The sequence below is a fragment of the uncultured Mailhella sp. genome, from assembly GCF_944324615.1.
Taxonomy (GTDB): Bacteria; Desulfobacterota; Desulfovibrionia; order Desulfovibrionales; family Desulfovibrionaceae; genus Mailhella.
In genome coordinates this window covers 1-57,671 of sequence record NZ_CALUWY010000001.1, presented here as the reverse complement: position 1 = coordinate 57,671, position 57,671 = coordinate 1, and the positions used below count along the sequence as shown (strand labels likewise).

General features: G+C 59.7%; 43 protein-coding genes, 3 tRNA genes and 2 pseudogenes (1 of these 48 running past the window's edge). 17 read left to right on the top strand and 31 right to left on the bottom strand.

Going from position 1 to position 57,671, the window contains the following annotated elements; genetic code table 11:
* A protein-coding gene (locus tag Q0K07_RS00240) for a hypothetical protein (protein ID WP_294554810.1) crosses the window boundary here: on the bottom strand, positions 1-507 show its start. The gene continues 3,792 nt to the left of window position 1, outside the view; only the first 507 of its 4,299 coding nucleotides appear in the window; its start codon is at positions 505-507; its stop codon lies off the left edge, out of view.
* Between the two features lie 953 nt (positions 508-1,460).
* Here Q0K07_RS00240 and trkA point away from each other — a divergent pair.
* Together trkA and Q0K07_RS00230 are read left to right on the top strand one after the other, a co-directional pair.
* Positions 1,461-2,867: a Trk system potassium transporter TrkA gene (gene trkA, locus Q0K07_RS00235; RefSeq protein WP_294554807.1), complete on the top strand. Its 1,407-nt coding sequence runs from the start codon at positions 1,461-1,463 to the stop codon at positions 2,865-2,867.
* Positions 2,867-4,327, top strand: coding sequence for a TrkH family potassium uptake protein (locus Q0K07_RS00230; RefSeq protein ID WP_294554804.1), 1,461 nt, complete (start codon positions 2,867-2,869; stop codon positions 4,325-4,327). Before trkA ends, Q0K07_RS00230 begins: the two co-directional genes overlap by 1 nt.
* A gap of 443 nt (positions 4,328-4,770) precedes the next feature.
* On the opposite strand, the gene Q0K07_RS00225 is transcribed toward Q0K07_RS00230, so the two are convergent.
* The 12 genes from Q0K07_RS00225 to Q0K07_RS00170 form a co-directional block, all read right to left on the bottom strand.
* Positions 4,771-4,995, bottom strand: a complete 225-nt coding sequence (locus Q0K07_RS00225) for a helix-turn-helix domain-containing protein (protein ID WP_294554801.1) — start codon at positions 4,993-4,995, stop codon at positions 4,771-4,773.
* Positions 4,996-5,066: 71 nt separating this feature from the next.
* On the bottom strand, positions 5,067-6,263 hold the full coding sequence (locus Q0K07_RS00220; protein ID WP_294554800.1) for a site-specific integrase: 1,197 nt from the start codon (positions 6,261-6,263) through the stop codon (positions 5,067-5,069).
* A gap of 185 nt (positions 6,264-6,448) precedes the next feature.
* Positions 6,449-6,524: transfer RNA gene (locus Q0K07_RS00215), tRNA-Val, on the bottom strand.
* A gap of 98 nt (positions 6,525-6,622) precedes the next feature.
* Positions 6,623-7,771, bottom strand: coding sequence for an iron-containing alcohol dehydrogenase (locus Q0K07_RS00210; protein ID WP_294554797.1), 1,149 nt, complete (start codon positions 7,769-7,771; stop codon positions 6,623-6,625).
* A 102-nt stretch (positions 7,772-7,873) separates the two neighbouring features.
* A complete protein-coding gene (locus Q0K07_RS00205; protein WP_294554795.1) occupies positions 7,874-8,797 on the bottom strand; it encodes a glycyl-radical enzyme activating protein in 924 nt (307 codons plus the stop codon).
* A gap of 83 nt (positions 8,798-8,880) precedes the next feature.
* Entirely contained in the window at positions 8,881-11,373 is a 2,493-nt protein-coding gene (locus tag Q0K07_RS00200; protein ID WP_294554792.1) for a pyruvate formate lyase family protein, read from the bottom strand.
* Between the two features lie 93 nt (positions 11,374-11,466).
* Complete coding sequence (locus Q0K07_RS00195) at positions 11,467-13,347, bottom strand: TRAP transporter large permease subunit (RefSeq protein ID WP_294554788.1); 1,881 nt, start codon at positions 13,345-13,347, stop codon at positions 11,467-11,469.
* 196 nt (positions 13,348-13,543) lie between these two features.
* Entirely contained in the window at positions 13,544-14,557 is a 1,014-nt protein-coding gene (locus Q0K07_RS00190; RefSeq protein WP_294554785.1) for a TRAP transporter substrate-binding protein, read from the bottom strand.
* A 120-nt stretch (positions 14,558-14,677) separates the two neighbouring features.
* Positions 14,678-15,508, bottom strand: coding sequence for an amidohydrolase family protein (locus Q0K07_RS00185; protein WP_294554782.1), 831 nt, complete (start codon positions 15,506-15,508; stop codon positions 14,678-14,680).
* Between the two features lie 30 nt (positions 15,509-15,538).
* Complete coding sequence (locus Q0K07_RS00180) at positions 15,539-16,726, bottom strand: aldehyde ferredoxin oxidoreductase N-terminal domain-containing protein (RefSeq protein ID WP_294554780.1); 1,188 nt, start codon at positions 16,724-16,726, stop codon at positions 15,539-15,541.
* Between the two features lie 191 nt (positions 16,727-16,917).
* Positions 16,918-18,876: a sigma 54-interacting transcriptional regulator gene (locus Q0K07_RS00175; RefSeq protein WP_294554777.1), complete on the bottom strand. Its 1,959-nt coding sequence runs from the start codon at positions 18,874-18,876 to the stop codon at positions 16,918-16,920.
* 365 nt (positions 18,877-19,241) lie between these two features.
* Entirely contained in the window at positions 19,242-19,637 is a 396-nt protein-coding gene (locus tag Q0K07_RS00170) for a heme-binding protein (RefSeq protein WP_294554774.1), read from the bottom strand.
* Positions 19,638-20,189: 552 nt separating this feature from the next.
* Between Q0K07_RS00170 and hutW the strand changes: the two genes are divergently transcribed.
* The 10 genes from hutW to Q0K07_RS00120 all read left to right on the top strand — a co-directional run bounded on the left by hutW (position 20,190) and on the right by Q0K07_RS00120 (position 29,819).
* Positions 20,190-21,617 (top strand): heme anaerobic degradation radical SAM methyltransferase ChuW/HutW, encoded by a 1,428-nt coding sequence (hutW, locus tag Q0K07_RS00165; protein WP_294554771.1) that lies wholly within the window; start codon positions 20,190-20,192, stop codon positions 21,615-21,617.
* 117 nt (positions 21,618-21,734) lie between these two features.
* Positions 21,735-23,930 (top strand): TonB-dependent receptor, encoded by a 2,196-nt coding sequence (locus tag Q0K07_RS00160; RefSeq protein WP_294554768.1) that lies wholly within the window; start codon positions 21,735-21,737, stop codon positions 23,928-23,930.
* Positions 23,931-24,011: 81 nt separating this feature from the next.
* Positions 24,012-24,554 carry an MptD family putative ECF transporter S component gene (locus Q0K07_RS00155; protein ID WP_294554766.1) on the top strand — a complete coding sequence of 181 codons (543 nt, stop codon included), beginning with the start codon at positions 24,012-24,014 and terminating at the stop codon, positions 24,552-24,554.
* Positions 24,532-25,314 (top strand): energy-coupling factor transporter transmembrane component T, encoded by a 783-nt coding sequence (locus Q0K07_RS00150; RefSeq protein WP_294554764.1) that lies wholly within the window; start codon positions 24,532-24,534, stop codon positions 25,312-25,314. Before Q0K07_RS00155 ends, Q0K07_RS00150 begins: the two co-directional genes overlap by 23 nt.
* A gap of 17 nt (positions 25,315-25,331) precedes the next feature.
* Positions 25,332-26,816: an ABC transporter ATP-binding protein gene (locus Q0K07_RS00145; RefSeq protein ID WP_294554761.1), complete on the top strand. Its 1,485-nt coding sequence runs from the start codon at positions 25,332-25,334 to the stop codon at positions 26,814-26,816.
* On the top strand, positions 26,813-27,328 hold the full coding sequence (gene hutX / locus Q0K07_RS00140; RefSeq protein WP_294554758.1) for a heme utilization cystosolic carrier protein HutX: 516 nt from the start codon (positions 26,813-26,815) through the stop codon (positions 27,326-27,328). The genes Q0K07_RS00145 and hutX overlap by 4 nt, the downstream gene beginning before the upstream one ends.
* A gap of 42 nt (positions 27,329-27,370) precedes the next feature.
* Entirely contained in the window at positions 27,371-27,886 is a 516-nt protein-coding gene (locus tag Q0K07_RS00135; protein ID WP_294554755.1) for a flavodoxin family protein, read from the top strand.
* Positions 27,887-27,975: 89 nt separating this feature from the next.
* Positions 27,976-28,605, top strand: coding sequence for a MotA/TolQ/ExbB proton channel family protein (locus tag Q0K07_RS00130; RefSeq protein ID WP_294554752.1), 630 nt, complete (start codon positions 27,976-27,978; stop codon positions 28,603-28,605).
* Positions 28,598-28,990 (top strand): biopolymer transporter ExbD, encoded by a 393-nt coding sequence (locus Q0K07_RS00125; RefSeq protein ID WP_294554749.1) that lies wholly within the window; start codon positions 28,598-28,600, stop codon positions 28,988-28,990. Before Q0K07_RS00130 ends, Q0K07_RS00125 begins: the two co-directional genes overlap by 8 nt.
* A gap of 61 nt (positions 28,991-29,051) precedes the next feature.
* Positions 29,052-29,819 carry an energy transducer TonB gene (locus Q0K07_RS00120; RefSeq protein ID WP_294554747.1) on the top strand — a complete coding sequence of 256 codons (768 nt, stop codon included), beginning with the start codon at positions 29,052-29,054 and terminating at the stop codon, positions 29,817-29,819.
* Between the two features lie 217 nt (positions 29,820-30,036).
* On the opposite strand, the gene Q0K07_RS00115 is transcribed toward Q0K07_RS00120, so the two are convergent.
* From Q0K07_RS00115 to Q0K07_RS00100, 4 genes are all read right to left on the bottom strand, one after another.
* Positions 30,037-30,594, bottom strand: coding sequence for a metal-dependent transcriptional regulator (locus Q0K07_RS00115; protein WP_294554745.1), 558 nt, complete (start codon positions 30,592-30,594; stop codon positions 30,037-30,039).
* A gap of 15 nt (positions 30,595-30,609) precedes the next feature.
* Entirely contained in the window at positions 30,610-31,956 is a 1,347-nt protein-coding gene (locus tag Q0K07_RS00110) for an MATE family efflux transporter (protein ID WP_294554742.1), read from the bottom strand.
* A gap of 191 nt (positions 31,957-32,147) precedes the next feature.
* Positions 32,148-33,473: a replication-associated recombination protein A gene (locus Q0K07_RS00105; RefSeq protein WP_294554738.1), complete on the bottom strand. Its 1,326-nt coding sequence runs from the start codon at positions 33,471-33,473 to the stop codon at positions 32,148-32,150.
* Positions 33,474-33,658: 185 nt separating this feature from the next.
* Positions 33,659-33,895 (bottom strand): helix-turn-helix transcriptional regulator, encoded by a 237-nt coding sequence (locus tag Q0K07_RS00100; RefSeq protein WP_294554736.1) that lies wholly within the window; start codon positions 33,893-33,895, stop codon positions 33,659-33,661.
* Positions 33,896-34,497: 602 nt separating this feature from the next.
* On the opposite strand from Q0K07_RS00100, the gene Q0K07_RS00095 reads away from it, so the two are divergent.
* Positions 34,498-34,941, top strand: a complete 444-nt coding sequence (locus Q0K07_RS00095) for a hypothetical protein (protein ID WP_294554734.1) — start codon at positions 34,498-34,500, stop codon at positions 34,939-34,941.
* Positions 34,942-35,225: 284 nt separating this feature from the next.
* Here the strand turns inward: Q0K07_RS00095 and Q0K07_RS00090 are convergent, their stop codons facing one another.
* The 11 genes from Q0K07_RS00090 to Q0K07_RS00040 form a co-directional block, all read right to left on the bottom strand.
* Positions 35,226-36,914, bottom strand: coding sequence for an L-lactate permease (locus tag Q0K07_RS00090; protein WP_294554732.1), 1,689 nt, complete (start codon positions 36,912-36,914; stop codon positions 35,226-35,228).
* A gap of 265 nt (positions 36,915-37,179) precedes the next feature.
* The gene (gene ldhH, locus Q0K07_RS00085) at positions 37,180-39,330 is read right to left on the bottom strand and encodes an L-lactate dehydrogenase (quinone) large subunit LdhH (protein ID WP_294554730.1); all 2,151 of its coding nucleotides are present in this window, start codon (positions 39,328-39,330) and stop codon (positions 37,180-37,182) included.
* A 3-nt stretch (positions 39,331-39,333) separates the two neighbouring features.
* The gene (locus Q0K07_RS00080) at positions 39,334-39,960 is read right to left on the bottom strand and encodes a lactate utilization protein (RefSeq protein WP_294554728.1); all 627 of its coding nucleotides are present in this window, start codon (positions 39,958-39,960) and stop codon (positions 39,334-39,336) included.
* A 76-nt stretch (positions 39,961-40,036) separates the two neighbouring features.
* The gene (locus tag Q0K07_RS00075; RefSeq protein ID WP_294554727.1) at positions 40,037-41,347 is read right to left on the bottom strand and encodes a (Fe-S)-binding protein; all 1,311 of its coding nucleotides are present in this window, start codon (positions 41,345-41,347) and stop codon (positions 40,037-40,039) included.
* A 2-nt stretch (positions 41,348-41,349) separates the two neighbouring features.
* Positions 41,350-42,735, bottom strand: coding sequence for an FAD-linked oxidase C-terminal domain-containing protein (locus tag Q0K07_RS00070; RefSeq protein ID WP_294554723.1), 1,386 nt, complete (start codon positions 42,733-42,735; stop codon positions 41,350-41,352).
* A gap of 771 nt (positions 42,736-43,506) precedes the next feature.
* Positions 43,507-44,802, bottom strand: a complete 1,296-nt coding sequence (locus Q0K07_RS00065; protein WP_294554720.1) for an amidohydrolase — start codon at positions 44,800-44,802, stop codon at positions 43,507-43,509.
* 56 nt (positions 44,803-44,858) lie between these two features.
* The gene (locus tag Q0K07_RS00060; protein ID WP_294554716.1) at positions 44,859-45,773 is read right to left on the bottom strand and encodes a DUF2333 family protein; all 915 of its coding nucleotides are present in this window, start codon (positions 45,771-45,773) and stop codon (positions 44,859-44,861) included.
* Between the two features lie 282 nt (positions 45,774-46,055).
* The gene (locus Q0K07_RS00055; protein ID WP_294554713.1) at positions 46,056-47,135 is read right to left on the bottom strand and encodes a Xaa-Pro peptidase family protein; all 1,080 of its coding nucleotides are present in this window, start codon (positions 47,133-47,135) and stop codon (positions 46,056-46,058) included.
* Positions 47,136-47,592: 457 nt separating this feature from the next.
* On the bottom strand, positions 47,593-48,732 hold the full coding sequence (carA, locus tag Q0K07_RS00050) for a glutamine-hydrolyzing carbamoyl-phosphate synthase small subunit (RefSeq protein ID WP_294554711.1): 1,140 nt from the start codon (positions 48,730-48,732) through the stop codon (positions 47,593-47,595).
* Positions 48,729-51,986, bottom strand: a complete 3,258-nt coding sequence (carB, locus tag Q0K07_RS00045) for a carbamoyl-phosphate synthase large subunit (RefSeq protein WP_294554709.1) — start codon at positions 51,984-51,986, stop codon at positions 48,729-48,731. Before carB ends, carA begins: the two co-directional genes overlap by 4 nt.
* Before the next feature lie 306 nt (positions 51,987-52,292).
* Complete coding sequence (locus tag Q0K07_RS00040; protein ID WP_294554707.1) at positions 52,293-53,120, bottom strand: hemolysin family protein; 828 nt, start codon at positions 53,118-53,120, stop codon at positions 52,293-52,295.
* Positions 53,121-53,548: 428 nt separating this feature from the next.
* Between Q0K07_RS00040 and Q0K07_RS00035 the strand changes: the two genes are divergently transcribed.
* Positions 53,549-53,635 (top strand) — tRNA-Leu (locus tag Q0K07_RS00035).
* A 240-nt stretch (positions 53,636-53,875) separates the two neighbouring features.
* Positions 53,876-54,622, top strand: coding sequence for a hypothetical protein (locus Q0K07_RS00030; protein WP_294554705.1), 747 nt, complete (start codon positions 53,876-53,878; stop codon positions 54,620-54,622).
* A 248-nt stretch (positions 54,623-54,870) separates the two neighbouring features.
* Here Q0K07_RS00030 and Q0K07_RS00025 read toward each other — a convergent pair whose 3' ends face one another.
* Both Q0K07_RS00025 and Q0K07_RS00020 read right to left on the bottom strand, forming a co-directional pair.
* Positions 54,871-56,199 carry an OmpP1/FadL family transporter gene (locus Q0K07_RS00025; RefSeq protein ID WP_294554703.1) on the bottom strand — a complete coding sequence of 443 codons (1,329 nt, stop codon included), beginning with the start codon at positions 56,197-56,199 and terminating at the stop codon, positions 54,871-54,873.
* An 89-nt stretch (positions 56,200-56,288) separates the two neighbouring features.
* A complete protein-coding gene (locus Q0K07_RS00020) occupies positions 56,289-56,813 on the bottom strand; it encodes a transposase (RefSeq protein ID WP_294554700.1) in 525 nt (174 codons plus the stop codon).
* A 167-nt stretch (positions 56,814-56,980) separates the two neighbouring features.
* Here Q0K07_RS00020 and Q0K07_RS00015 point away from each other — a divergent pair.
* Both Q0K07_RS00015 and Q0K07_RS00010 read left to right on the top strand, forming a co-directional pair.
* Positions 56,981-57,057: transfer RNA gene (locus Q0K07_RS00015), tRNA-Met, on the top strand.
* 257 nt (positions 57,058-57,314) lie between these two features.
* A pseudogene (locus Q0K07_RS00010) lies at positions 57,315-57,428 on the top strand (IS5/IS1182 family transposase); the annotation flags it as partial.
* Between the two features lie 15 nt (positions 57,429-57,443).
* Here the strand turns inward: Q0K07_RS00010 and Q0K07_RS00005 are convergent.
* Positions 57,444-57,592 (bottom strand): annotated as a pseudogene (locus Q0K07_RS00005) (transposase); the annotation flags it as partial.
* Positions 57,593-57,671: the final 79 nt, after the last annotated feature.

Below are 57,671 nucleotides of genomic sequence, written 5' to 3'. Positions count from 1 at the left end.
AATGAGGTCAAAAAGTTCCTTGCCGACCGAAAGATCAAGGATGGCAGGGGTGTTCTCCTCAGGGGCTTCCGCAACGTCGGAGGTGTCTTCTGTCTCCCGGGATTCTTCAAGCGGGCCGGTCTCGTCCGTTTCCTCAGAGGAGGACATACGGACTTTGGCATGTTCCAGCATGCCTTCCATCTGCGGTGTGAAGGAACGTCCTTCAAGATGTTCCGCGGCGTCGCGCATGGCCTGCTTGTCGCCGCTTTCCAGAGCAGCGGTGAGGTTTCGACCGGCCACGGTTTCCCCGGTTTCTTCGTTGCGCCGGGAAAGAACCTCTTCAGGCAGATCCCGTTCCGGTACGGAGGTCATTTCCCGCGCTGTGTCCAGCGTGCTTTCCAGAGAGGGCGGAGCGTCGGCGAGGATTTCCCTGGCGAACGCCCCGGTGTCGTCGTCCTGAGGCCGGATGTTGCCGGAATCGGCGATGACGGGGGACTGACTGCCGGTGACGGAGATGTTCTGACTCATGGATCGTTCTCTTTGCGGAATCCCGCGCACGGAATCTGCGGCGCGGCACGGGCATGAGGAAGTATGTTCCGTGCAGGTTGCTCTTTCGGGAATTCCCGGTCTTTTTCAGGGCTGAGAATACGCCAGAAAACGCGCCTTCGCAATCGTTTCCGGGCGACGGAGCGTATCGGCCGGAAGAAAAGGCATGCCTTCCGGGCGGAGCATGTCTTTGTTCTGGAAATGCCTGCCGGGAACGGCTATGAATTTTTCATGAAAGCGGAAACGAACATGCCCGGAAACGGAAAAGGGGGGCTGATCCATGGCGGTGAACACGATTTTTCCCGATGAAAGGAAATGCGGCGCCTGCAGGTGGTGGGAAGGCAGCCGTGAAGTGGAAGTACATACCTACAAGGGTGCGGTAAGGATCCGCTGTGAGGCAACTCCCGCCCCCTGCGTGGTCAGAAAGATGAAGATGCTCCCGGGCGGTTCCTGTCCGCGGTTCAGCAGGTGGGAAAAGTTGTAGGAGCGATTCTTCCGCCGGGGAGAAGTAAGAAAGTCCCGGAATCTCCTTCCGTGTGGTGAAGCGCGTTTTCTGCCGCGTGCCGGAGGGGAGGGGCTTTGTCATACCGTGAGCAGACGCTGAAATACAGGGTTTCAGATATCTTTATTTTTTAAGAAAAAGCCGCTTGCATGGCGTGCATGAATTTTTGTATATGGAAGAATACTCTGATACACATATACAGAAAACGAAAATTCATATTTTTAATGACGGATCATGGTATTATATAAAAATAACAGCTCCATTATGTTTTGTGATGGGATGATTGTTGATGTCCAGGAACTCGGAAAATCGTCTTTTATGGTCATTTATATAAAATATGTATGAAATGGTACGACGCGTTGAAAATATGAGCGTAGTGGTATATGCCATGTCCTGTCTATGATTCCACACGTCACCTCCATACGGAGAAGCCATGTTTTTTAAAGGAACATCCACGCCTTCCTCCGGGCGTATCGTCATCATCGGTGCGGGGGAAGTCGGCTTTCATACTGCCAGGAGGCTTGCCGAGGAGCATCGGCAGGTCATTGTCATCGACCATGATGAAGAGCAGCTTCGCAACATTCAGGAAGCGCTGGACGTGCAGACGCTGGAGGGCTTCGGGGCCAGCCCTCAGGTGCTGCGGGATGCTGAGATAGATAAGGCTGAGCTTGTCCTTGCGGTGACGAATTCCGACGAAGTGAACATCATGGCCTGCATGTTCGCCAAGGAAATGGCCCCCCACGCCACCCGTGTGGCCCGCGTGCGCAACCCCGACTATCATCTTCTTCCGGGCTTTCTGGAAAAGAATCTTGAAATCAGCCTGCTGGTCAACCCTGAAGAGGAAATCGTCCATACCATTTCCCGCCTCATCACCATGCCCGGCGCCGTGGAGTATCACGAATTCGCCAACCGCTGCATCCGCATGACGGGCATGAAGGTGGACCGCGGGCCGCTCATCGACCTGCCGCTTTTCCGCTTCCGTGAAGTGATGGGGGAAGAGCGCGTCATGATCGGCGCCATTTACAGGGAGGACCGGCTCATCCTTCCTTCCGGTTCCGACGTCATCCGCCAGGGGGACATCGTTCATTTCATTTACGAGCCTGCCGCGCTTCCGGCCATACTCCGGGTTCTCGGGCAGAAGCGCCGCCCCGTGCGCAGTGTGTGCGTGTACGGTGCGGGCCGCATAGGCACGGCGCTTGCGCGTTTTCTGGAGACGATGAATGTCCGGGTGTGCATGCTCGTCAATGATGCCGGAGAATGCGAACGGCTCTCCCGGAGCCTGCATTCCACGCTGATTCTGCACGGCGATGCCAGGGACCGCAGTCTTCTTGAGGAAGAGAAGATCGGCGAAATGGACGCCTTTGTCGCCGTTTCCGAGAACGAGGAATCCAATATTCTTTCCTGCATGCTGGCCAAGAAGCTCGGCGCGGGGCTGGCCGTTGCCAGCATCAACAAGCCCGAATATCTGGCACTGGCGGAAACTGCGGGCATCGATCATATCGTGAGCCCGCGCATCGCCACGGTGAACAGCATCCTGCACTACATCCGGCACGGCAATGTTCTTGCTTCGGTGGCGGTGAGCAATGAGTCCGCGGAAACCATGGAAGTGTTCGTCGAGGAGGATTCCGCGCTCTGCGGGAGAAATCTGCGCGACATCTGTCTTCCCCGGGGCATCCTGTTCCTGGCCATCGTGCAGGGGCAGAACGTCTTCATCCCCAAGGGCGATACCGTCATTCCGGCCGGCGCCAGAGTGCTCATTCTGGCCAAGAAGCAGCGCATCGCCGAACTGGAGCGCATTCTCGGCGGAGCGGCATCCTGTGAATGTGAAGGCAGGATCTGATGACCTTCTGGAATATTCTTTATCTTGTGGGAATCATGATCGCCTGCGTCGGCGTCATGCAGTTTCTTCCTCTGATTCTTTCCATCGTCTTTGCCGACGGGAACACGGCGCGCATCGCCCTTTCCTGCGCAGGGGCCGTCATCTCCGGCCTTGTTCTGGTGTACGCGGGCAGAAAAAAGCGCCGCATGCTCCTCAGCAACAGCGAGGCTCTGGCCTGTGTGGGCCTGTGCTGGATAGCCGCCACCTGTGCGGGGGCGCTTCCGTTCATCTGCACGGGCGTCATGACACCCGTGGACGCATGGTTTGAATCCGTGTCCGGCTTTACCACCACGGGTTCCTCCATTCTTTCCGACATCGAGGCGCTTCCGCAGAGCCTGCTGTTCTGGCGCAGTCTTACCCAGTGGTGCGGCGGCATGGGCATCATCGTTCTTTCTCTGGCAGTGCTCCCGCATCTCGGCGTCGGCGGCATGCAGCTGTACCGGGCCGAGGTTCCCGGACCCACGCCCGACAAGCTGGCCCCCCGCATGCAGGATACCGCCAAGATACTGTGGGGCGGCTACTGCGTGCTCACCCTCGTCATGGTCATCTGCCTGCTTCTGGCAGGCATGAACGTGCTGGAGGCCGTCAACCACGCCTTCACCACTCTGGCCACGGGCGGCTTTTCCACGAAAAACGCCTCGGCGGCGGCGTTTTCCCCTGCCGTGCAGTGGATCATCATTGCCTTCATGTTTCTGGCAGGCATCAACTTTACGCTGCATTTTCGTTTTATTACAGGTGGATGGAACGCCTACAGCAAAAGCGAGGAATGCCGTTTCTTCGTGCTGCTCTGCGCCGTGCTCATCGTGCTCAGCTCAGGCTATCTCTATGTAAGCGGCGCCTTTCCCGTGCAGTCGTTCTCCGATCTGGAAAGGCTGATCCGGGGCGCAGCGTTCCAGATCGTGTCGCTTATCACCAGTACGGGCTTTGTCAGCGAAAACTACAGCCTGTGGCCCCTCGGCATCGTTCCGCTGTTTCTGTTCGCCATTTTTGTCGGCGGCTGCGTGGGTTCCACGGCGGGCGGCTTTAAAATCATGCGCGTCATGGTGCTCGGCAAGGTACTGCGCCGGGAATTCTTCCTCATGCTGCATCCCAGGGGCGTTTCCACCATCAAGTTTCAGGACAGGCCCCTTTCGGAAAAGATCATTTCCGGCACCTGCGTGTTCTTCATCACCTATCTGCTGGTGCTTTTCGTGTGCTCAAGCGTTCTGCTGTTCCACGGCATCGACTTTCTGACGAGCTTTTCCGCCGTGCTTACCTGCCTTTCCAATACCGGGCCGGGATTCGGGCGCGTGGGCGCCGTGGACAACTTCGGCTGGATGCCGGAGGACGTCAAGGTTCTGCTCTCCTTCTGCATGCTTGCAGGACGACTGGAATTTTACGCGCTGCTCATTCTGCTGCATCCCTCGCTGTGGAAGAAGTAGATGCGGCAGGACGGGAGGAGATCGTGAATTATGTCCGGATGGCCGGAGGCGTTTTTCCGGGTATGTTCCGATGCGACAAGGCCGGAGAGTTTTCCGATACCGGTATTGGGGGAGCTGGGCCTGCCCGCGCATGACGTTGCCGGATTCTTTGGCAGGGTCATCGGCCTTCATCATGATTTTTTCAGGTTCTGCCGGAACACATGCCGGTGAAGGCATAAGAAAAAGGCGTCGTGCACAAAAAACGTGCACGGAGGTAAGGGAGTAGAATATATATGATAACAATTTGATATTATTTGTTTTATGAAAATGTCTTTTTGGATATGGCACTAAAAATGGCACTATTTTTCAATTTGCTCTTCACGACCACAAACGCCCATGGATGCGGGGCCAGCGGGGGGGAGCGTCCTTTTCCCTACCTCCCCACAGGCCCCGCATCCATGGGCCTATGCAGAACCTTCCCGCATGGATGCAAGTTTGTCCGCGTACTCGTCCAGCCATGCAGTTTCAAAAAAAGAGAATCGACTGCCATCTTTGAGAGGAGCGGGAAGCTCCCCGCGCTGCACCAGACGCCATATCGTTGATTCACTGGTGGAGAGGTATTCAGCGGCCTGACGGGCACGCATGAAACGGGGCTTGATGCGGGAAGTGGAAATGTTTTCTTTCGACATGCGACACCTCAGAGAGTTCATACAAGAAAGCCGCATGATAGATCATGAAGCAATATGCGGCACAGTGTCGCTTATTCTCCTGCCCTCAGTCGGTCAAGCCAGTCTGCCCACTCCTGCATCATGTTCTTGCGTTCCGGCAGATACTGGGCATGGTTGTACGCGCCCCGCACTTTGTTTCTTTCGCTGTGGGCAAGCTGTGCTTCTATCACGTCGTGACGATACTTCCCGCACTCGTTGAGCAGGGTAGAGGCCATTCCCCGGAACCCGTGCACGCACATCTCATCCTTGCCGTATCCCAGGCGGCGGAGCGCGTTCAAAAGCGCCATGTCAGATATGCAGCGCGTCGCGGAGAAGGGAGAGGGGAACACAAGAGCGCCGTGCCCCGTCCATTCGTAAAGCTCTAGGAACAGCTTCACCACCTGCCGGGCAAGGGGAACCGTGTGCGGAGCCTTCATTTTCATACGCCCTGCCGGAATAACCCACAGGGCTTTGTCGAAGTCTATTTCTTCCCACTTCGCACCGCGTATCTCCTGAGAGCGCACGAAAATATAGGGAAGGATGCGCAGGGCATACCGTGTGGAAACGTCGCCCGGATACTCGTCTATGGCACGAAGAAGGGCGCCTATTCGAGCAGGTTCCTTCAGGGCGGGTCTATGCTGTTGCGGTGGCCTGTCCGGCAGCGTCTCCGTAAGTCCGGCGGAAACGTCATAGAGGACGTACTTCATCACGCGGGCGTAACGGCATATCTGCCCTGCAAGTTCAGCAACACGTTTTCCCATATCTGGCCTGCCGTGGAGGTGTTCCAGGGCAGCGACCAGATCCGGCAAGTCAAGGGAAGCCATGGGAACATGGCCGACGTATGGGAAAAGATGCTTTTCCATGCGTTGCAGCTTCTGCTTCCGATAGGCGGAGGAAAGATTGAGCGTCTTTTTCTCGTACCATTCGCGGGCCACAAGCTCAAAAGTCACGGCGGATTCCATGGCCCGGCGTTTCTCTTCCGCCCTGTCCGCCTTCCTCTGTGCGCCGGGGTCTATACCCTGGGCCAGAAGTTCCCGCGCCTTGTCCCTCGCCTGCCGTGCCGCTTTCAATGAAACATCCGGGTACACTCCCAGGGCAAGACGCTTTTTCTTTCCGGCAAAGTAGAAGGTGAAACGCCAATATTTTCCATCCTGAAAGTTGAGGCCTCCACCATCGGACTTCATGGGAACCTTTTCGCCCCTCTTCGCTCGCCGGTGCAGTTCCCGCAGGGCCGTGTCAGTCAGTGCCATGGCTTCCCCCTGTAGTGCCATTTCCGATAGTGCCATCGGGAAAAATAGGAATGTGGCACTAAAAATGGCACCTTTTTAGTGCCATGTATAGCGACATCATGGGAGGTTATGAAACGGAGAAAAAGAAAAAAAGTAAAGCCTCACAAGGCGTTTGAAGCTTTATGAGGCTTTATGATGTGTTTTTCTGGTGGGCGGTAAGGGACTCGAACCCCTGACAGTCGGTGTGTAAGACCGATACTCTACCAACTGAGCTAACCGCCCCTGCCGCTTCTTCTAGGGGAAGAGAGGGGCCATGTCAAGGAGTCGCATCGTCGTGCTCCTGCAGGGGAACGAAGCACGACGGTGCGGGGATGAGGAACTCAGAACATTTTTCTGAGCAGAGGGAGTATGTTTTCTCTGGTGACGGGGGCGGGGCACAGGACAATGAGCGGGTCATGAGCTACGGCGTCGGCCAGGGCGTCAATCGCGGCCTCATCGGGCTTTTCCATGCCCGATCCGGTCAGACCGAGTCCGGCGCAGAAGTCTTTGTAGGCCCGTGCGGCATTCTGTCCCGTCTGTTCGGCGTCTTCGCCTCCGTGGAAGGTGGCGCCCAGAATCATGCCGACCTTCTTTACCTTTTCAGGGCAGGTGGAAGCCAGAAATTCCAGCGTCACCGGCAGGCTGAGGGCGCAGGCCTTGCCGTGGGGAATGTGGTAGGTCGCGCCTAGGATATGGGCGATGGAATGCCCAACATGGGCGGATGCGCAGGCGAGCATCCAGCCGCCGAGGCTTGCGCTGCAGAGCATGCGTTCCCGTGCGGTAAGGTCGTCCCCCTGTCGTACGGCCCGGGGCAGGAAGGTTGCTACGTCTTCCATGATTTTTTCGCAGATCATGTCCGTTGTGGTGGTGGAGTTTACGGACATATAGGACTCGCAGGCATGGGAGAACACATCGAGGCCCGTGATGAGGGTGAGCATGGGGGGCATGCCCACGGTGAGTTCGGGATCGAGAATCGCGTATTCGCTCATGCCTTCCACGGCGAGTATGGGGGCCTTGATGCCTTTTTCCGTATCGGAAATGATGAGTCCGTTGGAAAGCTCACTTCCCGTGCCGGAGGTGGTGGGAATGACGATGAGGCCGCGCGTGGGCGTCATTTTTTTGTCCGGGGCCGCGTAGTCGAGGATATGCCCGTCATTGAAGCGCAGGATATTGATGCCCTTGGCCGTGTCGATGGAGCTTCCGCCGCCTGCGGCGATGACGCAGTCGCATCCTGCGGCGCGGCACAGCGTTGCGCCTTCGTCCACCAGAAAGGCGGGCGGGTCGGGCTGTACCTTGTCGTACAGCGTGCAGCAGAGCCCCTCCCCGGTGAGGATGTCCTGAATTTTTCCGGCAAGACCCATGCGGACGATGCCTTCATCGCAGACAAGAAAGGCATGGTGGTATCCGGCTTCCTTCATGAGCGTGCCGAGCTGACGAACAGCGCCGTTTTTTTCCAGGATTTTTACGTTCTGAAGCAGGGAAAAGTGCATGATATGCTCCTTTTGAGGTGGAAAAGTCCGTGCGCAGGGCGCATGAGAAGAGCACCGTATCCCGGAGGGAGCGGCGGAAGAAAGAAAAGGGAAGAGGAAGGATCAGGACGGCATGGCGGGCGAGACGGGCATGACGGAGGCGGCCAGAGCCTGAAGACTCTTGAAGTTCTTCTCATCCAGTGCGGCGTCGCCCATGGGGTATTCCTTGCCGAGGAAGCGGTATTTGGACTGGCCCATCTTGTGATAGGCGAGCAGCTCATAGGCCTGAGCGCCGGCTTCCCGGGCAAAGGCTGCGATGGCGGCGATGTCCTTTTCCGTGTCGTTGACGCCGGGGATCACGGGCGTGCGCACATGGATGGGCAGGTCGGGGAAGGCGCGATGCGCAGCCCTGATGTTGGAGAGAATGCAGCTGTTGGACTGCCCGGTGAAGTGCCGGTGCTTTTCCTCGTCGAGTGTCTTGATGTCCACAAGAAGGTAGTTGAGCAGGCCCGCTGCTTCCAGAAAGGTCTCTTCGGAGCAGAAGGCGCAGCTTTCCATGGCCCGGTGTATGTGGCGTTCCTTGGCCTCGCGCAGCAGGGCCAGCGCAAAGCGCGGCTGGAACATGGGTTCCCCGCCGGAGAGGGTGAGGCCGCCGCCGGAGCGCGCATAGAAGAGCGAATCCTTTTCCACGTCGTCGAGGATGTCCTTCACCCGGCTTTCTCCGCCGTAGAGGAACATGGCGTCCGCCGGGCAGGCGCGCACGCAGCTCCGGCAGCCCGTGCAGAGTTCATGCTTTTTGGCAATGCCCTGTGCGGAGAGAGAAAGCGCCTTCTGCGGGCAGGCCTGTACGCAGGAGCGGCAGCCGATGCACAGGGTGTCGTTCCAGGCGATGTCCGGCGCGATATGCTGCGATTCAGGGTTGCTGCACCAGCGGCAGCGCAGCGGACAGCCCTTGAGAAAGACGATGGTGCGAATGCCCGGGCCGTCGTGCACCGAGTATTTCTGGACATTGAAGACGACGCCTTTTTCCATGGCATCTGCGTACATGGCTGTTCTCCGGGAAAGAGGGGGAAGGCGGCCGCCCGTCCGGTTCTTCCGTGCCGGGCGGCCTTTTTTACACGAGGGTGCGGTCAGATGCTGGTCTGTTCCGTGCGGCTGATGAGGTCGTTCTGCAGATCGCGCGACAGTTCCGTGAAGTAGGCACTGTAGCCTGCAATGCGGATGATGAGGTTGCGGTAGCGCTTGGGATCTTCCTGCGCGGCCAGCAGCGTTTCACGGTTGATGACGTTGAACTGCAGGTGCCAGAGCTTGAGGTCGCAGAACACGCGGATGAAGCTCACCAGCTTTTCGGTGCCGGAATCGCCTTCCAGACACTTGGGCGAGAACTTGATGTTCAGCAGGCGTGCGGCGCGTTCGTTGTAATCCCAGTTCTTGGTATTGTAGTTGGAGATGATGGACTGCGTGGGGCCGTTGAGGTCCGCACCCTGCGCAGGGGAGGAACCGTCGGAGAAGGGCATCCAGGCCTTGCGACCGCAGGGCAGGGCGCCCACTTCCTTGCCGTGGGGCACGTTGGCCGTGACGGACACGGTGCGGATGTCGATGTGCAGCCCGGTTTCCGGCGCGTACTTGTGGCAGTACTCCTGCGCGGTGCGGTCTACGGCAAGACCGATGGAGTCGGCGTACATGTCGTTGTTGCCGAAACGCGGCGCACGGGTGAGGCGCAGGCGCAGGGCCTCGTGTCCCTCGAAGTCGTCGTCCAGGGCGCGGATGAGTTCGTCCATGGTGACGCTCTTGTCCTCATACACGCACTTTTTCACGGCGCTCAGCGAATCCACCAGCGTGGCGAAGCCGATGATGTCCACGAAGCCGAGGTCGATGCCGCCGGGGATTTTTTCATCGGTGTGCAGATCCATGCAGGAGGCCATGCACAGATCGTGCAGGCAGGAGGCCAGAGGTCCGGCGAAGTGACGGGCGCGGGTGTGGTGGATGACGCACTGTTCCACATAGGAGGCGGCAAGCAGGTGTTCCTGCTGCTTAAGATAGGCCTGCCAGAATTCTTCCCAGCCGGAGAAGGAGCGCGGATCGCCGGTTTCCAGGCCGATGATCTCGTCGCCGTACTTCTTCATGCGGCCGTTGCGCAGCACCATTTCCAGAGCCGCGCCCAGATTCACCTGGCCGCAGGAGCTTGTCATGGTATCGCGGTTGGGCATGCGGATTTCCGCGCAGCCCGAGGCCGTGTAGTCGAAAATGTCGCCGAGGGGTGCGCCCTTGGCCAGATGGAGAGGAATGATTTCCTCATCGTTGAAGAGCTTGGGATAACCCTGGCCTACCTTGATGGTTTCCGCAATCTCCCACAGAAAACGCTGGGGAGAACGGGAATGGATGCGCGTGGCGAGGTCGGGGTAGGGCATGGGCGAGGCCTGACGCGACTTAAGGATGAGGTAGGAAAGCTCGTTGGTGGCGTCCTTGCCGTCGCGGGTCTGCCCGCCGATGGTCACGGCTTCCCAGTGAGCATAGCCTTCCTGCGTGGCGAGTCCGCCGGGGGAAAGGGAAATGTCGGTGAACTGCGCCATGCCCACCCACATGCAGTCGAGCAGTTCCAGCACGTCGTCGTCGGTGAGCACGCCGGCTTCCACATCCTGCTTGTACAGGCGGTAGAAGTACTGGTCCATGCGGCCGTTGGAAATGATGGTGCCGGTGCGCTGTTCCAGACGGGAGAACATCTGGGCGAACCACTGGGCCTGCACGGCTTCGCGGAAGTTGCGGGCCGGAAATTCCGGAACGCGTAAGCAGCGTTCGGCAATGTCCAGAAGTTCCTGCCTGCGGACCGGGTCTTTTTCGGTTTCCGCCATGGAGCGGGCAAGATCGGCATGGCGGTGCGCCCAGAGCACGATGGCGTCGCAGGTGATGATCACCGCTTCCAGGAAGGGACGCTTCTTCAGGGTGTCCATGGGGCTGAGCGGATCGAGGGCGGCGAGCTTTTCCTCGGCCTCGGCCTTGATGCTCGCAAATCCCCGGTCGATGACCTTGGCGTAATCGAGCACCCACTGCTGGCTGGAACGGTAGGAGGCGTTTTCACTGACCACGAAACGGGTCTTGATGCCCAGCTCGTCGTTGTAGGCGAGGCGGTGCACTTCCGGCGGCAGGGAGCGGTTGAGATCTTCATGGAAGGTTTTGCCCTTCCAGTAGGGAGTGATTTCGTTGCGGACGATGGCCGCCACTTCGGGGGATACGCTGATGGGAGCGGCGGTTTTCGCTTCGGCCAGGGAATCGAGGGCATCGGCCATGAAGTCGCCGTCAAGTTCCGGGTACAGGATGCCGTAACGGCCCGTGGTGCCGCAGCGCCCGGCCAGAAGCTGCCGGTCGTCGATGTGCACGGGGATGTTTCTGGCAATGTTCATAAGGGCCTTGGCCCAGCGCAGATTGAGGGGCTGGCCTTCGGTTTCCTTCATGGAGCGGGTGAAGAGCAGGGCACGGTCGGCGTCGATGATGGGCGCCATGCCGTCAAAGGTTTCCAGAATGTCGAACAGCCTCTGATGTTTCGCGCGGTTGGGGTTTTCCTTGCCCGCAGCCTTGTCCTGAAGGATTTTTTCCTGGGTGGAAAGAGCGCAGCAACAGCTCATACAGAAACTCCTGTGAAGTGGCGGGAAACCCGCCGTTGGGAAGGAGAGGCGCGGGGCGCAGGGGACGCCCCGCGGGGTATGCCGGAGAAAGGGTTACATCATGTGATTCGGCAGGAAGAGAGAAATGGCCGGGACATAGGTGAGGATGAACAGCACCGCGATCATGAGAATGATCATGGGTATGGCGGCCCTGGCGATGGATTCCACCTTCAGTCCGCTGGTAGCGCTGGCCACGAAGAGGTTGGAGCCCACAGGGGGCGTGACAAAGCCGATGGCGAGGTTCACGGTCATGATAAGGCCGAAGTGGATAAGATCCACGCCGAGCTTCGTCGCGATGGGGGCGAGGATGGGGGTGAGGATGATGGTGGCTGCGGCAGGTTCCATGAGCGCGCCCACGACCAGCAGGAAGAGGTTGATGAGCAGCAGTACAAGATACTTGTCGTTGGTGACGGAGAGAATGGCCTTGGCGATGCTCTCGGGCACCTGTTCCAAGGCGAGCAGATAGCCGAAGCTGCTGGCCATGGCGATGAGGAAGATGATGACGGCGCTGGTGGTGCAGCATTCGATGCACACGCTGAAGAAGTTGTGACGGTTGATGCCCTTGTACACGAAGATGCCGACGAGCAGGCCGTACATGGCGCTGATGGCCGCGGCTTCGGTGGGGGTCATGTAGCCGCCGTAAATGCCGCCGAGGATGATGACGGGAACCATGAGGGCCCACTTGGCTTCCCAGATGGTGCGCAGTATCTGCTGCCAGGTGAGCTTTTCGGGGTTGCCCATCCAGCCGTTCTTCTTGCTGAGGTAGTAGCTCCAGCCCATGAGCACGACGCCCACGAGGATGCCGGGAATGATGCCGCTCAGGAAGAGCTTGCCGATGGAGGCCTTGGCAATGACGCCGTACACCACCATGGGGTTGCTCGGCGGGATCATGACTCCGATGGAGCCTGCACAGGCCACAAGGGCGGCGGCAAAGCGCTTGTCGTAGCCGCGTTCCACCATGGCCGGAATGGTGATGGCGCCGATGGCGGCCACGGTGGCCGGACCGGAACCGCAGATGGCGGCGAAGAACATGCAGGTGACCACGGTGGCAAGGGCCATGCCGCCCACGGCCTTGCCCACCAGAATATCGGCCAGGTTGATGAGCTGCTTGGAAAGACCGCCCGTGCCCATGAACACGCCCGCAGCCACAAAGAAGAAGATGGACATGATGGTGAAGGAATCGAGGGCGGTGAAGCAGGTGGGGGCCTGTGTGGAGATGTGCAGAAATTCCGAGTTGTACAGGGCGGCCATGGCCGAGAAGCCGAGGGTGACGGCAATGGGCACGCCGAGCAGCAGGCAGATGAACATGGTGCAGCCGAGTACGGTGACGATTTCCAGTTCCCACTGATCGATAATGGGTACGGCAAGCACGAGACCCATAGCGATGGCGATGACGGAATCAAGAATGCCTGTTTTGCGGATCTGCCGGATGAGATTCTGGATGAGGCGTATGCTCATGAGTATGAAGCTTATGGGCAGTACGGCGTAGGGGAAGGCATAGGAAAGGCCGATGGCGGGCGAGAACTGCGGCTTGGCTATCTGCATCATGGAAAGATTGTAGCAGAGGTAGGCCAGAACGCCCGTGAAAACCAGGAAAAGCGCTTCGTCCAGCACCCAGAGCATGTTCTGGATGCGTCTGGGCATGGCGTCGAAGAACAGGGTGATGCGTATGTTGGCCCGTTCCTTGATGAGCAGCGGAACGGAGAGATAGGAGAGCCAGATGAAGCTCCAGATGGCGAGTTCCTCCACTTCCGCCGTGGAACCGGCAATGCCCAGCATGTTGGTGGCGATGTAGCGGAAGAGCACCTGATAGGTGATGAGGGATATGGCCATGAGCAGCGCTATGACCAGGAACGGTTTTTCAAAGTTTTCATCGAGCCAGCGCAGGATGTTCTTCTTTCCGGCGTTGTCGCAGGTGAGGTTGCTCTTATCCATGAAATTCCTCGCAGAGCGTTGTACTATTGAGCATATCCATACGGTTCCAGAGAAATGTTACGGCTGCACCCGGAGGTTTCCATGCGGGCTGTGCCCGGCAGGGAAACAGCGGGGGGCTTCGCCTTGCGGCGAAGCCTCGCTCCGTGAGGTTCCGTAAAGGCAGGTGCCCGGAGCGCGGGCGCTCCGGGCTTTCGGGTTACTTCTGGGCGTCCTGGAGCAGCTGCACCATCTTGGGATCGAGCTGCGGGCCGAATTCATCCCACACGACCTTGAACTTTTCCTTGAGGGCCGCCTTCTGGGCGTCGTCGAGGAAGTTCACCTTCACGCCGTTCTGGTTGCAGTATTCGAGGCCTTCCTTTTCCAGCTGGTCAAGCAGCGTCCATTCCCATTCCTGGGCTTCCTTGGCGGATTCCATGATGGCCTGCTGGATGTCGGCGGGCAGGGAGTCGTAGAACTTCTTGCTCATGCAGCCGACGTGGATGGGGAAGTTGTGCTGGGTCACATACATGTACTTGAGGATTTCGGCGCGGCCGAAGCTCTTCATGGAGAGGAAGGAGAGCAGTTCGCCTTCCACGGTGCCCTGCTGAAGGGCCTGATACACGGCGTCGAAGGCCAGAGCGGTGGGGTTCATGCCCACGGCCTTGCAGTTGGCGATGTCGATGGGGGAAGGAGTGGAGCGGATCTTCACGCCCTTGAGGTCTTCCACGCTCTTCACGTCCTTCTTGGTGAAGGCCCAGGAGCGCATGGCCGTGGCATTGAACATGAAGGGATACAGATCCACGGTGGCGAGCTGTTCCACCAGGTACTTGTTCAGGTCGCCGTAGGCGAGGGCCTTCATGTAGGGGATCATCTTGTCAGGATCGCACATGTAGGGCATGTCGAAGGCCAGGGCGCACTTGTGGAAGCTGGAAAGAATGTTGGTGGCGATGGAGGAAACTTCCAGGTTGCCCTGCTGCACGGCTTCGCCGGTGACGCGGTCGGAACCGAGCACGGCGTTGGGGTAGATCTTCACCACCACGCGGCCGTTGGTCTTCTTTTCCAGAAGTTCCTTGAACTTTTCATAGCCCATGGTGAATTCGTTGCCTTCAGAACCGGTGTGGGAGATGCGGATAAGGATCTTTTTTTCCTTGGCCGCGGCCTGCTGAGGCAGGACGGCTCCGAAAGCGGCGATAAGGCCGAACACCAGGCAACCTTTCAGGAATTTGTTCATAGACTCCTCCGTTAGAATGTTTTCGCGTGACGTGTCTCATCCGTAGTGGACACACTGCATAGCCCCATGACGTGTGCTTCCGGCCTTGCGGCCGGTTCGGATGCGTTATGCCGGCCGGACTCAGAGTCCGAGAATGGCGGCCGCGTTCTTGTACATGACGTGTTCCCGCGCCTCGGCCGTGAAGGGCAGGGAGTCGTAGAGTTTCAGCGTGTCTGCGATATGGTCGAAGGGGTGGGCGCTGGCAAAGAGCACCTTGTTCATGAGCTGCCGGTTCGCGGCATGGACATACTGTTCCACGTTGAAGAGCATGGTGCAGGCGGAAAAGTCGAGATAGACGTTACTGTGGCGCGTGGCCACGCCCACCATTTCCATGATCCAGGGGTAGGCGCCGTGGCTGACGATGATGGTCAGTTCGGGGAAATCGGAGGCCACGCGGTCGATGAGCCAGGGCGCGTGGTGTTCCAGCACCACATGAGGCATGCCGCAGGAGCAGCCCGTGGTGATGGCTACGGGAATGTTTTCTTCGCAGCAGGCCGCGTAGAAGGGGTAGTAAAGCGCGCTGTTGACGGCCACGCCGGACATGGCGGGGTCGATGGAGGCGCCTTTCACGCCGTATTCCCTGACGGCCCGGCGGAAGGCGCGCAGAGCGTCCATGCGGAGCAGAGGATCAATGCCGTAGAAGCCGGTGAAGAAATCGGGGTACTTCTGGATACATTCCAGCATGCCGGGGTTGGTGGAGACGGTGTTCACACTGGAGGCGATGTCGCGCCCGGTGACCACGGCGTGAACCACGTCGAGTCCGCGCAGCATGTCCACTTCCTCTTCCAGCGTTTTTTCGGGCCGGGCGGCGAAATTCGTGGCCGCGCTGAAGGCCTGATAAAGGGGATTGGTGAGAATGCCCTGAAGCGTTTCGTGCGTGGCCGGGCGGAAACGCATGTCGATGATGCTCATAAAGGCTCCTTGCCGTCCGGAAGGGACGGGTTATTCATTTTCCGCCGGCTGAAGACCGGCCCAGTCGTTGAAGGCATTTTCCCTGTTCAGGGTTTCCGCGCCCATGCGCAGAAGAGAATCTCTGCTCCATTCTCCCCCGTACACGGCGCAGGCCAGTTCTGCCATGAGCGTCAGAGTCCGTTCCTGTTCTCCCGGAGGCAGGGCGTTCCGACACAGTCCCATGCTGTCAAAGGCGGCCCCGGCCTGTTCGTCGGAAAGAACTTCGCTTCGGGAGGGCAGGGGCTGCGTGTCGGCATGCTTCTGTCGGCACCGTTCCAGCAGAAGAGTGCGCAACGAGTCTTCATCGGAAAGGGAAAGTGTTCCGAATTCAGGGGAAAGACCGTCGGGGGAAAGACCGAGATCGGCGCATACTCTTTCCAGACAGAGAGTTTTCGGTGTTCCCAGACAGGAGCGGCAGAGGCTGACCTGTCCGTAGGGCGTCTGTTCCAGATCGTTGTGTATTCTCGCGCAGCGCAGCAGACAGGCTGTGTCGCGGCAGATACTGTCTGCCCGGTCGTTGGAAGCCTTCTGCGGTACATGGGGCACTCCGCCGCGCAGAACGATGGCCCGCAGCCCCTTGGAGAACATGACGGTACTGAGTCCCAGACCGGGAATATTCTTCAATACGTTGCCGGAAGAGCCGGAGACGAGCAGAGATGCTTCCGGACTTTTCACGACGGCGGCATGACCCCAGGACACGACGCAGGCATTGCCGCCGAAATGCCGCTGCAGGCCTTCATTGATGGCGTAGCTTCCCAGTCCTTCCCGGAAGTCGGGAAGCAGCTCCGTTGCAGGCAGCAGGGACACGCGTCCCCTGTCCAGAACAAGGACATACTGTTTTTCCACTGCCGGGCGGCCTTCGATGATGGCAAAACGCATGTCCATGGAGGCCATGATCCGGGCACCGCGGCTCATGAAGCGCAGAATCTGCAGCTGCCCTGTGGAGGAGCTTTTTGCACCGAGGAACAGGGAGTCGAAGCAGGAAAGGGGGCAGCCCGCGAACATGCCGGAGGCGAGCACCAGCACGTTGCCGGAGCTGAGCGGATCGGCACCCGGGTTCATCTCCGTGTAGAGAACCTGGCTGATGAGTCCCCGGCCGCCGAGCATCCATCGCTCCCTGGGGAGGTCGAAAACCCGGACGTTGCCGGTGGACATGTTGATGCGGGCGTAACGGTACATGGACTGCTTCCTGTCTTGGGTGTCACACCAAGGAAAGCAAGAAGCGTGCCAATGTTGAGAAAGTTTGTAAAAGTATGATAATCAGAGTGGTTATAATAATGAAAACTGCAGGAGTTTACAGCTTTTCGTATCACACGGATACATGTATCTCATAACATGTATCCATGTGATACATTTTCTGAAAACACATGTTACTTGTTGCGCCACATGTCGGGCGTCATGCCCATCTGCTTGACCTTGCGGTACAGAACGCAGCGGGCTATGCCCAGTTCCTGGGCGGCGAGGCGCATGTTGCCCCGCGTCTGGCGCAGCATTTCCATGATGGTTTCCATTTCCTGCGCCTTCAGCAGATTGTTCCGCGTGGGGGACTGGGCACAGGATGCCGGAGCTTCCACGGAACGGCTCTGGATGATGTGGGCCGGCAGGTCGGAAACCTGAATGAGGGGAGAGGCGGATATGTTGATGGTGCGTTCTATCACGTTTTCCAGTTCCCGGACGTTGCCCGGCCAGGAATAGAGGGAAAGGGCTTCCAGCGCCTCTTCGGTGAAGCCTGCGCCGGGCCTGCCCAGCGCACGGGAGAATTTTTCCAGAAAGAAGGCGGAGAGCAGGCGTATGTCCGTTTTGCGGTCGCGCAGCGGCGGAATGGTGATGGAGAGCACGTTCAGCCGGTAATAGAGATCATTGCGGAAGGTTTTCTGCCGCACGGCCTCTTCAAGATCGCGGTTGGTGGCGGCCAGCACACGGATGTCGATGTGCTTTGCCGTGGTGCCGCCCACGCGCACGACTTCACTTTCCTGCAGAAGGCGCAGCAGGCTGGCCTGCGCGTCCAGAGGCAGCTCACCTATTTCGTCGAGAAACACGGTGCCGCCGTCGGCCAGTTCGAACTTGCCGGGCTTGCCCTGCCTTCTGGCTCCGGTGAAGGCACCGTCCTCATAGCCGAAAAGTTCGCTTTCCAGGAGCGTTCTGGGAATGGCGCCGCAGTTCACCACCACGAAGGGACCGCCGCTTCGGGCGCTGGCGTTGTGGATGGACTGGGCGAAAAGTTCCTTGCCCGTGCCCGATTCCCCGAGAACCAGGGTGGTGATGTCGCTCTGGGAGGCGCGGCGGGCCAGGCGTATCACTTCGCGTATGGCGGTGGAATCGCCCACGATGTTTTCAAAGGAATAGGCTGCCCCCGAACTCATCATGCGCGTGGCGTATTCGCGCATGCGCTTGACGCTGCGCAGGGTGATGATGAAACCTCCGTCCTCGATGGGCGCACAGGAGACGGCGTACTGAAAGAGTCCGTGCTCCAGCTTGAGCGTGGTTTCCCTGTCGTTGATGCGCCTCCGGGAGGCGAGCATGGTGTCGAGCCCTTCGCTGGAAAGGATGATTTCGTCAAGGTTCGCCCCCACGGGAAGGCCGTTGCCGCTGGAAGACCCTGTGCCGAGCATGGCCCGTGCCTTGTTGTTCATGGCGCGTATGCGGCGTTCTCCGTCCAGAATGAGCACGCCTTCATCCAGAAACTCCAGCATGGCATTCTGTTCCTTCAGAAGAAGGCGGAGCCTGAGCTGTTCCGAAACCGCGTAGGCGGCGGCCTCCACCATGCCTATGGTGTGCAGGTGATGGTTCTGCACATTGATGGAAATGTTGAGTATGCCCACCAGCGTGCTTTCATTGTAGATGGGGGCGCTGCAGCAGCTCCATTCCGTGGCGTTGCCGTAGTAGTGTTCCGCACCGATGATTTCAATGGCGCGGCGTTCGATGAGTCCCGTGCCTATGCCGTTGGTGCCGGAGTGTTCTTCCGTGGAAAAAAGTCCCTTCTGGAATACGGAAAGGGCGTTGATGTCCTCCTCATGCCCGACGACGTGCAGGATGAGGCCCGAACTGTCGGCCAGACCGATGACGCTGTGTGCCGCGCTGATGGAAGAGAAGAGCTTTTCCATGATGGGAATCGAACTTTCCAGAAGTTCATGGTTCCGCTTCAGGGCTTCGTCCAGAAATTCGGGGGAAACGGGCTTTTCTATCCTGTGCCTGTCGGAACATGCACGGCAGCGCTCCCAGGAGGCGAGGATGAAGGGACGCACCTGGGAGCGGTCGATGGGTTCGAACTTTTTAAAGGCTTCCCGAAGTGCCAGCAGGTTGTTGCAGGTGGGTTTTTCGCCGGACATATGTTCCTCCATGGAATAAAGTAGAGCGGATTAATATGGATTTTTATGCACGCTCTTAAAGAACTGCGCCCGGTTCGGCATGTTGTGCACCGGAAAACGACTTAAGCGCCGTTTCTTTTTTTGCAGGCTTTGCTGCCGCAGAAGCGGTTTCCGTGGGGAAGCCTTCCGGAGGGCGCTGTTTTCTGCAGGAAGAATGCAGACACCCGGGATGGATTCTCTCCTGAACATGTGTGATGCAAAGCAGAATTGATTTCAATGAAATACGCTATTATTGGCGGCCTGTGGGCCAAGGTTCTCATACGGCGCATCCTGCTCCTTTCTCAGGAGGAAAGATGCGCCGCCCGAAGGACCGAAGGGCGTTGATGTCAGGGGATGAGCCTTTCGGCAATACGCAGGGCAAGGGCTTCGTCCTCAGCCGGGCGTCGCCCCGATACGGCCACACCGCCGAGAAGCTCTCCGCCTTTTCCGCGCACGGGCACGCCGCCCTGCACGGAGGTCATGAGTGTGTCGCCGAAGTCGGCAAGGGAAAGGTGCTCCCGTACCAGCCGTTCGTGAAATGCGGCGGTGCTCTGTCCCATGCGGGCGGCGGTGTAGGCTTTCGCCCTTGCCATGGTGAAGGAGCGGGAGGAGGATCCGTCCATCTGCGTATAGCCGAGGATGAAACCATGTTCGTCGGTAACGCAGACGCACACGGGCGCACCGGGGCCGGCCAGCTCCTGAAGGTCCTGGAATGCGGAAAGAATGGAGGTTTGTCGTATCATGGTGTACTCCTTATTGATTTTTATTGTTTTCTTTGTGCGGAAGACGCGTGTCGCGTCTTTTTTTTTCGGCGGAGGACGAAAAGATTAATAAGGATCATCTGTTCCCTGCAAATGGTAGGAATCCGAGGAATGTGATAAAAGACACATGCAAAAGCCATGCCATAAAAAAATAGGTTATCATAAAAATGGGAAAAATGCTTTCATCGGGAAAAAAATGTATATTTTTAATACATGTATTAATGATACATGTATATAAATGATACATGTCTGTGCGTGTTGCCGGGCTCTCCGGAACCTGTCGCAGCGTGATGTTCTGCCGGATATCACGGAGCGTTTTCTTTCTGCAACAGGAGGTTTCCGGCAGGGCGTCCTTGAGGGTATCCAGCTCCAATGCCGGGCGTTCTTCCGGCGTGTTTCCGGCCGGAGGTTGGTGAGGAAGCGGAGAAAAGGGTATTTTTAAGTTGACAATGAATTTCAATTTCCGTAAAGCTCAGAAAAAAGTTTGAGTCGTATAACTTTTATACGCCTTGCGGAAAAATTCAGGGAGATGACATGAGCGCCGTGGTGGAACAGAACCGGGAAGAGCGGATAGATTCCGAAGATATGCGTATGAACGGCATGGCCTTTGCCTCCGGGGGGAAGGGCCGGAGACTGGAACACTATTTCGCCAGAGAAGGCGTGGATCCTCTTTCCCGCGCCTTTGACGGAAAAATCGCGGTGCATCCCGGCGTGGGCGGGGGCATGGTGGAGCCTTCCGCCGTGGAAGGCAGCCTTGAGGCGCTTCTCGACACGCCGCGCAGGGGCGACAGCGTGGCCTACATCCATGTGCCTTTCTGCGAAACGCACTGTCTGTACTGCGGTTTCTACAACCGGGGCTACAGCAGGGAGGAAAGCGCCCGTTATACCGATACGCTCATCAGGGAACTTCGCCTGTGGGAGGGGCGGGCGGCGCAGAACGATGGGCCCGTGCATGCCGTGTATTTCGGCGGGGGTACGCCCACGGCGCTGGAAGCGGAGGATCTGGAACGCCTTCTGAAGGCCGTGCGCGCGCACCTGCCCCTTGCCAACGACTGCGAGATCACGGTGGAGGGCCGCCTGCACAATTTCGGGCCGGAAAAGATGGAGGCCTGCCTTGCGGGGGGCGCCAACCGTTTTTCCCTGGGCGTGCAGAGCTTCAGCACGAAGATACGCCGCACCATGGGCCGCCTTGCCTCGCGTGAGGAGGTGATGCGCCGTCTGGAGCTTCTGAAGAGCTACGATCAGGCCGCCGTCATCGTGGATCTCATTTTCGGCTTTCCCATGCAGAGCATGGAGGTGTGGCGGGACGACATCGACGCCGCCTGTGCAGCCGGCCTGGACGGCATGGACTGCTACCAGCTCAATGTCTACGACCAGACGCCTCTCGGCCGGGCCATCAGGGAGGGAAAGCTTCCCCCTTCCGCCGACATTCCCCAGCAGTCGGCCATGTTCGCCGCCGCCGTGGACACGCTGCAGAAGCGTTTTTACCGCCGTCTTTCCCTCACGCACTGGGCGCGCACCAGCCGTGAGCGCAATCTGTACAATCTCAAGGTGAAGGGCAGCGCGAACTGCCTTGCCTTCGGGCCCGGCGCCGGAGGCAATCTTGCGGGCTGGTTCTACCTCAATCAGAACAGCTATCCGGCCTGGCAGGACATGGTGAACGCAGGCCGCAAGCCCGTCATGATGCTCAGAAGGCCCGATCCTCATTTTTACTTTTTCCGCGCCGTGGCTGCGGCCATGGAACAGGGCTGGATGGACATGCCGGAGCTTGAGCGCCGTTTCGGGCTGGCATGTTCCGCCGCGCTTTCGCCCCTTCTGGAACAGTGGAGCCGCGCGGGCCTTGTGGAAATGCGCGACAACGTGATGGTGCTCACCCTTGCCGGGCAGTTCTGGCAGGTGAATCTTTCCCAGCTTCTTCAGGATTTTCTGAAGCATACGCTGGATGCCGGCATGACGAAGTAAGGAAGAGCGGCGGCCTTTCCGAAAGGGCAGGGAAGGGCCGCACGTCCGGGGCGCAACAGAAAAAGCGCCCGTCATATAACCGTGTCTTTTCTGGAAGACACCAGCAAGAGGGATTGGATGATGAAGATGACATCGACGACGTGGGCGGCCTCTTTCGCCGTGCTGGCCTGCGCGCTGACCGGGGTTCCGTACGCCCATGCGGAAGACACCGTGAAAGCAGGGGATGTATATGTTACCGCAACGCGTGTGGAAAAGGAACTGCAGCAGGTTCCCATGAGCGTCACCGTGATGACGGCCGAGGATGTGCAGCGTTCCGGCGCGCGCACCGTGGGCGAGCTGCTGGAAGACGTGCCCGGCGTGCAGATACAGAACGACGGCTCGCAGGGCCTCAAGCGCGTTTCCATACGCGGTGAGGATGCCTTCCGCACCCTGGTGCTCATCGACGGGCAGAAGATTTCCGAACACAAGTCCATGTCCGGCTCGCCCATGCTCATCGATGCCTCGCGCATCGAGCGCATCGAGGTCATCAAGGGCCCGGCTTCCGTGCTCTACGGTTCCGACGCCATAGGCGGCGTGGTGAACATCATCACCAAAAAGGGCGGGGAAAAGCCCGTGGAAGGCGAAATCTGGACGGGCTTCAGCGGCGCTTCCCGGGGCTTTTCCGAGGGCATGGCCGTGCGCGGCAACCTTGACGGCTTCAAATACAGCCTTTCCGGTTCCTACTCCGATCAGGGCGACATCCACACGCCCGAAGGGAAGCTCGACAACACGAATTTCCGCCAGACCGACGCTTCGGCCTTTCTGAGCTACGATTTTTCCGAGCATTTCACCATGGGCGCGGGGCTGGACTACTACAAGGGCGCGTTCAACTCCACCGCCATGAACAACAACACAGGCGGGAACCGCTTCTTCGTCAACGTTCCCAAGTGGGCGCGCACCAAATACTACATGTTCGCGGAAGGAAAGGACATCAGCGAGTACCTCAGCCGCGTGCGCTTTGACGCCTACTATCAGAAGAACGAAAAGGACATGCGCAACTATGTGGGCCAGGCGGACGGCGCGGGCAGCACCAGCATGAACGGCATGCCCGTATCGTATCTTTCCGCCGACGTGGTCATGGACAACTACGCCCACAACATCATCCGCAGCAGAGGGTTCTCCCTGCAGACCGACTGGCAGCTCGGTGCGGACAATTACCTTATTGCGGGCTATGAGCTGAACTACGACAGGCTTAATTCCGACGGCAGGACCTACCTCGACAACAACATCACCATGTCCCCGATGATGAGCATTGCCATCCACAAGGTGACGGACAAGTTCTATGACGGCAATCAGCTCAATCAGTCGCTGTTCGCCTCCATGGAAAGTCAGCTTCCCTGGAATCTGGCCCTCACCTACGGCGTGCGCTGGACCCATGTGCGCACGGAACTCACGCGCGGTGAGGAAATTTCCAACCCCTATACCGGCAGCATGCACATGGGCCCCATGACCCGGCCCATGTTCGACAAATCCGGCATGGTGGAGAAAAGAGCCCTCGGCGACGACACCGCCTCCCGCCCCGTGTTCAACGTGGGCCTCGTGTGGACGGGCATAGACGACCTCGCCCTTCGTGCAAGCTGGGCGCAGGGCTTCCGCGTGCCGAACCTTACGGAAAAATACATCGGCACGGCCATGGGCGGCGGCACCATTTACGGCAACCCGAACCTCGATCCCGAAACCTCCAACAATTTTGAAGTGGGCGCGCGCTACAATCCCGGCAATCTGAGCCTCGATGCGGCTCTCTTCTACTCCATTGCCGACGACTACATCGCCTCCGTGCTCACGAAGTCGGGCAGCGGCATCTACACCTACACCAACGTGGCCGACGCAAGGACCTTCGGTTCCGAACTTTCGGCAGCCTACCGCTTCGCCACGGAATACGGCGACTTCACTCCCTACGTCTCCCTGACCTGGATGCGCCGCCAGTACGACGACGGAGCAGGCTGGAAGACCTTTGATACCGCCACCCCCGAATGGGTGAGCCGCTACGGCGTGCGCTACGCCCGGGCCGTTGCCGAGAACGTCGACTTCCATGCCGATGTGTACGGCCGCAGTCAGTCCGAAACCGTATACCGCACCGCCGCCGGTACCAGTGATTACGACCTCGGCGGCTTCACCACGGCCAACGTGGCCCTGGGCTTTGATTTCGGCAAGGAAAGGCGCTTCTCCGTGCTTGCGGAAGTGCTGAACATCTTCGACAAGCGTTATCAGTACAATCCGGCCATTCTTGAGCCCGGCCTGCACGCCAATGTGAAGCTGAGCTACAAGTTCTGAGAAAAGGCGCGGCCGGGGGCTTTCCCCGGCCCGCCCCGCCGTCGTGAGGCGCGGGGCTTTTTCTGAAGAGAAGGAAGAACCATGACACGATTTCTTTCCTGCTGGAGCGCGCGGGAACTGGTGGTCATCGGCGTGTTCGCCGCAGCCTCCAAGGTGGCCACGCTGCTGGTGGCCCTCGCGGGCGGGGGCATGAACCCCGTGAGTCTCATGGGCAAGAACCTGATTTTCACCACGCTGCTGGTGGTCATGCTGTGCAAGGTGAGAAGGCCGGGCACGCTTTTGCTGTTCACCGTCATCAACATCATCGTGAGCATGCTGCTTCTGGGCGCAAGCGTCACGCTGCTTCCGGCCATGTTCGTTGCCGCGCTTGCTGCGGAAGCGGCCATGTGGCCGGGTCGTGCCTCCTCAGGGGTGGGGAATGCCCTGATCGGTGCGGCGGTGTTCGATGTCGTGAGCAAGGTGCTGTCCCTCGGCGTGTCGTGGCTGTTCATGCGAGAAAATCCGGCCATGATGGTCATGGCGGTGCCTTTTGTGCTCACAGGCTACATAGGTTCCGTGGGCGGACTTTTTTCCGGAGCAAGGGCGGTCAGGGAGCTGCGTCATGCAGGCATCATTCATCAGTAGGCATGAAGGCCCGGGAGAGGAAGCGGGCAGGGGCACGGCGCTCGACGTGCGCTCCCGCATGTTCGTCACCCTGCTCAGTTCGGCGGTGACCATCGCCGTATCCTCCTTTGAGGGGCAGATGGTGCTTTTTGCCGCGTCCTTTCTCTACGCGCTTTCCATACGCCGTTTCCGCGCGCTGCTCACGGCCTATGCGGCACTGGCCGTCATGGCGGGCATGGCCGCGCTTTTCACCTTCGGCATATCCTCACTCATGCCGTCCATGCCCTTTTCCTTCAAGGGCCTTGCCGTTCCCTTCCTGCGCGGAGCGGTCATGCTGAACGTGGTGCTGCCCCTTGCGCTTACAAGCCGCATACAAGCGCTGCTCACGGCCCTGAAGTCTTTGCGTCTGCCCTTCTGCATCTATATTCCCGGGGCGGTGATGATACGTTTCATCCCCACCTTCATGAACGATATCAGACAGGTGGCCGAAACATTGAAGATACGCGGATACCGTCTCGGCTTCGGCGAAATGTTCCGCCACCCGCTCATGATGCTGCGCCTCATGTTTACCCCGCTGCTGTTCCGTTCCCTGAGAACGTCGGAAGAACTGGGCATTGCGGCCGAACTCAAGGGGCTGGAGGCGGGCGGGCGTTTCGTGCCCTTCCGGGGAGGAGCCTGGACGCGGCGCGATACCGCGCTGGTGCTGCTTTCCGTGGCCTGCGCGCTCCTTGCCCTGTACTGCCATGCCGTGTGGGGCGGCGAAAGCATGGGCATGCGCTGAGGGAAAGGGGAGAAGTCATGATACGCTTTGAAAACGTTACCTATACCTATCCCTTTTCCGACCGGTGCGCCGTGAAGGACATCAACCTGCATGTGCGTCCCGGCGAGCTGGTGCTGGTTTCCGGCAGAAGCGGCTGCGGCAAGTCCACGCTCATGCGCCTTGCCGACGGCCTGTGCCCCGGCTATTTCCGCGGAACGCTGAAGGGGCGCGTGCTCATCGACGGCAGGGATACCTCATCCATGCCGCTCAGGGATATTTCCCGCATGGTGGGCACGCTGTTTCAGGACCCGGAGCAGCAGTTCTTTGCCCTGGGCGTGGAGGACGAACTTGCCTTCGTGCACGAATGGCGCGGCCGTCCGGCAGAGGAAACGCGGGAGAGGGTGCGCCGGGCCGCCGCCTCCTTCGGGCTGTCGCCGGTACTTCATCATTCCATCCATGAGCTTTCCGAAGGGCAGAAGCAGAAGGTGGGGCTTGCCTCCATCCTTTCGCAGGAGCCGCGCGCCCTGGTGCTCGACGAACCCACGGCCAACCTCGACCCGGAATCCACGGCGGAACTGGCCTGCCGCCTGCGTGCCCTGAAGGAAAGCGGCATGGCCGTGCTGGTGGTGGATCACCGGCTGTACTGGCTGGAAGGCGTGGCCGACCGCGTCATCGTCATGAAAAAGGGCGAGATATGCGCCATGGGGAATTTCGCCCTTCTGGAAGATGAAGGGCTGCGCGCAGGCTGCGGCCTGCGCGACTGCCATGTGGAGGATGTGCGCAGGTCCCTGCCCGAAGCGCTGCCTGCCGGGGAAAATGCCCCGGAGCCGGGCGGGAAGGAACGCGGCCTGCGCGTGGAAGGGCTCAGCTTTGCCTACAAGGGGCGGGAGAACCTGTTCGACCATGCCTGCTTCTTTCTCAGGCCGGGCGTGACGGCCCTCATAGGGGAAAACGGCACGGGCAAGACCACGCTGGCCCGTCTGCTCACCGGTCTGAACAGGGCCGGGGCAGGGAAGTTCTTCATCGACGGCAAAGAGACGGCCCCGGGAGAACTTCTCCGGCGCGTAGGCATCGTGCTGCAGAATGCCGATCATCAGCTTCACATGAAAACCGTGACGCAGGAGCTGGAAGTCTGCCTGGAACTTGCCCGCCGCCTGCATGCGGGAAAGGACTCCGGCGCGGAAGACGCTTTTTCCGTGGCGGAACTTCTGGACATGTTCGACCTTTCCGCCCTTGCGGAAAGGCACCCGCAGTCCCTTTCCGGCGGGGAAAAGCAGCGCCTTGTCATTGCCTGCGCCTTTGCCAAGAAGCCGGACGTGCTCATTCTGGACGAACCCACCAGCGGGCTGGACGGCGGCAACATGCTGCGCATGGCCCGGGCGCTGGAACTTCTTGCCGGGCGCGGCGCCTGCGTGCTGGTGATTACCCATGACCTTGAACTCATGAAGCTTTCCTGCATGCGCGCGCTGCGCCTGCCCCTGCCCCGGGCCGGGAAGGCCGGAAACGAAGGAGAAAACGTATGAATACCCCCACTGACGGGAACGATCTTGCCGGGAAGGTGGCTTCCGCCCTCAGTCAGAAGAAGCCCTGGATGCTCTCTTCCCTTGCCCGGGAATGTCAGGTTTCGGAAAAGGACGTGGCCCGGGCTCTGCCCCCGGATATGTGCGCCTTCACGGGCGGGGAAAACTTCACGCGGGTGTGGGAAGCGCTCTGCGCGTGGGAAAAGGCCACCTTCATCGTGCAGCATGAAGGGCACGTCATCGAGGTGGCATGCCGCATTTCTGCGGGCCGGCCGGGGCACGGCTATTACAACATCATGGGAGAAGGGGTGCTCGGCGGGCATATCAGGGCCTGCGCCATCACGGATATTGCCTTTCTTTCCATGCCCTTCATGGGGCTGGAAAGCTATTCCGTGCAGTTCTTCCACGGGGACGGCAGGGTGGCCTTCGCCGTTTACGCGGGGCGTGAGCATCACGTCGTCATGGCCTCGGTGAAGGAGGCCTTCCTGAAGCTCAGAAAGGATCTTGCGGCCTGAAGGGCCGGGTCCTCCTTATTCTTTTCAACCAGGAGATGAAGCATGAAGACACTCATTGTCTATTCCTCCCTTACCGGCAACACGAAGAAAGTGGCGGAGGCCATAGCCGCCGTTCTGCCCGGCTGTGACCTCCTTCCCGTGGAGGAGGCTCCCGCCTCCGTGGAAGGCTATGACCTTGTGGCCCTGGGCTACTGGGTGGACCGGGGCATGCCCGACGGCAGGACCCGCACCTGGCTGGGAGGCGTGAAAAACGCGCGCCTCGCCTTTTTCGGCACGCTGGGCGCCTGGCCCGATTCCGACCATGCGAAAGAGTGCATGAAAAAGGGCGAGGAACTGGCCCTTGTCCCCGAACGGGGCAATGAGGTGTACGGCTCCTGGCTCTGCCAGGGAAAAATCGACCCCCGGGTGCTGGAAGCCATGGCGCGCATGGCGGGCAACGTGCACCCCATGACGCCGGAACGCAAAGCCCGCATCGAAGAGGCGGCAAAGCACCCCGACGAGGACGACTGCCGCCGCGCGCAGGCATTTTTCCGCGGTATTCTGGAAAAGATGAACTGACTTTTGTGCGCCGGGCCTTGCCCGGCGCGGAATATCCATCATGCGGCACGCTCCGTTCCGTGCGGTGGGAACGGGGCACGGAGGAAAAAATGAACTGGTCACAGATATACGCGACCATAGGGCCGGCGGGGGTCGTGCTCGTGCTGGTCGCCTGCGCCGGGGTGTACCTTGCGCTGAAAAGCTATGTGTTTCTTTTTCTTGTCTGGCGGGATTTCCGCAGAACCTTTCCCGAACTGGAAAAGGAGGATGCGTCCGGCGAGTGCATGGACTATCAGGGCGACAACCCGCTCATCTGCATCGTGCGCGACATCGTGCAGACGCATTCCAGCCATTCGGAAGATATCCGCGCCGAAATCGCCTACCTTTTTCACCGCAATTTCGAGCAGCTCACGCGGGAAATCTGCTATCTCAGGCTCATATCCGTGCTTTCGCCGCTTCTCGGGCTGCTCGGCACCATTCTCGGCATGGTGACGGTGTTCCGGACCATAGGCGAGAATGCCGCGCCCGATACGGCCATGCTGGCCAACGGGATATGGGAGGCGCTCATCACCACCATCATGGGCCTGTGCGTGGCCATACCCGCGCTCATGGTCTACTATTTCCTCATGCTGCGCTTCAAGGGCTTCCATATAGAAGTGGTGGAATACAGCTACCGCGCGCTGGAATTCTGCCAGAGAAGAAAGAGCGGCGGCAGACACGGAGAAGACGACGATGTTTAATTTCGGCCTGGAAGAAGAACCGAGCATTGATCTCACCCCGCTCATCGACACCATTTTCATGCTGCTCATCTTCTTCATCATGACGACGACCTTCAGCCGTCCGGTGCTCGACATCATCCTGCCCGCCTCCAGCGAAGCGGAAGCCTCTGCGGAAAAGCGCGAACAGGTCATTTCCATCAAGGCCGACGGAAGCCTGCATTATGAAGGAAGAATGATAGACAGGTCGGAGGTGGACGCCATCCTTGCGGAGCGGCCGGAAGCGCTGCTCAACCTGTATGTGGATCAGAAGGCGCCTTTCGAGGCCTTTGTGGAAGTAGTGGACATTGCCAAAGTCAGAAAAGGGGGCCGTTTTGTCATCAGCACTCAGCCGGGCGGAGATGAGTAGCGCGCTCCGCTGCCCCTTGCGCATCCCTTACGGCGTACAGGAGCGGCGCCGGAGCAGAAACATGGCGGCCTGCGGCATGTTCGGCATGATGAGCCTGCTGATGGCGGCGGGCGTCATGCTCCACGCGGAACGCACCCTTTCCCTGCCTTCCGTCGAGGCGCGCAGGGTGTTCATGGTGCAGGCGCAGTTTCGCACCGTGCCGCCGCCGGAGGAGAAACAGCCGGACATGGAGAAGATTCTGACGCAGGAGTCGGATTTTCTTGTGCCCGAACAGCCCGAACCCGTGGTGGAGAAAAAGCCGGAACCGGTGAAGCCCGAACCGGAAGTCAGACCTGTTCCTGAACCTGAAACAAAGCCCGTGGTGAAGCCGGAGCCTGAGCGCCGTCCCGCCCCGAAACCGAAGGCGAAAAAGCCCCCCCGTCCCGCCCCGAAGGCGGAAGCGGCGCTTCCTGCACCGGAGGGCAAGGCGGCGGAAAACGCTTCCTCCGTATCCGCTGCGGCGGCCTCCGTGCCCGAAGCGATGGGGAGCGAAAAGGCGGAGAGCGACCGCAGGAGCGCGGTGCTTGCCGGGCTGCTTCAGGCCGTGGAAAAGCATAAGCGCTATCCCCGGCAGGGCCGCCGCAGCGGTGCGGAAGGCACCTGCACGCTCATGGTGCAGATAGGGGCAGACGGGCGCGTGGTCTCCTGTTCTCTGGCAGAGGCTTCCGGCCGCACCGTGCTGGATGCCGCGGCAAGAAGGCTGGGGGAAAAGCTGGTGGGGCTTGACGTGGGCTCTTCCGGCGCGCTCAGGGTGCTCATTCCCGTGCATTACCGGCTGACGGACCGCTGAGGAAGCGCTGTTTCTGCAGAGGCTGTCGTTTTGCAGGGAGCGGGCGTATGCCGCACGGGCCGTTTTTACGGGGCGGCATGGTATCTTAAAAAACAGGCGTCGCCTGCGGAAAAGGCCGTGTGCAAAGCACGGCCTTTTTTCTTTCTTGTTCCGGTGCGTTTCCGCGCCCCGGGAACACGGGGCCTTTCCGGAGGCTTCCGGAAAAGGGCGCGGCGGATCAGCGGTATTTTCTCGCCAGTTCCTGCACTTCTTCCTGATTGTCGAGAGAACCCATGTTCTGGAAGGTCTTTTCCATGGTGCTGATGAGCTTTTTGCGTTCGCTCTGATATTCGCTCTGCCAGTTCTTCCAGAAATCTTTGGTGCGCAGATACAGGACGAACTGCCCCCAGCGGCGGATGACATGGGGGGGCACCACATGTTCCAGTTCGCAGGCCACGGCGTCGGCCTGCTTTTCGTCGAGCTGAAGCACCTGCAGAAAGAATTCGCGGAAAATGATGTGCCGGTGGGTGATGTCGCGGCCTACGCTGCGCCCCTGTTCCGTGAGATGAATGAGGCTGTAGGGCTCATACTCCACAAAGCCCATGGATTTGAGCACCTTGAGCGTGCTTGTCACGGTGGAGCGGCTTACCCCGGCGGCGTCGGCGATGGAACTTGCCCGGGCGGCGCCTTCTCTGGCTTCTTCCAGAAAAATGATTTCAAGGTAGTTTTCCAGCGCGGGGGAAAGGGCCTTTCTTTCCGCGCGCCCGTCCTGTTCTTCAGGGGAATGATCCGTCATGGTGCCTCCGGGCTTTTACGCAGTGTGCCGTTTTCGCAGGCCATATTCAAGCCATTTCTTCCCCCGGAAGAGCCGTATCGTCCAGAGAAGGGCGGCAACCTGCCCGGCAAGGCCCGCCGCATACACGCCCGCGGCGCCCATGTTCAGCACGGGCCCGAGCAGAAGCGCCAGAGGTATGCCCACCACCCAGCAGGTGACGGCGCCCACGCGGCAGGAAAGAATGGTGGCTCCCGCGCCGGAGAACAGGGCGTTCAGCATGCCCGTCATGCCGACGACGGGGCCGGAAAGGCAGGCGAAGCAGAGAAAGAGCGAGGCCTGTTCCAGCACGGCGGTCTCGCTGGAGAAAAGCCCTGCGGCGGGAGTGCGCAGAAGCCAGAGCAGCAGGGAGGGCGGCACGAGGGCAAGCGCCGTCATGGCGGCCGTTCTGCGGCCGAAGGCGTAGAGCAGGTTCCTGCTTCCTCCGCCCAGCATGTGGCCCGAAAAAATGACCATGGACATGTTGAGCGCGCCTAAGGGGAACATGAGCAGGGAATGCACGCGGCTTCCCACGCTCATGCCCGCAAGCACGCTGGTGCTTTCCGGCAGAAGTCCGATGATGGCGAGGGTGACGAGGCTTCCCGTCTGCATGATGATGTGCCCGGCGGCCGAGGGCAGGCCCACCTTGAAGAGGTAGGGCATGGCGCGCCGGTTCCACTTCCACGGCGCAAAGGCGGCGCGGCTCAGCAGGCCGTAGCGCCGCGCGAGGATCAGATTGCTGGCAAGGCCGAGCAGGGAACAGGCAAAGGTGGTCCACGCTATGCCCGCCGTGCCGAAGGCGGGCAGGCCGAAACGGCCCAGCCCGAAGCCGAGATCGCCCGCCATGTTGGCCGAAGCCATGAGAAAGAGGGTGAGCAGGGGCAGCAGCACCTTTTTATGGGCCCGGAAAATGGAATTCACCATGATGAGCACATAATAGAAGGGCAGCTGGCAGCAGTAGGCGGTGAAAAACACGGAAAGCGCGGGCCGGAGCTCGTCGGAAACGCGCATGGCCGTGAAGATGAGCGGGGCGGAAAGCAGGGCGAGGGCGGCCACAAGGGTGCCCATTCCGGCGGAAAGCATGATGATGAGCCCGGCATAGCGTTCGGCGCGCCGCCTGAGCCCCGCCCCCAGGGACTGGCTCACCGTGGCCATGCAGCCGCTGGCAATGAGGGAGGTGATGAGCATGAGCAGGGCGAAAATCTGCGCGACCACGCCCGTGGCGGCCTGGGCGTCCGGCCCGAGCCTGCCCGCCGCCCATACGTCGGTCATGGAAATGACCAGATGGCAGAGCATGAGCCCCATCTGCGGCAGGGTGAGGCGGAAAAGCTCACCTCTGGAGGGCATGCCTTCCGGGACATTCCGGGAGAAAGAAGCGGATATGGAGCTCAAGCGGCTTTCCTGTGTTGGAAGGGTGTGACGGCCCGTCCAGAGTAGCCGGAGCTGTATTATTTGTCAAATAAAGTTATACTTATAAAACTTATGAAGACCGGGATCAGGGCTCTGTCCGGAAGAACAGGCCCTGCCGGAGGAAGGCTTCAGGGCTGCTCGTCATGTTCCTTCTTCCAGGCCTTGATCTGTTCCAGCCTGTTCTTGAAGCGCACTTCCAGTCCCTGTTCCGTGGGATGATAATATTCCTTTCCGAGCAGCGACTCGGGCAGACAGTGCATGGCCGTGAGTCTTTCCCTGGTATGGTGCGCGAACTGATAGCCCTTGCCGTAGTCGAGTTCCTTCATGAGTTTTGTGGGCGCGTTGCGCAGGGCCAGGGGCACCGGCTCGTCCAGCATGGAAAGGGCGTCCTTGCGGGCGAGGGCGTAGGCTCTGTCGATGCTGTTGGATTTGGGCGCGACGGAAAGGTAAACCACGGCCTGGGCAAGGTGCACGGCACATTCGGGCATACCCAGAAAATGGCAGGCCTGCCAGGCGTCGATGGTCACGCCGAGGGCGTGGGGATCGGCAAGACCCACGTCTTCGCTGGCAAAGCGCGTGATGCGGCGGGCGATGTACAGCGGGTCTTCCCCTGCTTCCAGCATACGGGCCAGCCAGTATACCGCCGCATCCGGGTCGGAGTTGCGCATGGATTTGTGCAGGGCGGAAATGAGGTTGTAGTGCTCTTCGCCTTTCTTGTCGTAGAGGAGCGACTTTCGGGACGTGCACTGTTCCAGCGTCTTTTTGCTGATGATGGTACGCTCGTTTTCCGTCTCGCCGTTGAGGGCCGCCATTTCCAGCGTGGTGAGGGCGGAGCGGGCGTCGCCGTTGGAAAACAGGGCGATGTGCTCCAGTACGCCCTCCTCCACCTCGATGTGCTGCCCGCCGAGCCCCCGCGCATCGTTCAGGGCGCGCGAGAGAAGGGAGACGATGTCTTCCGGGGAAAGGGGCTGAAGCACGAAGACCTTGCAGCGGGAAAGCAGCGCGCCGTTCACTTCAAAGGAAGGATTTTCCGTGGTTGCGCCGATGAGTATGATGCTTCCCTTTTCTACAAAGGGCAGGAAGGCATCCTGCTGGGCCTTGTTGAAGCGGTGAATCTCGTCCACAAAAACAATGGTACGCCCGCCGTACTGGCGGTTTTTTTCCGCCTGCTGCATGACGGCGCGGATTTCCCTGATACCGCTGGTCACGGCGGAAAAGTCGATGAAGGCCGATTTCGTGCGCCCGGCGATGATGCGCGCGAGGGTGGTTTTGCCCACGCCCGGAGGCCCCCAGAAGATCATGGAGGATACTTTGTCGGACTCTATGAGCCTGCGCAGTACCTTGCCCTTGCCGAGCAGATGTTTTTGCCCGAAGAATTCCTCCAGCGTGCGGGGTCTCAGCCTCGCGGCCAGAGGCTCAGAGTCTTCCTGCTGGAAAAGTGAATGCTGTTCCATGCCTGCCTCCCGCATGATGCGTCATTCTATATCCATCCGGGCCGGGAGAAAAGCGGGAGTCCAGGTCGGCGTTTCTGTCCGGCGGGAGCGGGGCTTTTTCGCATGTCGGGCTGTTGTTGCGGGTGAGAGAAGACCTCCCGCAGTCCCTATATCGGGGGCGTTGTTTTCTGCCGCATGAGGATGTTTCAGCGCTGTGCTTCATCAATGAGAGCGATGAATTCCGTCAGTGACACGTCCAGCCCCTTCGCCAGTTTCTCCAGTGTGGACAGAGTGGGAGAAGAGGGTGCTTTTCCTTCCAGTTTCTGCAGATGCTTGTAATCGAGGCCTGCGCGCTGGGCGAGTTCTTCCTGCGTCAGATGTCTGGTGCGGCGCAGCTGCTTCAGCGTTTTGGCGAAGGCAAGATCAATAGAGGACATTGACATGTAATACTGGTCAATGGCAAAGTACAAACACCGTATATATGCGGTGTTTGTAATGAGTAACGCTCTATGCTCCGGCCCTGTCGTCGATTTTGCCGTGTTCTGATTTTTCTGTGGCGCACGCGTGCTCACGCCGTTTTTTGACGCTGTTTGTCTGCGACGGTGACGGAGAGTTTTGAGCCTGAGCGGGCAGTTTTTATCATTATATTGCAAAATATTTTTATTATTAAAAAAAGGTAATATTTTGTAAGAAATTTTGTTGAAAAAATATGCTTTTACAATAGTACGCTCAAAAAAGACAAATGTTTTTGTATGCGATTTTGAGATATCAGAGAATGAGTAGCGTCTTTTTCAAAAAGATGAACACAACGCCGCGCATGGGAGTAAGGGGGCAGACTTTCCGTGCGATAAGGCAGACGGATCAGATCATGAAGGAGGGGAGGCCTTCACGAGTTTTTCAGGGAATCCCGCGGAAGGCGGAACGTATTCAGGCCCCCTTGTTCCTGCGGACGCGGCGCCGGACAGAGACTTAAGGCTTTCGGGCGCGGAAGCCGCCCGGAAAACGGCATGTCCGTTTCTTATCATTATTTTTCCACAATGATGTTATGTTGCTTGAAAATAAGAAAAAACAGCGAAACTTAGTATCGGAGTTTCTTTCAAAGAAATATGATGACGATATTGTTGAAGATTTTTTAGAAAAGATCAGCAATGTCGACAAGAAGTTTTGCGAAGGAAAGCTTTCTTCTCCCATGGATAAGGAAGTATTTGCCGCTGTTGAGGCAAAGCTTTTTGTAGATCATATATGTACAATTATTTTATCTTTCGATGAAAGAAACAATGATGAAGGCAGTGACAGATTTTATATTCTGCACACTCTCAGAGATAATACCATACTTTTTGAAAAGCTCTATGCGTATTATCTGTATGCTCACGCGGTGCTGGTGAAAAAATATGCGCCGGATAAGGACGATGGAGATCTCAAGATTCTCGACAGAAAGGAGTTTTCCTGGGTTCTGGATATATTGATGAGCTATATGCTGCTGAAATGAGCCCGGGGGAGAAGAGCCTGCCTCACAGAAGAACGATGCACCGCGGCCGCAGAAAAAACGGCCGTACCGCAGGCGCATGTTTTTTTGCGGGGGAAAGTTCATCCCGGCGTTCCGTGGGGCGGAGCCGTTCACGGGCCTTTTCGTATGCCTTGTATGCCGTCGGTCGTGTTTTTCGATGAGAGTGTCGATATGGTTGCGACGCGGTATGTTTGCTTTTGTCCGGCGTAGATGCGCTTAAAAAAGGCCGCCCCGGAGGGCGGCCTTCATGGCAGATGCAGTGAGCCTTACATAAGGATGAAGGCCACGATGCCGACGGCGATGCCGTAGAGAATGAAGGGGATGACCGTACGGCGCAGGATGTCGCCTTCCTTGCCGATGAGGCCGAGCACGGCGCAGGCGGCCACGATGTTGTGGATGCAGATCATGTTGCCCATGGCGCCGCCGGCGCCCTGAGCCGCGATGATGATGAAGTGCTGAGGCACGGTGTAGCCGAGGGTTCTGGCCATATCCCACTGGAAGTTGGCGAAGAGCATGTCGGACACGGTGTTGGAACCGGTGATGAACGCGCCGAGGCCGCCCACATAGGAGGCGAGGGCGGGCCATGCGCCGCCGGCGAGGTCGGCCAGGCACTGGGCCAGAGCCATGGGCATGGAGATGTGGTTGGTGGCTTCACTCACGCTGGTGCCCTTGAAGATGGACACGAGCGCCACGGCGGCGAGCAGGGAGATGGTGGGGGCCTTCATCTTGGCAAAGGCGGTGGACCAGGCCTTGCTGACCTTGTGGGAGCCGATGGCGTCGTCACGCAGCATGCCGTGCAGGAAGATGGTGATGATGGAAACAAGGATGAAGGGCACGGTGCCGGGCAGGTTCATGAGGGCGATGTACGCACCCACGCCTTCCTGACCGAGAATGTTGGAAGCGCCGATGTTGAACATGGGGTCGGTGACGATGGGCTTCAGATGGAAGGCGGGCACGCGGGTCAGCACGAGGATGAGACCGCAGAGCACATAGGGCAGCCACGCCATGACCTGGCTCATGTGTTCCTTGTATTCCGTCACGTCGGAAGGCTTGATTTCACCGATCCAGTCGGGATCCCACTTGTCGCTGGAATCGAAGTCCCAGGTGCCTTCGGGCACGCAGATACCCTTCTGGGTGAGCTTGATGAGCACGCCGAGGCCGATGATGCCGCCGAGCAGGGAGGGCAGTTCGGGACCGACGGTCCAGGCAAGGATGAGGTAGGGCACGCCGAAGCATACGGAGGCGAGCAGGCAGTACTTCCAGGCCGCGAAGCCTTCGGACCAGGACTTGTTCTTGCCGTAGAAGCGGGTCATGAAGCCCAGCAGGAAGATGGGCAGGATGAAGAGCATGGGCAGGTGCATGAGGGTGACGTATTCGCCGATGAGCTTGTAGACCACGGCGGGGTCGCCGGTATTGAGGGCGGCCATGCCGAGAGCTTCAATGGACTTGAAGCCCTGGAGCACGGGGGTGCCCACGGCGCCGAAGGTCACGGGGATGCTGTTGAAGGCGAGGCAGATGACCGCGGCGCAGAGGGGAGGGAAGCCGAGGCCGAGCAGCAGGGGGGCGGCAAGAGCGGCGGGGGTGCCGAAGCCGGCCGCGCCTTCGATGAAGGCTGCGAACATGAAGCCGATGATGATGGTCTGCACGCGCCGGTCGGGGCTGATTTTCTTCATGCCGGCCTGGATGGTTTCCATGGCCCCGCTGTAGGTGAGCGTGTAGTAGATGAGCAGCGCGCCGAACACGATGATGAGCACGCCTGCGGCGGTGATGAAGCCTTCCAGCGTGAGGGCGATCACGCGGATGACGGGCAGCTGCCATACGATGATGGCGAGAACCGCGCCCGTGGCCCAGGCCAGCGGCATGGCGCGCATGGACGACCAGCGCAGGCCGGCCATGAGGATCAGCGCCACCAGAAGCGGCGCGACGGCAAACAGTGCCAGCAGTTCAATGTTCATATAACTCTCCTCTGACTGTAAGAAGGTAAACGGGCTTAGGGAGAAGAAGGAACATGCCGCCCCTCGCGGAACTTGCCCCGTTCCGTGCGGGACGGGCGCGTTTTTTTGCGTGCGCCCGCGCGTCCGCCTGAGAGTGTGGCGCAGTCAGGCGGGAAAGATGTTTTCTGCTTCCGCGCAAGGCGGAAGCGCAGGTGTTTTTTCAGGGAATATTCCACCCCGGCGGGGAAGGCTCCGCCCGGAGGCGGAGCCTTTCGTCGTTACGGCGTTATTTCATGGCACGGGCGAGCAGTTCGGACATGTGCTCGACCTTGATGGGGGAGTCGTTGGCCGTGGCCACACCGCGGATCTGCATGACGCAGCCGGGGCAGTCGGTGACGATGATGGAAGCGCCGGTGGCTTCGCTGTTCTTCAGCTTCTTTCTGCCGATTTCGGCGGAGAGTTCGGGGAACTTCACCGAGAAGGTGCCGCCGAAGCCGCAGCACACGTCTTCTTCAGCGGCAGGCGTGTAGTCGGCCACCATGTTCAGCAGAGCGCGCGGCTCTTCGGTGACGCCCAGGTTCCGCATGTGGCAGGGCGAATGGTAGGTGACCTTGTCGCCCGTCTTCACGAAGTCGTCCGCTCTCAGGCCGAGCTTGTTGTACACGAAGGAGGTGAAGTCCATGACCTTGGAGGCGAAGATGCCGGCGCGGTACCTGTCTCCGGTATCCTTCAGAAGGTCGGGATAGCCGTGCTTGAGGTGACCGGCGCAGGAGGCGCAGAGGGTGAGGATGGCGTCGTACTTGCCCGGTTCAAAGGCGTTCACGTTCTGCGAGCTGACCTCAAGGCTGGTTTCTCTCTGGCCCATCATTTCCAGCGGCAGGCCGCAGCAGGTCTGCTTGAGCGGGAATTCCACATGCACGCCGTGCCTGTTGAGCACGCGCACCGCGGCCACGAGCTGTTCGGGATAGATGAAGTCCTGGGCGCAGCCGGAGAAGATGGCCACGCGGAACTTCGGCTGGGCGGGGTTGTTCACCACCTTCTCGAAGAGCTGACGGAAGGACTTGGGAGCCAGAGCGGGAAGCTGACGGAAGCTCTGGTCGCCGCCCATGAGCACCGCAGGCAGGTGACGGATGAAGCGGCCGCCCTTCACGGTGAGGGGCTTCTGCGAGAACTTGATGAACTTGAGCAGGCTGTGGAAGCGGTCGCGGTCCTTCATGACCATGCTCATCACGGAACCGGCGGTGCTGTTGCCTTCGCTCTTCACGATGCGGGAGCGGATTTCACGGGTGATGCGCGGCAGGTCGATGCCCGCGGAGCACACGTTCTTGCAGGATTCGCAGCCTATGCAGTTCTGGACGAGGGCGCGGGCCTTGTCCGCCCCGTGATAGAGGTAGGTGAGGGCGAGGCCCACGGCGCCGATGTACACATAGCCCATCTTGTGGCCGCCGATGAGGCGGTAGACGGGGCAGACGTTGGCGCAGGCGCCGCAGCGCACGCAGCGCAGGATGTCCTTGAAGGCGGGGTCCTTGGCGATGCTCTGGCGGCCGTTGTCGAGGAAGACGATGTGCATTTCCTTGCGGCCGTCGGGACCGGTGGCGCATTCGTTGGCGCCCGCAATCCAGGTGATGTAGGAGGTGATGGCCTGGGCGGTGGCGTTTCTCGGCAGCACCTGAAGCACCTTCAGGGCGTCGGCCACGGTGGGAATGAGCTTTTCAAGGCCGGCGAGCACCACATGCACGCGGGGCATGGTGGTCACAAGGCGCAGGTTGCCTTCGTTGGTCACCGTGCCGATGAGCCCGGCTTCGGCCACGGCGAAGTTCGCGCCGGAAATGCCCATGTCGGCGTTCACATACTCGCTGCGCAGTTCCTTGCGGGCCACCTTCACCAGCTTCTGGATGTCTTCCCTGTCCTGCTGCACATGGGTCACGTCGGTGAACAGGTCCGCCACCTGATAGCGGGAAAGGTGGATGGCGGGCATGACCATGTGGGAGGGGCCTTCATGACGCAGCTGGATGATCCATTCGCCGAGGTCGGTTTCCACCACGCGGAAGCCTTCCTTCTCCAGCGCGCCGTTGAGGTGAATTTCCTCCGCCGTCATGGATTTGGACTTGATGATGTTCTTGCAGTGGTTTTCCTTGGCGATTCTGGCGATGATGCGGTTGGCTTCCGCCCCGGTGGAGGCGAAATGCACATGCACGCCGCGCTTTTCCGCTTCGGTCTTGAACTGCTCGTAGAGTTCCATCATGTGCTGGGCGGCGTTGTCCTTGATGTCCGCCACTTCGTGGACGAGCTCATCAACATCCATGCCTTCAAAGATACGGACGCGGTTGGCCTTGTATTCGACGGCGAACTTGTCCAGCGTGGCACGGAGGAACTTGTCGTCCAGCGCTTCCTGAATCTGACCGTGGTATTCCTTCATGTTCTTGGCGTCGGCCATGTCTTAATCCTCCAGCAGCACGATGTGAAGTTCGAGGGGTCCGTGCACGCCGAGGGCGCCCACGCGTTCGATATCGGCCGTACGGCTGGGGCCGGTGATGAAGGCCGTGTAGGATGCTCCGCCTCTGTTGAGCAGATCGAGCATGATGTCGTTGGCGTCCTCCAGCTTGTTGAGCAGGGTGGACTTGCGCACCAGCATGATGGACACTTCGGCCACCATGGTGCCGATGCGCACTTCTTCACGGTTGGAGTTGACGACGCACGTCACCGTGTCGGCCACGAGAGCGTCGGCCCAGGTGATGCTGGTGTCGAAACCGCCCATGTGGTCGCGCAGGCCGGAACGCAGCAGCGTGATGTCGGTACCCGCAGCCTTTTCTTCCAGAACGGCATATTCCTCATCGGAAAGACCGGGGGCCGCGATGAAACGTTCAAGCATGGTGGGGAAGCCGTTTTCACTGACAGGGCCGTACTGCTTGCCTTCCTCGGGCAGCAGCATTTCGCAGTGACGTTTCTTTTCGGTGACGTCCACGGCGTATTGCATGGCGTCCGCGAAATCCTTCGCTTCATAGAGAGAAGCGGGAATCGAGGGAGCCTTGGCTTTCACCACTTCAACAAGTTGATCCTGGGTCATTGTTACTCCTTGGCAAGTTTCGCCTGAAGGGAGGGAGGAAAACAGGAAGGCCGGACGGCCGGCCTTCCCTCCTTTGTCAGTCGGGCAGCGTTTCCGCGTAGATTTCAATGGGGTGCTTGACGACGATGTCGTCCTTGTTCTGCGAGAGCATGTCGGAAATCTGAAGCATGCACGCGGGGCAGCCCGTGGCCACGGCGGAGGCGCCGGAACGCACGATGTTCTCGCGTTTGCGCAGGCCTATTTCCTTCGACAGCTCGTAATGGAACAGGGTGAAGCTGCCGCCGCAGCCGCAGCAGCGGTCGGCCTCCGCCATTTCCACCAGCTCGTAGTTGGGGTTCTGGCGGATGAGCTTGCGGGGCTGTTCCCACACGCCGAGGCTCTTTTTCAGGTGGCAGGAATCGTGGAAGGTCACGCGGGTGACCTCTCCGGGGCGGCGTGCGCCCTTGTCCATGGTGTCCACATGCAGAACGTCGATGAGGAAGGCGTTGATGTCCATCACGCGGGCGGCCACCGATGCGATGGTCTTCTGGTGTTCGGGCGAGAACTCCCGGGCAAAGTGCGGCCACCATTCCTTCAGCGTGGCGGTGCAGGAACCGCAGGGCGTGAGGACGTACTGTATGCCGCCGCCGGTGAATTCGCGGCCGATGACATCAAGATTCTTCCTGGTTTCCAGCACGAAACCGGTGCGGTCGCCGGAAGCGAGGGCAGGGATGCCGCAGCAGGTGAGCCTGGACGGCATGACCACGCCCACGCCGTGATGTTTGAGCACCTTGAGGCATGCCTCGCCGAGCTGCGTATAGTATTTGTCGGCCATGCAGCCCGCAAAGAAGAGCACCTTGATGCCGATCTGGCCTTCGGTGCGCAGATCCCCGTATTTCGCGTGGAGCGACTTCGACGGGAGCTTTGCGATGTGGCGCGAGCCGATGAGCTTTTTGAAAAGCGGCATGTCGTAGGTCTTCGCGCCCTTCTGACGCATGACCAGCCCCTGGAAGGGGGCGGCGCTGCGCATCATGGCGCTGAAGAGCTGCGGATGGGTGAGCAGTTCGCGGAACACGAACTTCTTGATGGGGTTCAGGCCGCGATAGTCCACCAGCGCCTGCCGGGCTTCCATGAAGATTTCCAGAATGGAAACGCCGGAGGGGCAGTTCGCCTGGCAGGAACCGCACAGCAGGCAGCGGTTCAGCTTTTCTTCCACGGCGTCGGCGTCTTCGATCATCTTGTGGGCGAGATTGTCGAGAAGCGCCAGCTTGCCGCGGCTCACGTCGGATTCCTTATAGGTGACGCCGAACACCGGGCACACCGCCTGGCAGAGGCCGCAGCGCATGCAGTCGGCCAGCCGGTCGTCCAGCTTCATCAGTGTCTGTGCAAGACGGGTGATGTCGCTCATGATCAGATCCCCGTGATTTTGCAGGCGTTGAACAGGCCCTTGGGATCAATGGCGCGGCGCATGCGCTGGGAGAAGAGGATGGTGCCCTTGCTGGTTTCCTTTTCCATCCACTTGGCCTTGGCGGTGCCGATGCCGTGTTCACCGGAAAGGGTGCCGCCGAGCTTGAGGGCCACGTCGAAGATTTCGTCCACCGCAGCTTCCACGCGGGCGAATTCTTCCTTGTCGCGCTTGTCGCACAGGATGGTGGGATGCAGGTTGCCGTCGCCGGCATGACCGAAGGTGCCCATGTCCACCTTGTACTTGGCCGCGATTTCATTGAGGTTTTTAATCATGGCCGGGATCTTGGAGCGCGGAACGGTGGCGTCTTCCAGCACGCAGGTGGGACGGGCGCGGGCAAGGGCGGGCAGAGCGTTGCGGCGGGCCGCCCACAGCTTGTTCTTTTCCTCGGCGTCCTTGGGAATGTGAATGCCCGTGGCGTTGCACTTCTTGAGCACTTCCTCCACGATGGCGGCTTCGTCGGCCACCTGTCCGGGGTGCCCGTCCACTTCAATGAGCAGCATGGCCGCGGCTTCCACGGGCAGACCGATCTTCTGGTCGGCTTCCACATACTTCAGGGTGGCCTGATCGAGCAGTTCCAGCGTGCAGGGCACCACATGGGCGGCGATCATGGCGGCCACGGCGTCGGCGGCATCCTGCACGTCGGCAAATTCGGCCGTGATGGCGCGGGAGGCGCGGGGCGGCGGAACCAGCTTGAGAATGGCCTTGCTGATGACGCCCATGGTGCCTTCGGAACCGACCATGAGGCCCGCCAGGTTGAAGCCGGTCACGCATTTGACGGTGCGGGAACCGGTTTTCACGAGGTTGCCTTCGTAGTCATAGAATTCCAGGCCCATGACGTAGTCCTTGGTGACGCCGTACTTCAGGCCGCGCAGGCCGCCGGCGTTCTCGGCAATGTTGCCGGCCAGGGTGGACACGGACATGGAACCCGGATCGGGCGGATAGAAAAGTCCCCTGGCTTCCACGGCGGCGGCGAACTGGGCCGTCACCACGCCGGGCTGCACCACGGCGTACAGGTCTTCGGTGTTGATTTCGAGAATCTTCTGCAGGCTGTTGGTGAGAATGACGGCACTGTCCACCGTGTCCGGCACCGTACCTCCGGAGAGGTTGGAACCCGCGCCGCGCACGGTGATGGCCAGCCCGGCCTCATAGCACAGGCGTATGGCCTCTCCTATCTGCTCCGTCTGGGTAGGACGAAGAACCAGCGCCGGAACCTTGGCTGGAAGCACGGCGCTGTCGTAGGAGTAGCACTGCCTGTCGGCTTCGCTGGTGAACACATTCTCGGAACCCAGCAGAGCACTCAGTTCTTTGATTAAATTAGGACTGATCATGACATCCCCTCCCCGAAGGGTTATAAAAGACAGGAAAATACATACAATTTTTACACTAATAAAATAAAGGTAAAACCACAATCAATGCAAGCGGTTTTTCCTGAAATGACGGAACTTTTGCCCGTCGTTCTTTTTTTCGCAAGAAGAGAGGCGTCGCAGAGAGGTGTAGCTTGTTGATATTACAGGCAATAACATAGTTTTCGGGTAGGAAAGGGGGAAAAGTTCCCGTGAAAGGCCTTCACGGGGAGCCAGCGGGGCGCTTTTGTGCACGGCTGCGTGAGGATATTGTGAACGGAAGCGCGGTACGGCGGGAAAACTACTGCCGTGCAACGTTTCTGCTGCTGCAGGGGTGCGTACGGATTTTTACAGGAGCACGGCGATGTTTTTGCCGCATACGCCCGCGGCATGGAAAAAACGGCGCGCAACTTTTCACACTTTTCCGTTGTGCGGAGTTTTCACCACGGAAAAGAGCGTTTTTTGCGGGCGTTTCATAAGAGCGCATGCGTGCAGACACGTTCCTTCCGGCAGGGAAAGGTTCACGAAAAGAGAAAAAGCGTGATCAGGGGCGGAAAGAGGGAGGAACACGCTTCTTTTCGCACGGACGAGGAAGCCTCAGAGCAGGGCTTTCCGGCAGGGCAGAGGCCTTCGGGCCCGGTACCGGCCTTTGGGGGCCAAGATGCCCTGCGCTCCGGCAGATGGTGCAGGCGCCGTGTTCCCCGGCCTTCAGGAAGATGAAGAGACCGGGAACCTTGCCGGATCCGGAAACGGGATTCAGCGCCTGTCGAGAGCAAGCACGAGTGTTGTCAGAAGCTCCACGGAGGGCATGAGCACCTCTTCGTGAAAGTCGAAATCCGGGGAGTGATGGCCTGCGGCAAGCTCGCTTCCCAGCATGATGTAGGTGGCGTCGCCTCCCTGTTCCTGCACGGCGGCCATGTGCACGCAGGCGTCGTCGCTGCCGAAGCCGGGCGCGCTGTCTTCCACAAGCTCCGGCCGGAACCACGGCACGTTTTCCGCGCTTTCTCGGACAAGGCGGATCAGGGCGTCGTCGCTTCCCGCACTGCCGGAACCTCCCATGATGCGGATGTCGCACTGCTGTTCGTACATGGCGGCCGTGTGCTCGATGATGGAACGGCAGTGCTCGAACATGTACTCGTTCACGGCGGTGGTGGAGCCGCGCGTTTCGCATACCATGCGGGCGAGGGCGGGAATGGTGTTGCGCCCGCTTCCCGCCTCAAGTCTGCCCACGGTGATGCGGGAATCGCCTTCTCCGTGGCGGGGCAGGGCGTGCATGTTGAGCGCGGCGCTTGCGGCCGCAAGAAGGGAGTTTGCGCCCTTGTGGGGTTCGGCCCCGGCATGGGCGGCCCGTCCGGTGAAGGTCACGTCGAACTTGGTGGTGGCCAGAAAGCCGCGCGCTCCGCATACGAGGCTGTGGTCGCGCCTGGCCCACATGCCGATATGCGCGGCGATCATGTGCCGGGCCCCTTCCAGAAGTCCCGCCCCGGCCATGGCCCGCGCGCCCCGGCAGCCCTCTTCGCCGGGCTGGAAGAGCAGGCGCACGTTGCGGGTGAGGCTTTCCTTCCTTTTGGCCAGTTCCCGGGCAAGGCCCAGACCTATGGCGATGTGCCCGTCGTGTCCGCAGGCATGGCAGATGCCTCTGTGCAGGGAGGCAAAGCCTTCCTGATGCGGCAGGTGGGAAGGCTTTTCGGATTCCTCCACGTCCACGGCGTCGATGTCGAAGCGCAGCACGGTGTGCGCGGGCAGATCGGGGCGTATGTCCACCGCAAGGCCCGTGATGCCGTTCATGCGCTCAAGCCATGCCTTCGGCGCGCCTTCGCGCAAGGCCCGCTCCCGGGCCTTACGCAGCGTGTTTTCATCGGGCACGCCCATGCGCGCTTCTGCCAGGGAGACGCATTCCCCCACCAGGGGAGAGAGTCCGGTTTCTTCCAGTTCCTGCGCGATGCGCGCCGTGGTCCAGAATTCCGCCATGCCGGTTTCGGCATGCTGATGGAACAGTCTGCGGAGGGCGGAGAGCTGCTCCTGCGAGATGGAAAGGGAATGATCGTTCATGGCATGAGGGGAAAAAGGAGAAAGGGGGAAGGACGATGTCCTTCCCCCGGTGCGGGTCAGATTCTCAGGCTGTCGCGGATGTCGGTGAGACGGTTCCGGGCAAAGAGCAGGTAGGAGATGATGAGTTCTCCGGAGTTGAACGACGAGGTGATGTACAAGGGATCGTAATTGCAGATGAGATCCATGTAGCGCATGGCCTCGGTCATGTTCTGCTCGTTGTTCTTGTTGCCGATTTCCGGATACAGCTCATACATGGCCTTCAGGTAGTCGCGCACCACATAAATGACGCCCTGCGCCTCGTAGATGCGGTTGTCCAGCGTGTAGAAGGGCAGGTCCTGACTGTCGTTGAGCAGGCCGAGGGCGTAGCCGAACACGGTTTCGCCCAGAATGAGGTTGAAGGCGGAGTAGATGTCGTCGGTGCGGCAGTTGTACACGGCCTTGCCCGCCAGCAGATCCTTCTTGTACTGCTCGGTCATGGAAAGGGCCTTCTTGAAGGAACCTTCCGCCGAGGGGATGAACAGCATGCCCCAGCGCTGGGGGCTGATGGCGAAGTGATTGAGGCGCGCGTTGTAGAGCAGGTCGTTTTCCCTGTCGTTGCTGCCGAGTTTGGCGATGACCGTGGAGTAGTGGTCAAAGAGCATCTTGGTGGCCACATAGGTGCCGAACTGCCGGTAGGCCCGATTGTCCATGATCCAGCGGTTGAAGAGAATGTCGTTGGCCGTCCAGCCGAAGGTGGAGTTCAGCTCCGCGTTCATGCGGTTGGTCAGTGCCGTGAGAAGCTCAGCCCCCCGGGCCTGTTCCGTCATGTCCTTCTGCACGTTCACCTGATAGACCGGGAAGGTGACGGGGTCTATCATCGTATAGAGCTTCTGAGAGCCCCATACCGTGAACAGTATGCCGACAAAAAGCAGCACCTGAATGCCCAGTGTTTTGGCGACAATGATAAAGTGTCGCTTTTCGGGGTGTATCATGTGTTTCTCCTGAAAAGGGTGTTGAGGTCGAAGCCGTTTCGCCTGCGGGGCGCTCCGGCGTGAGGGTACATCCCGTACTGTCTGTCTATCATCATTCCCTGCGTTTTTTCAACTTTCGAAGTCTTGCAGAGCCTCCCGGGGAAAGGCGGGCGCCATGGCAGGGCGCGCACGTTCTCTCTTCCGGGCACGCGGAAAGGCCGCACCCGGAGAACACGGTGCACGACAGGCCGCCCGGCACAGAGTATGCGGCGCATGTTCGGGCGGAGCAGCCTTCGGAGGCGGCTAGAACACGCGGCAGCCGTCTTCGGTGATCACGGCCATGTATTCCCAGCGGGCGCCGCCCCAGCCGGGGAAGTACAGCCCCGGCTCTATGGTCACCACCATGCCGGGCTGCAGGGGGCTGGTATTGTATATGCTGAGGCGGGGCCCTTCATGGGTTTCCAGCCCCACGCCGTGCCCCAGCGAATGGGTGAAATAGCGGTCCATGCCGCAGGAGGCGAAGTAATCCACGGCAATCTGATGCACTTCCCTGCCCGTGACGCCGGGGCGCAATGCGGCAATGGCGCGGCGCTGGGCCTCCTGCACGCGCTCCAGCATTTCCGTGAAGCGCGGTTCGGGCCTGTCGCCTATCCAGCAGGTGCGGGTCTGGTCGGAGCAGTACTGGTTCAGGCGGCAGCCTTCATCCACCAGCACCATGCAGTTTTCCGTGAACACGGCGGGCTGTTCCGGAGCATAGTGGGGAAGGGCGGCATTGGCGTTCATGGCCACGATGGAGGGAAAGCTCAGTTCCGAGGCTCCGTTTTCACGGTAGAATTTTTCTATGGCCCAGGCCACGGAGGCTTCATCCTGCCCGGGAACAAGCACGGAGGGCAGCCAGTCGAGCATGCGGTGATTGAGCTTCACCGAGGCGTCGATGCGGCGGATTTCCTCCTCATCCTTGATTTCGCGCAGCTTTTCCACAAGGCCGTCCGCTCCCTTGAGCGAAAGCCCCGGTTCCAGCCTCCGGGCATAGCCCAGGGAAAGGTGTTCCTCTTCTATGCCGATGACGCCGGAAGCGCCGCACAGCTTTTTCAGAAGGCCGTTGAGCGCTTCGGAAGAGGCGGAATGGTAGATGAATATGCGCTCCCTGTCCCAGAGCTTGCCGGCGGCCTCCTCATAGCGCGAATCGGTGCACAGCCAGTCCTTGCCGTCCTTCATGATGATGAGGCAGCCCGAACTTTCGTTGCACTGGCAGTCGTGCAGCTCGAAGCCGGAAAGGTAGAAGCGGTTGGCGCTCTGGCTGACCAGAAGGGCGTCCAGCCCTTCTTCATACATGAGGCGGCGCAGTTTTTCTCTGCGCAGGGCAAAGGTTTCTTTGTTCATGGTATCCTCTGGCCGCTTCTTCTGCGGGAAGGCGGCGTGTTTTTTGTCCGTTCGGGCATGGTTCTTTCCGGGCCGCGGGCTGCCGGAGCCTGCGCTGTTCCCTGCGGAATCAGAGCATGTTTTTCTGACCCGGGGCGGAAAGGTTCCGCCTCCGCCTGTGCCGGCACCCCGCAGGGGCGCGCACGTTCTGCGGGCCGGAAGCCGTGGCGGCAGAACAGGGCGTCTGAGCGGGCAGTTCCATACCGGAGGCACAGGCGGCTTTTTCGCTCTGGAGAATACGGTTTTTTCCGGGAAAAGCCAACGATGCGCGGAAGGCCCGCTCCTCCCGGCCGGCAGAAGAAGGCGGCCGGGAGGAGCGGGCCTTCCGGCATCATCGGGCAGAACAATGCAGAAGGGCATAAAAAAGCGGGCGAAGCGCCTTGTTGCGCCTCGCCCGCATGGAGTTTTTCCGGAAATCCTACTTTCCGGCCTTGGCCTTCAGCACCATTTCCTTGAAATCGGTGAAGAAGGTGCGGCTGTCGGTGGGACCTGCGGCCGCTTCGGGGTGATGCTGCACCGTCATGATGGGCTTTTCAGGATGGCGGAAGCCTTCCAGAGTGCCATCGTTGAGGTTCACATACACCTTTTCCACGCCTTCGGGCGGAATCACGCAGAAGCCGTGGTTCTGGGAAGAGATTTCGATGCGCCCGGTCAGCAGGTTCTTGACCGGGTGGTTCACGCCGTGATGGCCGAACTTCAGTTTGGTGGTGGTGCCGCCGAGGGCGTGACCGAGGAGCTGATGTCCGAGGCAGATGGCGCCGATGGGGAAAATTTCCGTCATCTTGGCGATTTCCGCAATTTCGGGCTTCAGGGTGGCGGGGTCGCCGGGGCCGTTGGAAAGGAACACGCCGTCGGGGCGCACGGCCTTCACCTGTTCGCAGGTGAAGGAGGGCGGCACCACGAGAAGTTCCATATCCTGCGCGGAGAGAAGGCGCAGGATGTTCCACTTGATGCCGAAGTCGTACACCACGATGTTGAGCGCCCTGCCCGCAGGCCAGTTGTAGGAGCCGTCGGCGTTCAGGCTCACGGGGGCGGGGCGGCCGGCTTCGGCGTCCCAGCGGTAGGGGGCGGAGGGAGCCACGCGGGTGACGAGGTTCTGTCCTTCCATGGAAGGCAGTTCGTTCGCCTTTTTCACCAGTTCCTCAGGGTTGAGGATGCTGGTGGAAATGCAGCCGCGCATGGCGCCGTTCTTGCGAAGGTGCAGGGTGAGGGCACGGGTGTCGATGCCTTCGATGCCGGGAACGCCCTGACGCATGAGGAACTCGGGCAGGCTTTCCGTGGCGCGCCAGTTGGAGGGTTCCTTGCAGCATTCCTTCACGATGAGGGCCGACATGTGCACCTTTTCCGATTCCATGTCGTCGGGGTTGATGCCGTAGTTGCCGATGAGCGGATAGGTGAGGCACACCATCTGACCCGCGTAGGACGGGTCGGTGAGCAGTTCCTGATATCCGGCCATGGCGGTGTTGAAAATGACTTCGCCGCCGGTCAGTTCGATGGGGCCGGTGAAGGATTCGCCTTCAAGGGTGAAGCCGTCTTCGAGGGCGAGCAGAGCTTTCATGCGCGTTCTCCTTTGATCGCTCCGGCATAGTAGTCCTGGATGCACTCCACGCGGAGGGCCTTGTTCTGCTGATGCTGGATGGCGCGGGCAATGGCGCGTGCGCCGGAAATCGTGGTGGTAAAGGACACGCCGTAGTGCAGCGTGGTCTGACGGATGGCCCGGGAGTCGTGGGTGGTACGCTTGCCGGAAGCGGTGTTGATGACCATGGCCACTTCACCGTTCTTGATCATGTCCACGATGTTCGGGCGGCCTTCATGCACCTTGAGCACGGGCTGCACGTCCAGCCCGGCTTCCTTGAGCAGCTTTGCCGTGCCGTGGGTGGCGAGCAGTTCAAAGCCGAGGTCCGCGTAGGACTTGGCGATGGGCACCACGAATTCCTTGTCGCGGTCGTTCACGGAAATGAACACCTTGCCGTAGGAAGGCAGGCTCTGACCGGCGCCGAGCTGGCTCTTCAGGAAGGCTTCGTCGAAGGTGCAGGCCACGCCCATGACTTCGCCGGTGGAGCGCATTTCAGGTCCGAGCAGAATATCCACGCCGGGGAAGCGCTTGAAGGGGAACACGGCTTCCTTCACGCACACATAGCCCGTCTTGCGCATGGACCAGGGGTCGAGTTCGGCCAGCGTCTTGCCCAGCATGATCTGCGTGGCGAGGCGGGGCAGGGGCACGCCCGTGGCCTTGGACACGAAGGGCGCGGTACGGGAGGCGCGGGGGTTCACTTCGAGGATGAAGATCTTTCCGTCCTTCACGGCGAACTGGATGTTCATGAGGCCGACCACGCGCAGTTCCTTGGCGAGGGCGATGGTCTGGCGGCTGATTTCCTCCACGATTTCATCGGGCAGGGAATAGGGCGGCAGGGAGCAGGCCGAGTCGCCGGAATGGATGCCCGCGGCTTCGATGTGTTCCATGATGCCGGCAACGTACACATCCTTGCCGTCGGCCAGAGCGTCCACGTCCATTTCAATGGCGTTTTCCAGGAACTGGTCGATGAGGATGGGATGTTCGGGCGTATCGGTGCCCACCACGTTGCGGAAGTAGTCGTCCAGATCATCGGGGCCGTAGCAGACCATCATGGCGCGGCCGCCCAGCACATAGCTCGGGCGCACGATGATGGGATAGCCTATGCGCGCGGCTTCTTCCTTGGCCACGTCCAGAGAGATGCAGGTGCCGTTCTGCGGCTGCAGAAGGTGCAGCTTCTGGATGAGGGCCTGGAAGCGTTCGCGGTCTTCGGCGCGGTCGATGGCGTCGGGGCTGGTGCCGAGAATGGGCACGCCTGCGCGCTGGAGCGGCACGGCGAGGTTCAGCGGCGTCTGCCCGCCGAACTGCACGATGACGCCGTCGGGCTTTTCGGCCTCCACGATGTGCATCACGTCTTCAAAGGTGAGCGGCTCGAAGTACAGGCGGTCGGAAGTGTCGTAGTCGGTGGACACGGTTTCGGGGTTGGAGTTGACCATGATGGCTTCCACCCCCTCGTCGCGCAGGGCGAAGGAGGCGTGGCAGCAGCAGTAGTCGAACTCTATGCCCTGGCCTATGCGGTTGGGGCCGCCGCCGAGAATGATGACCTTCTTGCGGTCGTGCACGTCGAGTTCGCGGCCGGTTTCGTAGGTGGAATAGAAGTAGGGGGTGTAGGCTTCAAATTCCGCGGCGCAGGTATCCACGAGGTAATAGACCGGTTCCGTGCCCGTGGCCTTGCGCAGGGCGGCAACGTCGCTTTCCGGGCGCTTCCACATTTCGGCAAGCTGCCTGTCGGAGAAGCCGAATTCCTTGGCGCGGCGCAGAAGGCGCGTGAGTTCCGGGTTGTCGGGCGTCATGGAGTTGCCGAGGGCAAAGTCGCGAAGTTCCCCTTCCATGTTCACGATGTCGCGGATCTGGCGCAGGAACCACGGATCAATGGCCGTGACGGCATGGATTTCTTCCACACTCATGCCCGCGAGAAGGGCATGACGCAGGGCGAAGATGCGCCTGGAGTTGGGCGTGCGCAGTTTCGCCATGATTTCGTCCATGGAAGGCAGGGCGCCGCGGAAGTGGCTGCCGAGGCCGGGAGCGCCGATTTCCAGGGAACGCAGGCCCTTCTGCAGGGCTTCCTTGAAGGTACGGCCTATGGCCATGGTTTCGCCCACGCTCTTCATGGAGGTGGTGAGCTCGTCCTTGGCGCCGGCGAACTTTTCAAAGGTGAAACGGGGAATCTTCACCACGCAGTAGTCGATGGCGGGCTCGAAGCTGGCCATGGTCTCGCGGGTGATGTCGTTGGGAATTTCGTCCAGGGTGTAGCCGATGGCCAGCTTGGCCGCAATCTTGGCGATGGGGAAGCCGGTAGCCTTGGACGCCAGCGCGGAGGAGCGGGACACGCGGGGGTTCATCTCAATGACGACCAGTTCGCCGTTTTCGGGGTTCAGGCCGAACTGCACGTTGGATCCGCCGGTTTCCACGCCGATTTCACGCATGATGGCGATGGAGGCGTCGCGGATCTTCTGATATTCCACGTCGGTGAGCGTCTGCACAGGGGCCACGGTGATGGAGTCGCCGGTGTGCACGCCCATGGGATCGAGGTTTTCAATGGAGCACACGATCACGCAGTTGTCCTTGCGGTCGCGCATGACTTCCATTTCGATTTCCTTCCAGCCGAGCACCGACTGTTCCACCAGCACTTCGCTGGTGATGGAGGCGTCGAGGCCGCCGGCGGCGATTTCTTCCAGGTCTTCCTGGTTGTAGGCCACGCCGCCGCCGGAGCCGCCCAGGGTGAAGGCCGGGCGTATGATGAGCGGGAAGGGCATTTCCGAAGCGATGCGGCGCACATCTTCCATGTTGCGGGCGATTTCGCTGCGGGGCACCTTGATGCCGATGTTCTCCATGGCGGCGCGGAACAGTTCGCGGCTTTCCGCCTTTTCAATGACCTTGGCGTTGGCGCCGATGAGCTCCACGCCGCATTCCGCGAGCACGCCCATCTTTTCGAGGGCAAGAGCGGTGTTCAGGCCGGTCTGGCCGCCCAGGGTGGGCAGAATGGCGTCGGGCTTTTCCTTGCGGACGATGGCGGCCACGGTTTCAGGTTCAATGGGTTCGATATAGGTCCGGTCGGCAAGACCGGGGTCGGTCATGATGGTAGCCGGGTTGGAATTGACAAGGATGACTTCGTACCCTTCTTCCTTGAGGGCTTTCACGGCCTGGGTACCGGAATAGTCGAATTCACAGGCCTGGCCGATGACGATCGGACCCGAACCTATGACCATAATGCGCTTAAGGTCTGTACGCTTAGGCATATTCCGCTCCTAAAGTGGGTTTAAACTTGCGTATGATTACACGTTGCCCCGAGATAATCAAGCGTCGTGCGTCATGCCGGGCCGGAGACCCGTTTCCGGCTCCTTCCCTCTGTCGCGGAAAGATGGCGGCCGTGCCCGGAAGGCGGCGCGGTACGGCGGCCTTCTGTCTGCGGCTTCTGCGGGACGGAACATCGGTCCGGAGCGTTTTTTCATGGCTTTTCTGAAGCGGCGGCTTTCTCCCCGCCTCTGGGGCAGTGGAGGGAGGGCATAAAAAAAGCCATGGGGGAAACCCATGGCTTCGGGAGCTTATTCTTCGCTGCTTTCCCGCGTGGCGATGACGGTGTGTATCTGCTTGGCGTCGGCATCGGCAATGGTGAACAGCCAGCCGCCTATGCGGAACTCTTCGTCCTTCTGCGGAACGTGGCCCGCGTCCAGGCTGAGATAGCCGCCGATGGTGTCCACTTCGTCGGATTCCAGATGAATGCCGAGTTCTTCCAGTTCTTCCAGATAGGCGCGGCCGGAAAGTTCATACCTGCCGCCTTCCAGGGGCCGGATGTCCTCTTCCTTGGGAGCGTCGTGCTCGTCTTCAATGTCGCCCACGATGACTTCCAGCAGGTCTTCAATGGTGGCAAGCCCGGAGGTGCCGCCGTATTCGTCCACCACGATGGCCAGGTGGTTCTTGCGGCTGCGGAATTCCTGCAGAAGCTCGCTGGCGATCTTGGTTTCAGGCACGAAGAAGGGCTGGCTCATGATGGAATCCACCGGGGCGCTCTGCAGCTCCACCTGCATGAGGGAGCTCAGCATGTCCTTGGCGTGCACGATGCCTATGATGTTGTCGCGGGTTTCCTTGTAGACGGGCAGGCGGGAATGCCCCGTTTCCACAATGGCTCCCGCCGCATCGCGGATGCTCGTGCCCGAGGGCAGGCAGTCGATGTCCGTGCGGGGCGTCATGATGTCCTGCACCTGGATCTCGTCCAGAGAAAGGATGGAGAGCAGCATGGAACCTTCTTCCGCCTTCAGCTCGCCGTCTTCGCGCGCTTCGCGGATAGCCTGTTCCAGATGATCTTCCGAGGATTTGCCGGAAAAGAAAGAACCGATTTTTGACCACACGGTACTGTGGGATTCGCCGTCCAAGACGATACTCCTTGATAGAGGGTTCAGGCCGGGGAAACAGCTATGCCGCAAGGCAAGGGCCGGAAAGTCCGGCTCCGGCTCGAAAAAGCCCGCACTTCGGGCGCAATGGCTGGGAAAAACATGCGTTCCGCCGCAGAAAGGGCGGAATGCCGGAAACAGAAACGCGCCCGCGCGCGGAACCGGGTGAGGGGAACGTCGGAAGGCTGACAGCCGGCATCTTCCTGGGAAGAAAGAGGACTGTCGTTGTTTTGATCGGTCGTTGAGCGGGTATTGTTCATGTCAGATCCAGATTTTGGTGGCCAGAATAGCTTGTTCAGGACAAAAAGGCAAGACACGGCGCGGAGCCGGGAGCTTTTTTCCGCGCCTCTCCGGCGGAAGGCGGCCCTGTGGTTGACCTTGCGCCGTGAAATCTATATAGATGCTTCTGTGCCGGAATGGTGGAATTGGTAAACGCAGCGGACTCAAAATCCGCCGGTGGCGACACCTTGAGAGTTCGAGTCTCTCTTCCGGCACCAGATATTTCAAGCACCTGCCCGCGCAGGTGCTTTTTGCGTTTAAAGGCCGGGCCTTCAACATCCGGGGCGTACTGTGCGCGGCGGAGGGGGAAAAGCCCGGGCCTTCTGCGTCACGGTGCGGCATGGCCGCATCCGGCCTTCCTCTGCCCGGGGTGCGGATACGGCACGGACTTTTCACCTTTTCTGCTTTTGTGTACCATGCCGGGAACATACGAAACCACAAGAAAAGGCGGGAAGAACATGGCGTTCAACGGCTGGGAAAACGTGAAGGAAGGCGAGGAATTTTCCGCGGAAGAGATTGCCGCGTTTTACGGGAAGCTGGGGCCCTATTCCCTGCTTGAGCCGCTGCGGCGCAGCCTTTGGGGGCGCTACCCGCTCATGGTGCGGGCCGTGGCCTTTGACGGCGTGGAAGGTATGTTCAAGCCTGGAGAAAGGGTGCGGCTTTTTCTGCGGGAAGAGGAGGACGGGTACAACCTCACCGCCTTTCCCGAGCACATGCTGGAAAAGGAAGGGAGCCTGCGCCCCTTCATCGGCATGGCGGAAGAAAAGGCCATACAGTCTTCTTCCCCTGCATGGAATGAAAAGTGGACGGACATGTTCTGCGCCCGGGATTACTGCCTGCCCTTCTGCGATTCCCTCATGAAGCTGGAGCCGCCTTATACCGATGAGCAGATGGAGGAGCTGTACCGCTCCTTTGCCGACGAATACGCGGAGCACGACGGCCGCTGCGCCATGATTTCCGGTCTGTACCGCACCGGAGCGAAGCGCTTTTCCGCCTTCTGCTTTGCACTGGCCCGCGAAGGCATGGAGGAACCCGACGGTTCGCGGTATTTCGCGCCCTGGGATGTGGTGCTTCTGTTCTTTGAGCTTAACGAGGAAGGGGAGTTCGGCGCCGTGGCCACCGTGCCCCTGCGCCTGGTCAATTTCTACGACCCGGAACAACTCAGGACCTTTGCCGAAGAGCTGGAAAAACAGTGGAGTGACTGAATGCCCTGTTGTTACGACAGGGGCGGCGGACATGCCGCGGGCGTGTTCAGCCTGAGACAGGGGGATTTCGGCCTGTGCGGCAGGGCGTCAGCTTCCTACCTTTAAAGGAAGGCACGGGCCGAGTTTCTTCGCGCATTTTTTCTGCCGGAAGAGCGTGCTTCCGGCAGCTGCGGGCGGCGCGGCCGCCTGAGCAAAAAAGAAAGGGGAAGGCTGAATGTCAGCCTTCCCCTTTCTGCGCTGCGGCGTCCTCAGAATTTGTACCCGATGCCTATGCCGAAGTTGTGGGCATGGGGATGGGTGGTGTGGCCGGCCACCACGCCGCCTTCAGGATGCTGCATGGAAGCGAGCGTGTAGTCGAGCACATGGTTGTGGATGTACATGTACGCGATGTCGAAGGTCCAGTTCTTGTAGAAGAAGCCTACGCCGGCGGTGTAGTAGTTTCTGCCGTTGGAGGGCACCATGTAGTCGGCGTTGCCGATGTTCATGGGCGAGGTTTCATACATGAAGCCGAGGCGCAGGGCCATCCAGTCCACGGGCTTGTATTCGGCGGAAAGGCCGAGGGTCCAGCTGTTTTCCCAGTGCCTGTCGGTGTTCTGCCACTGATTCACCGGGGACTTCATGTACATGTTGAAGTCGCGGAAGCGGCTCCAGAGCGTGTACACGGCGTCGGCTTCAAAGCTCAGGTTCTCCAGCGGCTTATAGGCCACGCCGAAGCCGATGGAATCGGGCAGGTGCAGCGTGCCGCGCAGGCGGGAGTTCTGGATCATGGCAATCTGGGGATTCAGGCCGAGGGGCGTCTTGCCGAGCTGATTGTCGTAGCGCGTCTTGCCGCTCACCTTGAGGCTCATGGGCGCGCGGTAGGTGAGGCCGAGGGACCACTGATCGTTGATTTTCGCATGCAGGGCCACGTTGCCGCCGAAGGAAACGCCGTGCCCGTTGATGTTCACGTCGCCGGGTTCGCCCAGGCCGTAGTAGCCGGCAGCGCCGGCAAGGGTTGCGTTCTGGTTGAGGTTCTTGCGCATCTGCATGGAGGCGCTCATCATTTCCACGCCCACGGCCAGGGAGAGATGGTCGTTGAACTTGTAGGCGATGCTGGGATTGATGGAGTTTGTGATGAGCTGCACGCTCTGCAGGTTGTATCCGCCGGGCCATTCGTTGGGGTACTTCACGCCCAGACCGAAACGGGTGAAGGTGGCAAAGCCGAACCACAGCTTGTCGTTGATCTGATGGGTGAGGTAGAAGGACGGAATGGGCCAGGTCTGATGCGCGCTGTGGAAGTTGCCCGTGTCGTTGCCTGCTCTGTCGCGGGTGTCCACGCCCCAGTAGAACTGCGAAACGGCAAGGTTGGCCTGCATCTGCGTTCCGTCAAGGAGCGTCATGGCCGCAGGGTTGTAGGCAAGGGTGGAGGCGTCGCCGCCGCGGGCGATGAGACCGCCGGCAAGGCCCATGCCCCGGGCGCTGTTCTCCATGATGGCAAAGCCTTCAGCGAAGGCGCGGCCGGAAGGAATAAGGAAGGAAAGGGAAACGAACAGGCAGAACGCGCAGAGAGCGCGCGCACGCACGGAAAAACGGTTCATCACATAACTCCTGCTGCCGAGATGCAAAAAAGCGGGCCGACAAGGCCTGAAGCCATGTGATGAACGATAGGCCGTCTTGATAAGTTAAATCAAGATTTGAATGTATCCGTAAATAAAGCCGTGGCCTTGTCGCAAAGTGCCTTGGCACGTTCGCGGCTGCGGCGGCTGATGACGGGTCGCCAGATGCGGTATTCCTCGGGGGCGTCGGGTTCCGCGTGGCCGTCGGCAAGGTGGGCGCCGCCCTTGCCCGCGCCCTGGGCGGCGGGCTTGGCTCCGCGCGTGGTGTCCAGCGTCCATTCCCACGCAATACCCTTCATTTCTTCAAATTCTGCAAGGCCTTTCTTCCAGAGTTCGCTGAAAAAACCCTGCGCTTCCCACTTCTTGAAGTAGGCGTGTATGGAGCTGGGGCTGCCGTAGAATTCCTTGGGAAGAGACTTCCACTGCGTACCGGTTTTCAGGACATAAACAATGGCCGAAAAGACTTTGCGCTGATCGAGCGGTTTGCGTCCACCGCCGGAAATGCGCTGATACACTTTTTCAGGATCGCGCACGGTTTCGGGGATGAGCGGCTTGACGGCTTCCCAGAACGAATCAGATATTTCCCAGAATTTCATGACCTTAAACCCATATACGAGATGTGTTGGTGAAAAGTTTAGCATAAAAGACAAGGGAAGTCAGCACCTGCTTATTTACGGATAAGAAAAGGCGAAAAAATTTTTCACGGAAGCGAAAAAAAATTGTTGACAGTCCGGAACAGCCGGGCTATAGATAGCGAACACGACGCGGGGTGGAGCAGCTTGGTAGCTCGTCGGGCTCATAACCCGAAGGTCGTAGGTTCAAATCCTGCCCCCGCAACCAAGAAAATCAGGCACTTACAGTTTTCTAACCGTAAGTGCCTTTTCATTTTTCTAACCTATTTCTAACCAAAAGGGGAAGATAAGTGCTGACGCTTGCGGTGCGTCCAATGGAAACATACCAGAGGGGTATTCCGGGCTGTGCTCTTCTCGCTGAGACAGTAACTCACTTGAGGGCGCGTCTTACCCCATTCCTAGGTTCAGGACTCATTAATTGCCAAAAAAATAAGAAGTCCTTATTGTCGGCATAGGGAGGATGCCATGAAGGAACTTTTTTATCTTTCTCATGAACAGATTGCTCGTATCAAATGCTACTTTCCTCGTTCCCATGGCATTCCGAGAGTCGATGACAGGCGTGTCGTCAGCGGCATTATCTAGGCTCAGGACTCATTAAAGGTAAAAAATAACGATAGCCGCAAGGTGAATTGCTGAAAGGAATGTATGAGCACAGCGATCATAGCGCATGGCTATGTGACGCCAGTCATTCACCGGGAAAACATGTGTTCTATCTTGTGATGCTGGAGATATTGTTTCTTGTTGCAATACTCATGACTCTTGTATTTTTCCGAGAAGGAATGCAGGGAGTGCAACCTCGATTTTTCAAAAAACTGCGAATCC

Bases quoted from the DNA above. Each gene is read 5' to 3' on its own strand.
- Q0K07_RS00075 (WP_294554727.1), bottom strand. From the start codon at position 41,347: ATGAGCGACATCACCCGTCTTGCACAGACACTGATGAAGCTGGACGAC.
- Q0K07_RS00195 (WP_294554788.1), bottom strand. From the start codon at position 13,347: ATGGATAAGAGCAACCTCACCTGCGACAACGCCGGAAAGAAGAACATC.
- Q0K07_RS00190 (WP_294554785.1), bottom strand. From the start codon at position 14,557: ATGAACAAATTCCTGAAAGGTTGCCTGGTGTTCGGCCTTATCGCCGCT.
- Q0K07_RS00160 (WP_294554768.1), top strand. From the start codon at position 21,735: ATGATGAAGATGACATCGACGACGTGGGCGGCCTCTTTCGCCGTGCTG.
- Q0K07_RS00180 (WP_294554780.1), bottom strand. From the start codon at position 16,726: ATGTACCGTTACGCCCGCATCAACATGTCCACCGGCAACGTCCGGGTT.
- Q0K07_RS00110 (WP_294554742.1), bottom strand. From the start codon at position 31,956: ATGCCCTCCAGAGGTGAGCTTTTCCGCCTCACCCTGCCGCAGATGGGG.
- carA (WP_294554711.1), bottom strand. From the start codon at position 48,732: ATGAAAGCTCTGCTCGCCCTCGAAGACGGCTTCACCCTTGAAGGCGAA.
- Q0K07_RS00145 (WP_294554761.1), top strand. From the start codon at position 25,332: ATGATACGCTTTGAAAACGTTACCTATACCTATCCCTTTTCCGACCGG.
- Q0K07_RS00065 (WP_294554720.1), bottom strand. From the start codon at position 44,802: ATGAACGATCATTCCCTTTCCATCTCGCAGGAGCAGCTCTCCGCCCTC.
- Q0K07_RS00155 (WP_294554766.1), top strand. From the start codon at position 24,012: ATGACACGATTTCTTTCCTGCTGGAGCGCGCGGGAACTGGTGGTCATC.
- Q0K07_RS00020 (WP_294554700.1), bottom strand. From the start codon at position 56,813: ATGAAATTCTGGGAAATATCTGATTCGTTCTGGGAAGCCGTCAAGCCG.
- Q0K07_RS00070 (WP_294554723.1), bottom strand. From the start codon at position 42,735: ATGATCAGTCCTAATTTAATCAAAGAACTGAGTGCTCTGCTGGGTTCC.
- Q0K07_RS00175 (WP_294554777.1), bottom strand. From the start codon at position 18,876: ATGTCCGGCGAAAAACCCACCTGCAACAACCTGCTGGCACTTCGGGAA.
- Q0K07_RS00200 (WP_294554792.1), bottom strand. From the start codon at position 11,373: ATGAGCTGTTGCTGCGCTCTTTCCACCCAGGAAAAAATCCTTCAGGAC.
- Q0K07_RS00120 (WP_294554747.1), top strand. From the start codon at position 29,052: ATGGCGGCCTGCGGCATGTTCGGCATGATGAGCCTGCTGATGGCGGCG.
- Q0K07_RS00025 (WP_294554703.1), bottom strand. From the start codon at position 56,199: ATGAACCGTTTTTCCGTGCGTGCGCGCGCTCTCTGCGCGTTCTGCCTG.
- trkA (WP_294554807.1), top strand. From the start codon at position 1,461: ATGTTTTTTAAAGGAACATCCACGCCTTCCTCCGGGCGTATCGTCATC.
- Q0K07_RS00100 (WP_294554736.1), bottom strand. From the start codon at position 33,895: ATGTCAATGTCCTCTATTGATCTTGCCTTCGCCAAAACGCTGAAGCAG.
- Q0K07_RS00170 (WP_294554774.1), bottom strand. From the start codon at position 19,637: ATGATACGACAAACCTCCATTCTTTCCGCATTCCAGGACCTTCAGGAG.
- Q0K07_RS00185 (WP_294554782.1), bottom strand. From the start codon at position 15,508: ATGAGCATCATCGACATGCGTTTCCGCCCGGCCACGCACGAAACGCTT.
- Q0K07_RS00095 (WP_294554734.1), top strand. From the start codon at position 34,498: ATGTTGCTTGAAAATAAGAAAAAACAGCGAAACTTAGTATCGGAGTTT.
- Q0K07_RS00090 (WP_294554732.1), bottom strand. From the start codon at position 36,914: ATGAACATTGAACTGCTGGCACTGTTTGCCGTCGCGCCGCTTCTGGTG.
- Q0K07_RS00060 (WP_294554716.1), bottom strand. From the start codon at position 45,773: ATGATACACCCCGAAAAGCGACACTTTATCATTGTCGCCAAAACACTG.
- hutX (WP_294554758.1), top strand. From the start codon at position 26,813: ATGAATACCCCCACTGACGGGAACGATCTTGCCGGGAAGGTGGCTTCC.
- Q0K07_RS00115 (WP_294554745.1), bottom strand. From the start codon at position 30,594: ATGACGGATCATTCCCCTGAAGAACAGGACGGGCGCGCGGAAAGAAAG.
- Q0K07_RS00130 (WP_294554752.1), top strand. From the start codon at position 27,976: ATGAACTGGTCACAGATATACGCGACCATAGGGCCGGCGGGGGTCGTG.
- hutW (WP_294554771.1), top strand. From the start codon at position 20,190: ATGAGCGCCGTGGTGGAACAGAACCGGGAAGAGCGGATAGATTCCGAA.
- Q0K07_RS00080 (WP_294554728.1), bottom strand. From the start codon at position 39,960: ATGACCCAGGATCAACTTGTTGAAGTGGTGAAAGCCAAGGCTCCCTCG.
- Q0K07_RS00205 (WP_294554795.1), bottom strand. From the start codon at position 8,797: ATGTACGCAGATGCCATGGAAAAAGGCGTCGTCTTCAATGTCCAGAAA.
- Q0K07_RS00055 (WP_294554713.1), bottom strand. From the start codon at position 47,135: ATGAACAAAGAAACCTTTGCCCTGCGCAGAGAAAAACTGCGCCGCCTC.
- Q0K07_RS00230 (WP_294554804.1), top strand. From the start codon at position 2,867: ATGACCTTCTGGAATATTCTTTATCTTGTGGGAATCATGATCGCCTGC.
- ldhH (WP_294554730.1), bottom strand. From the start codon at position 39,330: ATGGCCGACGCCAAGAACATGAAGGAATACCACGGTCAGATTCAGGAA.
- Q0K07_RS00210 (WP_294554797.1), bottom strand. From the start codon at position 7,771: ATGCACTTTTCCCTGCTTCAGAACGTAAAAATCCTGGAAAAAAACGGC.
- Q0K07_RS00135 (WP_294554755.1), top strand. From the start codon at position 27,371: ATGAAGACACTCATTGTCTATTCCTCCCTTACCGGCAACACGAAGAAA.
- Q0K07_RS00225 (WP_294554801.1), bottom strand. From the start codon at position 4,995: ATGTCGAAAGAAAACATTTCCACTTCCCGCATCAAGCCCCGTTTCATG.
- Q0K07_RS00150 (WP_294554764.1), top strand. From the start codon at position 24,532: ATGCAGGCATCATTCATCAGTAGGCATGAAGGCCCGGGAGAGGAAGCG.
- Q0K07_RS00125 (WP_294554749.1), top strand. From the start codon at position 28,598: ATGTTTAATTTCGGCCTGGAAGAAGAACCGAGCATTGATCTCACCCCG.
- carB (WP_294554709.1), bottom strand. From the start codon at position 51,986: ATGCCTAAGCGTACAGACCTTAAGCGCATTATGGTCATAGGTTCGGGT.
- Q0K07_RS00220 (WP_294554800.1), bottom strand. From the start codon at position 6,263: ATGGCACTGACTGACACGGCCCTGCGGGAACTGCACCGGCGAGCGAAG.
- Q0K07_RS00030 (WP_294554705.1), top strand. From the start codon at position 53,876: ATGGCGTTCAACGGCTGGGAAAACGTGAAGGAAGGCGAGGAATTTTCC.
- Q0K07_RS00105 (WP_294554738.1), bottom strand. From the start codon at position 33,473: ATGGAACAGCATTCACTTTTCCAGCAGGAAGACTCTGAGCCTCTGGCC.